Annotated in this window: 45 protein-coding genes (2 of these 45 cut by a window edge); 16 read left to right on the top strand and 29 right to left on the bottom strand. The window is 37.8% G+C overall.

The window, feature by feature from the left end; translation table 11 throughout:
* From I215_RS03240 to I215_RS03230, 3 genes are all read right to left on the bottom strand, one after another.
* On the bottom strand, positions 1-626 hold the 5' end (the start) of the coding sequence (locus I215_RS03240; RefSeq protein WP_008990522.1) for a DUF5695 domain-containing protein. The gene continues 2,080 nt to the left of window position 1, outside the view; the window shows 626 of its 2,706 coding nt (coding positions 1-626); it begins with the start codon at positions 624-626; the stop codon falls past the left edge of the window.
* A 66-nt stretch (positions 627-692) separates the two neighbouring features.
* On the bottom strand, positions 693-3,728 hold the full coding sequence (locus tag I215_RS03235) for a beta-L-arabinofuranosidase domain-containing protein (protein WP_008990521.1): 3,036 nt from the start codon (positions 3,726-3,728) through the stop codon (positions 693-695).
* A gap of 15 nt (positions 3,729-3,743) precedes the next feature.
* Positions 3,744-6,017: a S9 family peptidase gene (locus tag I215_RS03230; protein WP_008990520.1), complete on the bottom strand. Its 2,274-nt coding sequence runs from the start codon at positions 6,015-6,017 to the stop codon at positions 3,744-3,746.
* Positions 6,018-6,269: 252 nt separating this feature from the next.
* Between I215_RS03230 and I215_RS03225 the strand changes: the two genes are divergently transcribed.
* Positions 6,270-7,112 carry an AraC family transcriptional regulator gene (locus I215_RS03225; protein WP_040459786.1) on the top strand — a complete coding sequence of 281 codons (843 nt, stop codon included), beginning with the start codon at positions 6,270-6,272 and terminating at the stop codon, positions 7,110-7,112.
* Positions 7,113-7,212: 100 nt separating this feature from the next.
* Here I215_RS03225 and I215_RS03220 read toward each other — a convergent pair whose 3' ends face one another.
* Positions 7,213-8,817 (bottom strand): RagB/SusD family nutrient uptake outer membrane protein, encoded by a 1,605-nt coding sequence (locus I215_RS03220; protein WP_008990518.1) that lies wholly within the window; start codon positions 8,815-8,817, stop codon positions 7,213-7,215.
* A gap of 11 nt (positions 8,818-8,828) precedes the next feature.
* Complete coding sequence (locus I215_RS03215) at positions 8,829-11,825, bottom strand: SusC/RagA family TonB-linked outer membrane protein (RefSeq protein ID WP_008990517.1); 2,997 nt, start codon at positions 11,823-11,825, stop codon at positions 8,829-8,831.
* A 623-nt stretch (positions 11,826-12,448) separates the two neighbouring features.
* Here I215_RS03215 and I215_RS03210 point away from each other — a divergent pair.
* Entirely contained in the window at positions 12,449-13,723 is a 1,275-nt protein-coding gene (locus tag I215_RS03210; RefSeq protein ID WP_008990516.1) for an O-acetylhomoserine aminocarboxypropyltransferase/cysteine synthase family protein, read from the top strand.
* An 89-nt stretch (positions 13,724-13,812) separates the two neighbouring features.
* On the opposite strand, the gene I215_RS03205 is transcribed toward I215_RS03210, so the two are convergent.
* From I215_RS03205 to I215_RS03170, 8 genes are all read right to left on the bottom strand, one after another.
* Positions 13,813-14,262: a hypothetical protein gene (locus I215_RS03205; protein WP_156800183.1), complete on the bottom strand. Its 450-nt coding sequence runs from the start codon at positions 14,260-14,262 to the stop codon at positions 13,813-13,815.
* On the bottom strand, positions 14,231-14,500 hold the full coding sequence (locus tag I215_RS03200) for a hypothetical protein (protein ID WP_008990514.1): 270 nt from the start codon (positions 14,498-14,500) through the stop codon (positions 14,231-14,233). Before I215_RS03200 ends, I215_RS03205 begins: the two co-directional genes overlap by 32 nt.
* Before the next feature lie 282 nt (positions 14,501-14,782).
* On the bottom strand, positions 14,783-15,214 hold the full coding sequence (locus I215_RS03195) for a GreA/GreB family elongation factor (protein ID WP_162131551.1): 432 nt from the start codon (positions 15,212-15,214) through the stop codon (positions 14,783-14,785).
* A 50-nt stretch (positions 15,215-15,264) separates the two neighbouring features.
* On the bottom strand, positions 15,265-16,554 hold the full coding sequence (locus I215_RS03190; RefSeq protein ID WP_008990512.1) for a Glu/Leu/Phe/Val family dehydrogenase: 1,290 nt from the start codon (positions 16,552-16,554) through the stop codon (positions 15,265-15,267).
* Between the two features lie 283 nt (positions 16,555-16,837).
* Positions 16,838-18,154, bottom strand: a complete 1,317-nt coding sequence (locus I215_RS03185; protein ID WP_008990511.1) for a sigma-54-dependent transcriptional regulator — start codon at positions 18,152-18,154, stop codon at positions 16,838-16,840.
* 8 nt (positions 18,155-18,162) lie between these two features.
* A complete protein-coding gene (locus I215_RS03180) occupies positions 18,163-19,248 on the bottom strand; it encodes a sensor histidine kinase (RefSeq protein ID WP_008990510.1) in 1,086 nt (361 codons plus the stop codon).
* Between the two features lie 47 nt (positions 19,249-19,295).
* Complete coding sequence (locus I215_RS03175; RefSeq protein ID WP_008990509.1) at positions 19,296-19,862, bottom strand: DUF4251 domain-containing protein; 567 nt, start codon at positions 19,860-19,862, stop codon at positions 19,296-19,298.
* A gap of 66 nt (positions 19,863-19,928) precedes the next feature.
* Complete coding sequence (locus I215_RS03170; RefSeq protein ID WP_162131550.1) at positions 19,929-20,963, bottom strand: FAD:protein FMN transferase; 1,035 nt, start codon at positions 20,961-20,963, stop codon at positions 19,929-19,931.
* A 244-nt stretch (positions 20,964-21,207) separates the two neighbouring features.
* On the opposite strand from I215_RS03170, the gene I215_RS03165 reads away from it, so the two are divergent.
* From I215_RS03165 to pgl, 5 genes are all read left to right on the top strand, one after another.
* A complete protein-coding gene (locus I215_RS03165) occupies positions 21,208-22,293 on the top strand; it encodes a formylglycine-generating enzyme family protein (protein ID WP_156800182.1) in 1,086 nt (361 codons plus the stop codon).
* 242 nt (positions 22,294-22,535) lie between these two features.
* On the top strand, positions 22,536-22,997 hold the full coding sequence (locus I215_RS03160) for an RpiB/LacA/LacB family sugar-phosphate isomerase (protein ID WP_008990506.1): 462 nt from the start codon (positions 22,536-22,538) through the stop codon (positions 22,995-22,997).
* Positions 22,998-23,022: 25 nt separating this feature from the next.
* A complete protein-coding gene (gene gndA, locus I215_RS03155) occupies positions 23,023-24,432 on the top strand; it encodes an NADP-dependent phosphogluconate dehydrogenase (protein ID WP_008990505.1) in 1,410 nt (469 codons plus the stop codon).
* 18 nt (positions 24,433-24,450) lie between these two features.
* Complete coding sequence (gene zwf / locus I215_RS03150) at positions 24,451-25,971, top strand: glucose-6-phosphate dehydrogenase (RefSeq protein WP_008990504.1); 1,521 nt, start codon at positions 24,451-24,453, stop codon at positions 25,969-25,971.
* The gene (pgl, locus tag I215_RS03145) at positions 25,968-26,693 is read left to right on the top strand and encodes a 6-phosphogluconolactonase (RefSeq protein ID WP_008990503.1); all 726 of its coding nucleotides are present in this window, start codon (positions 25,968-25,970) and stop codon (positions 26,691-26,693) included. Before zwf ends, pgl begins: the two co-directional genes overlap by 4 nt.
* 155 nt (positions 26,694-26,848) lie before the next feature.
* Here the strand turns inward: pgl and I215_RS03140 are convergent, their stop codons facing one another.
* The 9 genes from I215_RS03140 to xylE all read right to left on the bottom strand — a co-directional run bounded on the left by I215_RS03140 (position 26,849) and on the right by xylE (position 44,594).
* Positions 26,849-28,858, bottom strand: coding sequence for a glycoside hydrolase family 97 protein (locus I215_RS03140; RefSeq protein WP_008990502.1), 2,010 nt, complete (start codon positions 28,856-28,858; stop codon positions 26,849-26,851).
* Between the two features lie 41 nt (positions 28,859-28,899).
* Positions 28,900-31,317 carry a glycoside hydrolase family 31 protein gene (locus tag I215_RS03135; RefSeq protein WP_008990501.1) on the bottom strand — a complete coding sequence of 806 codons (2,418 nt, stop codon included), beginning with the start codon at positions 31,315-31,317 and terminating at the stop codon, positions 28,900-28,902.
* 19 nt (positions 31,318-31,336) lie between these two features.
* Positions 31,337-33,826 carry a beta-galactosidase GalB gene (gene galB / locus I215_RS03130; RefSeq protein ID WP_008990500.1) on the bottom strand — a complete coding sequence of 830 codons (2,490 nt, stop codon included), beginning with the start codon at positions 33,824-33,826 and terminating at the stop codon, positions 31,337-31,339.
* 61 nt (positions 33,827-33,887) lie between these two features.
* Entirely contained in the window at positions 33,888-35,303 is a 1,416-nt protein-coding gene (locus I215_RS03125) for a hypothetical protein (protein ID WP_040459744.1), read from the bottom strand.
* Between the two features lie 25 nt (positions 35,304-35,328).
* Positions 35,329-36,924: a RagB/SusD family nutrient uptake outer membrane protein gene (locus tag I215_RS03120; RefSeq protein ID WP_008990498.1), complete on the bottom strand. Its 1,596-nt coding sequence runs from the start codon at positions 36,922-36,924 to the stop codon at positions 35,329-35,331.
* A gap of 4 nt (positions 36,925-36,928) precedes the next feature.
* Positions 36,929-40,060 (bottom strand): SusC/RagA family TonB-linked outer membrane protein, encoded by a 3,132-nt coding sequence (locus tag I215_RS03115; protein WP_008990497.1) that lies wholly within the window; start codon positions 40,058-40,060, stop codon positions 36,929-36,931.
* Positions 40,061-40,101: 41 nt separating this feature from the next.
* Positions 40,102-41,415 carry a xylose isomerase gene (gene xylA, locus I215_RS03110; protein ID WP_008990496.1) on the bottom strand — a complete coding sequence of 438 codons (1,314 nt, stop codon included), beginning with the start codon at positions 41,413-41,415 and terminating at the stop codon, positions 40,102-40,104.
* Positions 41,416-41,456: 41 nt separating this feature from the next.
* Positions 41,457-42,938 carry a xylulokinase gene (locus tag I215_RS03105; protein WP_008990495.1) on the bottom strand — a complete coding sequence of 494 codons (1,482 nt, stop codon included), beginning with the start codon at positions 42,936-42,938 and terminating at the stop codon, positions 41,457-41,459.
* 24 nt (positions 42,939-42,962) lie between these two features.
* Entirely contained in the window at positions 42,963-44,594 is a 1,632-nt protein-coding gene (xylE, locus tag I215_RS03100; protein ID WP_008990494.1) for a D-xylose transporter XylE, read from the bottom strand.
* 176 nt (positions 44,595-44,770) lie between these two features.
* Between xylE and I215_RS03095 the strand changes: the two genes are divergently transcribed.
* The 4 genes from I215_RS03095 to I215_RS03080 are packed head-to-tail and all read left to right on the top strand — an operon-like array spanning position 44,771 to position 47,451.
* The gene (locus I215_RS03095) at positions 44,771-45,490 is read left to right on the top strand and encodes an NUDIX hydrolase (protein ID WP_008990493.1); all 720 of its coding nucleotides are present in this window, start codon (positions 44,771-44,773) and stop codon (positions 45,488-45,490) included.
* 59 nt (positions 45,491-45,549) lie between these two features.
* On the top strand, positions 45,550-46,317 hold the full coding sequence (locus tag I215_RS03090; protein WP_008990492.1) for a Rossmann-like and DUF2520 domain-containing protein: 768 nt from the start codon (positions 45,550-45,552) through the stop codon (positions 46,315-46,317).
* Positions 46,298-46,828 (top strand): KdsC family phosphatase, encoded by a 531-nt coding sequence (locus I215_RS03085; protein WP_008990491.1) that lies wholly within the window; start codon positions 46,298-46,300, stop codon positions 46,826-46,828. Before I215_RS03090 ends, I215_RS03085 begins: the two co-directional genes overlap by 20 nt.
* Positions 46,829-46,845: 17 nt before the next feature.
* A complete protein-coding gene (locus I215_RS03080; RefSeq protein WP_008990490.1) occupies positions 46,846-47,451 on the top strand; it encodes a Maf-like protein in 606 nt (201 codons plus the stop codon).
* Between the two features lie 23 nt (positions 47,452-47,474).
* On the opposite strand, the gene I215_RS03075 is transcribed toward I215_RS03080, so the two are convergent.
* Both I215_RS03075 and I215_RS03070 read right to left on the bottom strand, forming a co-directional pair.
* Positions 47,475-48,998 carry an AsmA family protein gene (locus tag I215_RS03075; RefSeq protein WP_008990489.1) on the bottom strand — a complete coding sequence of 508 codons (1,524 nt, stop codon included), beginning with the start codon at positions 48,996-48,998 and terminating at the stop codon, positions 47,475-47,477.
* A 178-nt stretch (positions 48,999-49,176) separates the two neighbouring features.
* A complete protein-coding gene (locus tag I215_RS03070) occupies positions 49,177-49,587 on the bottom strand; it encodes a DoxX family protein (RefSeq protein WP_008990488.1) in 411 nt (136 codons plus the stop codon).
* A gap of 379 nt (positions 49,588-49,966) precedes the next feature.
* Here I215_RS03070 and I215_RS03065 point away from each other — a divergent pair, with 379 nt between their 5' ends.
* Complete coding sequence (locus tag I215_RS03065) at positions 49,967-50,506, top strand: mechanosensitive ion channel domain-containing protein (RefSeq protein WP_008990487.1); 540 nt, start codon at positions 49,967-49,969, stop codon at positions 50,504-50,506.
* A gap of 21 nt (positions 50,507-50,527) precedes the next feature.
* Positions 50,528-51,214 (top strand): SIR2 family NAD-dependent protein deacylase, encoded by a 687-nt coding sequence (locus tag I215_RS03060; protein WP_008990486.1) that lies wholly within the window; start codon positions 50,528-50,530, stop codon positions 51,212-51,214.
* Here the strand turns inward: I215_RS03060 and I215_RS03055 are convergent.
* Positions 51,183-51,656, bottom strand: coding sequence for a heme-binding domain-containing protein (locus tag I215_RS03055; protein ID WP_008990485.1), 474 nt, complete (start codon positions 51,654-51,656; stop codon positions 51,183-51,185). The two genes, I215_RS03060 and I215_RS03055, sit on opposite strands and share 32 nt — an antisense overlap.
* A gap of 109 nt (positions 51,657-51,765) precedes the next feature.
* Here I215_RS03055 and I215_RS03050 point away from each other — a divergent pair, with 109 nt between their 5' ends.
* Entirely contained in the window at positions 51,766-52,314 is a 549-nt protein-coding gene (locus tag I215_RS03050; RefSeq protein WP_008990484.1) for a hypothetical protein, read from the top strand.
* Positions 52,315-52,452: 138 nt separating this feature from the next.
* On the top strand, positions 52,453-53,796 hold the full coding sequence (gene purB, locus I215_RS03045; RefSeq protein WP_008990483.1) for an adenylosuccinate lyase: 1,344 nt from the start codon (positions 52,453-52,455) through the stop codon (positions 53,794-53,796).
* Positions 53,797-53,887: 91 nt separating this feature from the next.
* Here purB and I215_RS03040 read toward each other — a convergent pair whose 3' ends face one another.
* The 4 genes from I215_RS03040 to I215_RS03025 all read right to left on the bottom strand — a co-directional run bounded on the left by I215_RS03040 (position 53,888) and on the right by I215_RS03025 (position 56,036).
* Positions 53,888-54,436, bottom strand: coding sequence for a DUF4252 domain-containing protein (locus I215_RS03040; protein WP_040459740.1), 549 nt, complete (start codon positions 54,434-54,436; stop codon positions 53,888-53,890).
* A 70-nt stretch (positions 54,437-54,506) separates the two neighbouring features.
* Positions 54,507-55,061 (bottom strand): DUF4252 domain-containing protein, encoded by a 555-nt coding sequence (locus I215_RS03035; RefSeq protein WP_008990481.1) that lies wholly within the window; start codon positions 55,059-55,061, stop codon positions 54,507-54,509.
* A 26-nt stretch (positions 55,062-55,087) separates the two neighbouring features.
* Entirely contained in the window at positions 55,088-55,540 is a 453-nt protein-coding gene (locus I215_RS03030; protein ID WP_008990480.1) for a hypothetical protein, read from the bottom strand.
* A complete protein-coding gene (locus tag I215_RS03025) occupies positions 55,524-56,036 on the bottom strand; it encodes an RNA polymerase sigma factor (protein ID WP_008990479.1) in 513 nt (170 codons plus the stop codon). The genes I215_RS03030 and I215_RS03025 overlap by 17 nt, the downstream gene beginning before the upstream one ends.
* Before the next feature lie 187 nt (positions 56,037-56,223).
* Here I215_RS03025 and I215_RS03020 point away from each other — a divergent pair, with 187 nt between their 5' ends.
* On the top strand, positions 56,224-57,671 hold the 5' portion of the coding sequence (locus I215_RS03020; protein ID WP_008990478.1) for a S41 family peptidase. The gene runs 58 nt beyond the window's last position; only the first 1,448 of its 1,506 coding nucleotides appear in the window; its start codon is at positions 56,224-56,226; its stop codon lies beyond the right edge, outside the window.

Raw genomic sequence — 57,671 nt, 5'->3', positions numbered from 1 at the left:
AAACCTATGTAAGGATCGAAAAAAACATTATCTGCATGCGCCTGATCCAAAGATTTTCCTTCCAAAATATTGTTGAATATCATCGGTACTCCAAGAGCACCAATCTCGACATTTTCAGCTGAGGTATTGGTAATTACAAATCGAAGAACCAGATCACCATCCTCTTCCTGATAATAACGCTTTACATTCACTGGCATATGGTCTGGGAAGGTATTTGACATATCAGAGGCCGCTAAAGTAGTTCCACTGACATTTAGCGGAGAAACAGCCTTTCTTTGATAAGCAGAAGAATATAACTGCCAAGAATTTTGACCCTTTTTAAGGGTTAAATTAATGTCACCAAGATGGTATAGGCTATCTTTATCACGAATCGCTATTCGCTCACCTGGAGTAAAATCAAATTGCTCCCCACTAGCATAGAGGCCAGCAACGGTTTGAGAGGCATTAACTAGTTTAAGAGTAAAGTTTTTGGTCTTATAATCTTCATATCCATTTTCTATTCCAAGAGTAGATTCACGCTTGTTTACCTTATCCCAGTAGGATTGAGCATTTAAACTTATTGAACACATTAATGTAGCGATCAATAACAACTGAATTTTTATTCCTATATTTTTTATAGTTATCATTTTCTATTAGTTAGTTCGTTGATTTTAAAAATCTATATGAAAACACTCTTCGTCACCTTTTTAGGGTTAATCCAAACTTACGTCCAGATAAACAGAATGTCGCCCATAACTCTGATAAAAGGGTTTAAATTCAATACCCTTGTAATTAAACTCCAAAGTAGAAGGATCCCCCTTAATAAATTTTCCAATTTGCTCAGCATCAAAAGTAACTTTACGCCAATGGGTTAGCGGAGACTCTTCTTGGGCTGCCAGCAGAACTGGACCATAAAATAAGCTAGCAATATTTTGTTGATCCATTACTGGTTCCAATCTAAAATCAAAAGGCATAGACAACTCAATGATATCACCATTTTTCCATTTACGATCAATGCTCAAATAACTTCCTGGTGTAACCTGTATATCCATTTCTTTTCCATTGATACTTACATGATAGCCATTTGTTGCCCAATTTGGCACTCGGAGCTTTAAATCAAATCGACCTTTCCCTGTAACCTTCAAAGTCGTGTTATCCTCTTTAGGAAAAGAAGTAACCTGCTGGATCTCAATATTGCGCTCTGTCCAATGTAGTGTAGAAGGGATAAAAAGATTAACATATAAACTTTTATTGTCCTTTCCTTTAAAATAGATAGAATTCTGAAGCTTAGTACTACTTTCAATAGCCGTCCCATTACAACAGGTGAATCCAGTCATATCAGGATTGCCAAAATGTTTTACAGAACCAGGTAGAAGTGGTACATGATAGGTATTAGCTGGGCTATCTTTTGCTACTGAAGCCAAAATATGATTGTAAAGCCCACGCTCATAATAATCCATCAATTGGGCTTTGGGTTCAAAAAAGAATAAGTCTCTAGTGAGTTTCAACATATTATATGTTGCACAAGTCTCATTTTGACCACCAGAAGAAAATCCATTCTCGTAAAGGGTCGCCGGCTGCACTGGAAAGCATTCTGCATTTGCAGGATTCCGTGCTCCAGCAACTCCTCCGATACTATACATATAATCATGAGTTGCTTTAAACCAGAAATTATCCGCTATTTTAAAATATTCAACCTCATCGGTATCGCGATACATCTCCAAGGCACCGACTATTTGCGGAATATGTTGATTGGAATGCAGTCCTCTAAATGTATCTACATTTTTGGCTAAGCCATGGGTATGTTGAGCATCACCATAGAACATTTTAATATTATCAAATAAACCAGCAACTTTAAGATAAGACTCTGTCCCAGTAAGACGGTACAGGCGTGCCATAACTTCATTCATTCCGCCATATTCTCCAGCTATATAGCGATTCCACATACTAATAAGTGTTGAAGTTGGAAGTTCAACCATACGAGCAGAAACCCAATCCCCCATTCCTTGAGCTACAGAAAGCGCTTTTTTATTTCCGCTAATCTCATACACATCCAATAATCCTGCTAAGATTTTGTGAAGGGTGTAATATGGAGCCCATATTTGATCATTTTGTCCTCCATAGGTAGCGCCGCTCTCCAGCATTATAAACTGATCTGGTGGATATGCGCTAATATACCCAGTACCCCAATTCCAATAATCATTTCGGATACCTTGCTCACTTAGGTCAGAATTATAATCCGTTTTCCCAGGCCCAAAAGGTACCTTGGTCGGGTCTGAAACATGTTCACCACCAGAATTTATGGGCTGGCCTGATAATTTTGATAAATCATATAAAGTCTCTACCATATAGTTCATCTTTTGAGCAAAAAGCTCCTTGAGTTGCTCATCATAAGAGCTACTGGCATAGGCTTGAGCTATAGCTGTTAGATAGTGACCTGTTGCATGTCCTCTGAGTTTGGTTTCTTGAGAATCCCAAACGCCAAGAGGCTTAGCGTCTTGTGGCTGCGATACTCCAAAGGCATTTCTAAACATGTATAAAAATGAATCGGGATCGGTTTTCGCTAGGGTATTTACGAACTTATCTCTGTTTTCAATAAACTTAGTCCCCCTGCCTTTAGAATCTTTATTCAAGTGCACCTGACTCAATTTAAAAGATGTTACCATTCGCTCTGGTGCTTCTAGGGAGGCATCCTTCACAGAAACCAAAGCTTTAGGCTTAAATGATGTTCCAGGAATTTTACCTTCAACGGTGTAGGTCCCAACCTTTTGAACATTTTCATTATCCTTTGGAGCGGGCCAAATAACCCGTACCTCATCCTTATTTATACCTTGATCATACTCAGCCTGCACATAAGAAGGTAGTCTTGGAAGCTCCCCGACATTAGTGGTCACCTCTATATCCTCAATACTCTTTAAGTAAGCATTAAAAAGTTGAGGAGTATCGGGGTCAAATTTAGGTAATTTATCATCTTCTTGTTGACGCTCATTCACCACAGCTTCACCTTCCATGGAGGAGCGATAGATCCTCTGTATCTGTTGAGCGCTTAAGGCGACGTGATATACTCTAAAATCGTGAAGCTTCACCTGATCTCTTCTTTTTTCTCCTGTGATTGCTTGTCCGATGTAGAAGTTAGAATTGTCTGAACTTTCAAGTCCTAATAACTGCAATAATCCATTATTTGAAATCTTTGTGGTGTCCTCCAGTTTGCCATCAACATAAAGCTCTAATGTACTGGTTACGATATTATAGATCACTGCAAAATGATGCCAATTCTTAGGTTTTATATCTTCTTTTTTAGTCTGAACTTCTTTGTTCTTTGTCACTATCTTAGCAATTAAATTGCCATCAAATACACCTATTGAAAAATGGTTTTGCTCATTGGCACCAAAGTCTAATAAACTTACTCCTATAGCAGACTCTAAAGTAAACCATCCTGAAATGGTCAAAGATTCTTCCGTGGTTATAAGTTTATTAGGAAGTTTAATACCATTTATATCCTCTGGTTTAAGCCATGCTACCTCCCCAAACACATCATCTTTAACAAAATCCACTTCTGTTCCGTTATACTGGGCATGTAAGTTGTTACGAGACCAATCTCTTAAATCGCCATCAAACACATAGCGCGCTGTCAAGGCTGTTTCTCCTATACCATCCAAAATTTGGTCTCCTTCCTGAGCCCGTAATCCAGTAGTAAACAGGCCACAAAGGGCCATAATGGTTATTGTCAGTAATTTAGCTAGTTTCATTTATTTAATTTTAGTTTAACGTTGTGACTCGGTATTCTGTGGGTATATCTCTTGCCAGGAAGGAGGGTCAACTCCCCATAATTTTTTTACAAAAAAATCTTTACGCTTACGCTCTCCAAAGGTTCCTCCAGAGGAATGACCCATACCTGGAACAACAACAAGTTCGAAATCCTTACCAGCTTTAATAAGTGCATCTGCAAATTGAAACGTAGAGGCGGGATCGACATTATCATCCAGCTCTCCAACCATTAACATCAATTCGCCTTTCAATTCTTTGGCATTTACTACATTTGAACTTGCCGCATATTGAGGCCCGATTGGGTATCCCATCCACTGTTCATTCCACCATATCTTATCCATGCGATTATCGTGACAACCGCATGAGGCCACAGCGACATCATAAAAATCAGAATGAAAAACCAATGCAGCACCAGCATTTTGTCCTCCTGCCGAAGTGCCGCGGATTCCAACCTTTTCGATATTTATAGAAGGGTATTGTTTAGCCGCTGCCCTTATCCACAACTTTCGATCAGGAAACCCGGCGTCTTTTAAGTTCTGCCAACAAAAATCATGAAAAGCCTTTGAGCGATTAGATGTTCCCATTCCATCGATTTGAACCATGATAAATCCAAGTTCTGCCATCGAACTCATAGACCAATAATAACTTTGGAAACTCTTAGGCACAAAAGAATCATGAGGACCAGCATAGATGTACTCAATTACAGGATATGATTTAGAAGGATCAAAATTCGTTGGACGAATAATAATCCCCCATATATCTGTTTCACCATCACGCCCCTTAGCGGTAAACACCTCAGGTGGTTTCCAACCCGTTGCCTCTAATTCTGTAATATCAGCCTTTTCTAATTGTTGAATGATGGTGCCTTTTGCATTTTTTAAAACCGTGATTGGCGGCGAATCTACTCTTGAGTATTGATCCACATAAAAACTATTATCCGGTGAGAAATAAACTTGGTGATTTCCATTTTCTAGCGTAAAGCGTTTAAAGTTTTTCCCATCAAAATCTATCCGACAATAATGTTTAAAATAAGGATCTTGATCTTTATCTAACCCACTTGCTATAAAATATATATGCTTATTCTCCTGGTCAACCTTTACCACCTCTCTCACAGGCCATTTCCCTTTAGTGATTTGACGAATCAATTTTCCACTTTGTCCATCATATAGGTACAAGTGATTCCATCCATCGCGCTCTGATGTCCATAATATTTGATTTCCATCAAAAAGATCCTTCCTGTATTTTTTCATGTTATAATCAATAAAGGTAGGGCTTACTTCATCAATCAATACCTTGACTTTTCCTTCATTAGCATCCACAAGTATAACTCGGTAACGCTGGTGCCCCCTTTGATTGTATTCAAAAGTGAACCCACTACTGTCCTCACGCCAGTTAAAATTACTTAGATGATATTGATGATCAAACTCTGTGGTCGGGATTTTAATATGTTGCGCGGATTGGACATCAAACAATTGTGGGCTTCTAAAGGCAACCTGATCCCCAGGCTTTAAATAATCCCGAGAATGCAATTTAGGTTGTAGTTGGTCACTAGGGCTGGATTCTACAAAGTAAATCTTATGATCCTGAGCTGGTCTAAATTTGTATGCCATTATCTTTTCGCTATTTGGGGACCAGAGAATATTGGAAGAATAATAAAAAGCAGCAGAACCGTCAAAACTTAATTGTGTTTCCTGCCCGCTTTCTAGGTCCTTCACATATAAGTTGTAATTTTTAATATAAGCTGAAAACTTACCATCTTCAGATGTTATAGGATCACCAATGTTTTCATGCCCTCTCTTACCCCAATAACCTCTAGGTTCACTTGGTTTAAGACTATCCAGCACTGTGATTTTATAAGTATCCAAATCACATAAAAGTTCCAGTTTATCGGTTTTAAATTTCAGAGTATTGTCAGTCAGATTCTCCTTAAGATCACGAATATCAATGGTCGTTGAGCTCACTTTACTGTTAGAAAATTCAGTTAGACTTTCGGCCATCTTCCTATGATCAAATGCCATACTACGTGTATTGCTCTTGGCATCAACCCGAATATACTGCGAACCTTGCTTTGAATTATTTTTATACCAAAACACCCTATCACTTAACCAATGAAAGTCTTTGGGGGTATTATACACCTTGTTTTGAAATAGACTATCCACCGCTATAGAGCGCTTATAATCCTCTAATGTACCTTGTGCAGAAGTGGTTATTGAAAACAAAAGTGTTAAAACAACACATATTTTTATGACAGTATTTTTCCTTGAATCCATAAGGTTAAAACTAGAGATAATCTTATAAATGATCTTGAAGAATATTAGCTAAAACTAATACTATATTACCCCATAAGAGAGTTATAGTATATTTTATTAGGTATTTTGATATAAAAAAGAGTAATTTCAAGTTGTAAATCAAGATGACCAATAATCCCAATTCCCAGATCCATGTATCGAGACTCTGAAATTTGCTCAGGTTAAGTCATTTAATATCAAAAGCTAGCTACAATGTTAAGAGTTCAAAAATCAATGAAGGTACTCCCCTTTAAGATACCCAAACCAAAGCAAGAGGCTTTGGTTTACCAGGAAGATCGAGAGGCATATTTCTATGATCAGCTCCACCAACATGAAGAATTACAAATAAGTTATATCCAAAAAGGCGGTGGCACATTAGTGGTGGGTGATTCAATTAATACCTATAATGCTAATGATATCCTGATCATTGGTGGGAACATTCCACATGTCTTTAGAAGTGACCAGGAAGCAGCTGCGAATTCAGTAATGTTCACCCTGTTCTTTACTAAAGAAGCCTTTGGAAATGGATTTTTCCAGATTAGTGATATGGAAACTGCAAAGGAATTTTTCAAACATGCACAATACGGCATGAAAATATCCAACAACCATAAAAAGATCGTGAAATTATTTAACCAATTACATAAGCAAAGTAAAATCGAACGTATCGCTTCCCTGTTAAAAATAATTGATCATACCCTGAGCCTAGAATACAGTCCACTCTCATCCTTTGTTTATGGTAAAAAATATACCGATGATGAAGGTAAAAGAATGCGTGCTGTTTTTGAACATGCCATGGAGAACTACCATAATCAGATAACCTTAGAAGAGGTTGCACTAAAAGCAAATATGACCAAAAATGCATTCTGCAGATACTTCAAAAAAAGAACTAACAAAACGTTTTTTCAATTCCTAATTGAAATGCGCATTGAAAACGCCTGTAAGTTACTTTATAAAAATAGTGAAATGTCAATCGCTACTGTTTCTGAGTTATGTGGTTTTCAGAACATCACCAACTTCAATAGAAAATTCAAGGAGCTCAAGGGTATAACCCCTTCCCAATACAGAATACAATTTTAGCTTCTTACCCATTGTTATATAAAACTACCAAAGGCGAATGTTTATATAAACATCCGCCTTCTTTAGATTTAAAAAACCTAACTAACATCAACTAAATCCACTATTTTACATATCCTGGATTCTGATCCAAATTGGAATTGGTATTCAATTGCTCAAGTCCTATAGGGAAAAGTATCGTATGGTCGCCTTGAGGAGTATGGTTGTACCAGTTTTTAGTTTGAAATACTCCAAAGCGAATTAAATCAGTTCTTCGGTGTGCTTCTCCTGCAAACTCCCACCCTAGTTCATCTAGAAAACGACCATACTGAACAAACGACTGATCACCAGCCTGATCAATACTACCGTCTTCTGCCAAAGTACCGTACTGCCAAGTAGTATCATCTTGTAACTCAGCACCAGTTACCTCAGCATCAGCTGGGTTATCAAATGATCTGCTTCGAACCTCGGTCACTATGTTTGCTGCCTCGGCTGCTCTTCCAGTCCTTAATAAAGATTCTGCTTTGATCATTAAAACCTCTGTATATCTTAAAAATGGAAAGTCGTTATTCAGTGATCCGGTAGCACCTGATTCAATTTCATATTTCCCTAGGCGGTAACCTTGGGTAAAAGTACAGTTGTAAATGCTTGGCATCTCCTTAACCAAGGTCATCACAACACTTCCATCGATCGCGTTAATTTGATCACCCATCAACCAAGTATCCTCAAGACGATTATCTCCTGTTTGGTAGGTATCTATAAATTGCGGATTACAACTTGATCCACCCCATGGTTGAGCTTCCATATTGAAAACAGATCGGTGATCTGGTAGAAGCATTTTCATATGCTCTCCAAATTCAGGCGCATAGATTTGATCATAAGGAACGGCAAAGACCATTTCGGGATTATCCTCATTTTGAGCATCAAATATCTCTGTGTAAGTCGGAGAAAGCGAAAAAGCTCCACTTTGGATAATCATATCACTAGCTGCAATGGCTTTTTCCCATTGTGCTTCTCCTGCATACACCTCTGCATTTAGGTATACCTTAGCCAAAACATGATATGCAGCCCATTTGGTCATACGCCCATAAGTCGACATATCTACAGTTTCTGTAAGATCTGGTATAACAGTATTTAGTTCCGACACTACAAAGTCATACACTTCTTTTCTAGTATTTTGCACTGGTAACTCGTCTCCATAACTTGAAATAATTGGAACATTTCCATGGGTATCCAAAAGCATGGAATAGTACAATGCACGTAAGGCTCTCATTTCAGCAGTAATACTAACTGCTTGTTCTTCTGAAACAGGTAAGGCTCCTGATTCTATCTGAAGGATAACTCTATTGGCACTGTTAATACCATTGAAGCAGGTGACCCACGTATTGGTAGGCTGCCATTGCAAATTGTCCCATTTGTGAAAGTGCATTCGCTTATAAGTTCCACCATCATCCCATCCATTAGGTCTTGTGGGTGTTACTATAATGTCCGCTGATTCTTCCTGTAAATCAAACCAACCTTGCCATCCCATGATAAACCTTAAAGGCGTATAGGACGAGGCCATAACGGCTACAATATCGGACTCTGCCGGAACAAATGAGTCCTCTGTTACTTCTGAATATACTTCCTCTTCAAGGTTCGTACAGCTAGCCAATACAATAGAAAGTACCAATGCGAAGCTGAAGAGTTTCCATAAAGCAGAAGTTATTTTATTTAATATATTTTTCATCTGACTATAGTTTATAAGGTGAAGTTAATTCCTAGGGTGAATGTTCTGGTAGACGGATATTTATCACGTTCATCATTCCCCGGTGAGAGTCCATTTCTATTGACTTCTGGGTCAATACCTTTGTACTTAGTAAAAGTCGCTAAATTCAGTCCTGAGAGGTAAATTCTAAAACTATTGGTGAACTTTAGGGCATCCTTAGGAAGTGTATAACCTAGGGTTACATTATCTATTTTTAAGAAATCTCCATCTTCCACGTAATGACTCACATAACGTTGTACATCATTTAAAACTGCCTTACCATAAACTTTGTCAAAAGCAGTATCAAGAACGTTGTAACTCACTGTAGGATTCTCATAGAACATTCTAGAAAAATTCAGGATTTGATAATCCAGCGCTCCTCTTAAGTTCACATTTAGATCCCAATTTTTATAGGAAACTGAATTGTTCCAACTAAAATAAGCTTTAGGAAGTCCATTGCCCAGCACCTGACGATCATCAGCAGAAGACTCTGTAGCTGGAATAATCTCACCATCTGGAGTTTCAATCATAAATACGCCATCATCGCTGATATCAACACTCTTGAGTCCATAAAAATTTCCAATTGGTTCTCCTTCCTTTACTCTATGAGTCTCAATTTGAATTGGTTCTCCCGTGTATCCTTGATAGAAGAAATCATTGGTTAACTGAAATTGATCATTCGATAGAGATACTACCTCATTGGAGTTGGTGGAATAGGTCATATTAGAAGTCCAGTTAAAATTTTCTCCTTCAAATGGTACCACTGTAAATAGTATTTCTAGTCCTGAGTTTTTAAGCTCCGCCACGTTTGCAGATATTGTTGGATAAAAGTAAGGAGGTGTTGGAACGCTATAGTTAAACAGTGCACCATCAGTAGTTCTTTGGTAATAATCAACAGATCCACTAATACGGTTATTTAGTAGACCAAAATCCAATCCAACGTTGACCTCTTTTTTCTTCTCCCAAGCAAGATTGGGATTGGCATTTCGTGAAGGAACCAATTCTCGAATCCAATTTCCATTGTTTAAGAAGTAATCCCCATAAGTAAGACCACTAAGAGACTGATAATTAGAACCCGCATTAATTCCAGTAACCCCATATCCAGCTCTTAATTTTAAATTATCTACCCAAGTCGCATTTTCCATAAAATCCTCTTGATCGATACGCCATCCAGCAGAAATCCCAGGGAAACTACCCCATTTATTGTCCTTTCCAAAACGTGAAGAACCTTCATGACGTAAACTAGCTAACAATAAATAACGATCATCAAAGTTATAAGTAACCCTACCAAAGAAAGCAATCAATTTGTCCGAGTTTTTATAACTACTCATACCTGCCTCTCCGAGTTGTAGACCTTGTCCTGAACCTATGTTATTATAATCAAACCCATCGGTAGGAAATCTACGGTTAGTGGCCCAAAATCCTTCGTTTACATTATCTTCATAATTATAACCTGCCATGGCACTAATACTATGTTTTCCGAATTTTTTGTCATAGTCAAGGGTAATTTGACCATAATTTCCTCTATAATCATCTGTTCCTCTAGAGGCAAAACCATCTTGTCCGTATTTCACGGTTGAAACGTGCTTTTTAGTTCTGTAAAAACCACGAATATTTGAATTTCCTTTTCGCGTATAAAGTCCTTTTATAGTTAGGTCATCATTAAAATCATAGCTCATACTAAAATCAAAACGCAAATTTCTGTAGCGATTCTCCCCTATGGTCTCCTGAATATAACCTACTGGATTGTCATAGAAATAGACATCCCGCTCAAACCAATTACCATTACTATCATAAAGTGGTTCTGTAGGGTTTCTGATAATAGCTTGTCTATAGATATAAGGATCAAAGCTAGTTCCATCACCCAAGGTATTAAATACCTGTTCGCTGGCAATAACTGCGATATTTGTCTTTAACTTGTTGTCAAACATAGCGTGATTTACACTAACGCGGCCAGTGTATTTTTCGGTCTCTGATTTTAGAAAAATCCCCTCTAAATCTCGATAGTTGATCGAAGCTGTAATATTAGTGGCATCGTTACCACCTCTAAAAATTAGGTTATGTACCTGACTAATCGCATCGCGAGTAATCTCATCCAACCAATCAGTACTGTGACCAAAATCCTGAAGATTCGCTCCTACAAATTCATATCCTTCCGCATATTTTTCCCGAAGCTGATCTGCATCCAAAAAGTCCATTTTCTCTGAAATGGTAGAAAGCGAAGAATACCCACTATATTCAATAGTAGGACGCTCATTATAATTTCCTTTTTTGGTCGTAATAATAATCACTCCATTGGTTCCACGTGTTCCATAAATTGCCGTAGCAGACCCATCCTTTAAAACATCAATAGTTTCAATATCCTCGGGTGCCACTGTGCTTAGACTAGCAGGAACACCATCAACCAACACTAAAGGCGAAGTACCTCCAGTAAGAGATGAAACTCCTCTTAGTTTGATCTGCGTGCCCTCTGTAGGATCTCCAGAAGGTGCTGAAATGGTTAATCCAGCTACCTTACCTTGAATCAGTTGTGCAGCATCCTTTACATTACCTTTTACAAAGTCTTCAGCCTTCACGGTAGAAACCGCTGAGGTTACATCAGCTCTTTTCTGTGTTCCATATCCGATAACTACAACTTCATCAAGTTCTTGAAGATCCTCTTTAAGGACCACATTAAAATTGGTTTGAGTACCTACAGGAATTTCTTGCGTCTCAAATCCAATATAGGATACGGTGAGTACCGCATTGGTTGAAGGAACGTCTAATTGAAATTTACCATCGAAATCAGTAACGACCCCATTTGAGGTGTTCTTTACAATTACTGATGCCCCAGCAATGGGTATTCCATCAGGATCACTTACTGTACCCTGGATCCCGGTTTGGGCCATTGAAGTAAATGACATCAAGAGGAAAACAACTAAAAAAAGCCATTTGTAAAGAGTATAGTACTCCCCACTCCCGATGTCTTTAAATGAATTGGTTTGTTTCATAATCAATAATTTTACAGGTTATTTTGTTAGTTTATAAACAGTTATACCATTTTAAAACAAGGTTTAAAACGACACATTAAATATGTGTTGTATTGACACTTGTAAAATTATAATTATGAGCGTGAAAAAATATCTAAATATTAGCATATACTAATACTATATTATCCAAGTACTAATGATTAGATAGACAAATTGAAGAAAATACAGCAAAAATGTATAAAAAAGTGTGATACAATACTTTAAATGCAACTGATGTTAATGGTTTGTAAAACGATTGTAATTATACACCCACCTCCACTTTTGATTTATGTAAATTATAAATAAGATGTAGTAATCCATTAATCTTTCAGCCCTTGAATTTAAGATTGTAACAAAAAACCTTAAAAAAACTACATATTTATTAATCTATTAAATCGGTAGACTTGTAGCTTATTGAAAAATTAGATACATTTGCCTTTCATTACATTAGTTAAGATGATCACAGCTATTTCAAAACATAACCATTGTATGCGCATGTCCTTCCTTTTAGGGACTATATAATGTTGTGCTTAAAATAGAACACTTATAGAGTCCTCATTGTTTGGGGACTTTTTTTATATAACATTTAAACGTTTTGAACCATTATGAGCGAATCAAAATTTTCTACTACAGCAGTACATGGAGGCCATGATGTTACTGCACATGGAGGTACTAGAGCGGTACCTATTTACCAGTCTACTTCCTTTGTGTTTAACGATGCAGACCATGCAGCTAACCTATTCAACCTTTCTGAAGCTGGTTATATCTACACACGATTAAACAACCCTACCAATGACATTTTGGAGCAGCGATTAGCAGCATTAGAAGGAGGTATAGGTGCCATAACCACTGCCTCGGGAATGGCGGCCATCTCAACAGCAATCTTAACACTTCTAAGATCTGGGGATCACATCGTTTCTTCAAGTAGTCTTTATGGAGGTACTTACAATTTATTTGGGGTAACCTTGCCTAGATTTGGAATTACAACAAGTTTTATAGACCCTATAGATACTGATAATTTCAAAAATGCAATACAACAGAACACCAAGGCAATCTTTATTGAATCTCTTGGAAATCCTAAATTAGACGTTCTTGATATTAAAGCAATCGCAGCGATCGCCAAAGAAAACAAAATCCCACTAATTGTTGATAATACGGTTGCGACTTCATATTTATTAAAACCGATTGAATATGGAGCAAACATTGTTATCCATTCATTAACTAAATATATTAGTGGAAATGGTACTTCTATTGGAGGAGCGGTGATCGATGCAGGTACTTTTGATTGGAGCAGCGGGAAATTTCCAGAATTCACTGAACCATCTCCAGGGTATCACGGACTCGTATACCACGATGCTCTTGGACCAGCAGCATTTATAGCTAAAGCTCGAGTGGAAGGTCTAAGAGATTTAGGCGCATCTATTAGTCCATATAATTCATTTCAAATTATTCAAGGATTAGAAACCTTGGGAATTAGAATGGAGAAAATTAGCCAGAACACTCTTAGTTTGGCTAAATGGCTACAAGAACAAAAAGAAGTATCTTGGGTAAACTATCCTGGATTGGAAAGTAGTCCTTATTATAAGTTGGCTAAGAAATACTTACCAGAAGGTCAAAGTGGAATCCTTACCTTTGGTGTTAAAGGAGGTTTTGAAGCTGCCAAAAAAATCGCAAACAATACTAAATTATTCTCTTTACTTGCAAACATTGGAGATACCAAATCACTGGTTATTCACCCTGCAAGTACTACACATCAACAATTAAGTGATCAAGATCAGAAATCTGCTGGTGTTTCTCAAGACCTTATCCGTCTATCTCTAGGACTAGAGGACTTGGAGGATTTAAAACAGGACCTTACAGCTGCATTCAATTCGCTATAGATTCGGTTTAGTATAATATAAAAAAGGGAACTGCCTTAACTTTATAGGCATTTCCCTTTTTTATATTCATCTATATTATTTAAGTCCAATTATTCGGTAGCTTTCACAGGACTTTGGAGATCTAAATAGTGTTCCAAACTAGAATGATATTCTATCTCCTGATCTCTCTCTCCTTGAAATAAATAATTAATTACAATTATAAGAGTCGTAAATGCAGAGACGAACCCGATAGCGTAAATTTGAAGAAATACATCATCAAATCTTATATCAGGATGAAACACCCAATAAATTTGGATAAAGTAAATATATCCTGGAATCGTATAGGCAATTCTAAATGGTTTCAAGCAACTTCCTAAAATTAATATTAAAGGAGAAAAGGATTGAGATAATGCCCAAATGAACGTTTGGGTATCTTGGAATCCAAAGTTACTTGTTATACCAAAGGTAGTTACCTTATCGGTAAATAAAACCAAACCAGACAAAGCAACTAAAAGACTTGCGAATATTCTAATTCCCACCTTGGTTACCAGGTCGTTCAACCTTTCTTTTATCCACGGACTGTGGTTCACCGTTTTGTCCTTGGTTTCCTGGTCTTTCAACTTTTCTTTTGTCCACTGACTTTGGTTCATCCTTCTGTCCTTGGTTTCCTGGTCTTTCCACTTTTCTTCGGTCCACTGCATATAGGCTATCAATTTGGGCTGTACTCTCATCGTGAGCACATGAGTTTAAGGTTGATAATACAATTACACTTGCTAAAGTAAATACTAGTTTTTTCATGATAATAAAGTTTTAAATTAATTAATTAAGATGTTTAAAAGTAACATCTTTAGTTAATATAACCTCATTTATCACGAAATAAATCTCAACAAATTATAAATATAACATCATTTAAATCTTTCACAATTTAACACATTATATTGATTTATCAAACAAATAATTATCACGATAGAGAAAACCTGTATATATTATAGGGTTTTTACAATGATCTCAATAAAAATAATAGATTAAAAGAGAACCACAAAAGCCATTTCTTGCGCAACAACTAGGTTGTATCGCATATTAATCATTGTCGTGATCCAGAGAAACAGAACTTTTTGTCGTATTAGGTTGATTTACTTTAACAATACTGTATTGCTTTACAATCCCTTCGGAGATAATTTGAATTTCACTGCCAAGAACTTGACCGAAACAGGCTACCCCTATGGATGATAATACCGATTTATGCTGTTCTTTTATGGTGACAGCATCGGGTAACACAATTTGAAAACGCATGTCGCTGGATTCAAATTGTGAAACCGTAACTGTAGTTTGAAGTCTTACAATATCTTGGGGCATTTGTTCTTCATCAAGAACCTTTGCGCTTTTTAACAGCTCACTTAGTTTCTTAATCTCTTCAGAATGCCTTGCATCGAAATGAAAATTAGACAAACTGATCAATCGTTTTAAGAGCACATATTCTCTTTTCTCCACAATTGGTTCTTGGTATGTCATTATCATCTTCATTTTTCAAATAATGTCCTTTTCCTAGGTTTAAATTTTATTTATGGAAAAATACCTCTTTGAATATAGGCCTGCTCTAACCTTTCTATTGCAATCATAAAAGCGGCTGTCCTTGTATCAACACCTCGCTCTTGTGAAAGATTCATAACCCTATCAAAGGAAGTTTTTAATTTTTTCTCTAATTTTTCCATGACCTCATCCATGGTCCATATCTCCCCGTTTCTGTTCTGTAACCATTCAAAATAACTACCAATTACACCTCCCGAGTTACATAAAATATCTGGTATAATTGTAATGTCTTTTTGTAAAAGCACTTCCTCTGCATCAATATCGGTTGGGCCATTGGCGCCCTCCGCAATAACCTTTGCTTTAATATCATGTGCGTTGGAAGCAGTGATTTGGTTTCCTAAAGCTGCAGGTATACAAATATCGCAATCAGTTGCGAAGAATTTATCATTGGCCATTAAAGCAGCATTGTTATAGCCCTCAAGGCTACCAGCAGATTTTTGATAATCATTTAGTTCGTCAACAGGGATCCCCTCTTTATTGTAATAGGTTCCAGTTACATCTTGGACTGCGATAAGTTTGGCACCTTCTTTTTCCAAAAACCAAGAAGCCCAGTAGCCTACATTTCCAAAACCTTGTACAATAAATGTTTTACCTTTTAAATCTAGCTTTTCTTTTTCTGCCCAGAATTTAACCGTAAGAAAGACACCAAATCCAGTGGCGCGATCTCTTCCCTCTGAACCACCTGCACCAATTGGTTTACCTGTTACAACGTGCAAGTTTTTAGAACGCTCGTTTGGTGTCCTAGTACTCATATAGGTGTCCAATATCCACGCCATGGTCTGTGAGTTGGTATTGACATCTGGAGCTGGAATATCCAGCTCAGGACCAATATTATCACCAAGAGCATAGGTAAACCTACGGGTGATACGTTCTAGTTCTGCATTAGAATATTTTTTTGGATCAATCTGAATACCTCCTTTCGCCCCTCCGTATGGTAGTCCAGCCAAAGCAGTTTTCCAAGTCATCCACATTGCCAAGGCTCTAGCAGCATCCAGATCCACAGTTGGATGATAACGAAGCCCTCCTTTATATGGTCCTAATGCGTTGTTGTGTTGCACGCGATACCCCGTAAACACTTCGATCTCTCCACTGTCCATTTTAACTGGAAAATGCACTACGAGCTCATTATTAGTAATGGCAAGGATTTTTCTAATATTAGGATTCAGTTCAATACTGTCCGCAGCGTGTTCAAACTGGCGCATTACATTGGCCAGCATCCCTTGCCTTGCAGGACCGTCTTTTTTAATCGTTTCTGAAATCATCAATATACTATTAGTTAATTTGTTATGTAGTTTTTAGTGTATATATGGTGGTCAATGTCATGCTAAACTAATTAAATAGCCTATTAATAGTGACACAACATAATTAACCACTGTCGTTTATTTCAACAGTTGTGCCAGTTATTTTACCTATGGTTTTAAAAAACAACAACATACTGTAAATCAGATTATTGTTAAATTTAAACTCCGGATAATTTATATTCTTATACGGGAAAATTTACCCATTTGGGGATATTCTCCCCATCCAAAGGGGTAAAATGCGACCTTAACCTACTTTCGCCCGGAGTGTCTTTCGGTCAATTCCCAAAATTTCTGCCGCTTTAGTTTTATTGTTCTCTACAAGATCTAAGACTTGTTGAATGTATTCCTTTTCTTTTTCAGCTAAAGATTTAATTCCGTCCTTAGGAAAATTGATTTGAAATTTAAACATATCAGGGAGTTGCTTAGGACCTATCTCACCATCACTCATAATCACTGCACGCTGAATACAATTTTCCAACTCACGTATATTACCTGGCCAATTGTAACGTTCTAAGATCTCAAGAGTATCAGAACCAATAGTCATTGACCTATCTTTATATTCCATGGCATATTTTTGCAAAAATAACTTGGCAAGAGGTGCTATATCCTCAGTACGTTCTCTTAGAGGGGGTGCCATTATTTCAACCACCGATAATCGGTAATACAGATCTTGTCTAAACTTTCCTTGTTTGATGGCATTGGCTAAATTACTATTGGTAGCAGCAATTACTCGGATATCTATTTTAGTTGACTTTTGAGATCCCACCTTTTGCACTTCTTTTTCTTGAAGCACTCTGAGTAAACTATTCTGCACCTTAGGGGATGCATTGCCTATTTCATCTAAAAAAATGGTTCCTCCTTCTGCTGCTTGAAAAAATCCTTCCCTTGTATCATTCGCGCCAGTGAAAGCTCCTTTTTCATACCCGAAGAGCTCGGCCTCTAATAAATCTTCTGGTATAGCTCCACAGTTCACTGCGATAAATGGTTTTCGAGAGAACTTGCCGTTGTAGTGAACAGCTCGAGCAATAAGCTCTTTACCTGTACCGCTTTCACCTTGTATCAAAACTGTTGCTTTAATGTCTTTTACCCGGTGTATAATTTCTTTGATTTGATTGAGCGCTGGTGAGTTGCCTACTAGTTCCCTAAAATTATACGCCGTGGTAGTTACTTCTCTTGGATGCTGCTGGCTAGGACCACTGAGGGATTTTGAAACTGAAGTTTTCAGCTCGTCTTTGGTAAAGGGCTTTACCAGATAATCTATGACACCTGATTTACCCATCTCAAGAGCCTCTTTTGCCGAAACATACCCACTTATAACCAAAATAGGCATTGAAGGGTAATGTTCAGAAACATACTTCATCAGCTCAAAGCCATCAACATCTGGCATTTTTATATCGGTAATTAGAAGATCTATTCGGTTACTTTTTAAAATACTTAATGCTTCCTTAACAGATACTGCCTTAAATGTATAGTACTGCATGGATTGTAAATGGCGCTTAAGCAGTTCAAGAACATGAATATCATCATCAACAATCAGTATATTTTCTTTTTTAAAATTCATCTTCACCTTCAATTTGGAAAACACAATTCAAAGACCGTCCCGTGTGGCGCGTTTGGATAAAAGGATATACTCCCCTTATGACTACTCATAATCCCATGAACAACACTTAGTCCCAGCCCAGAACCATCCCCTACGGGTTTGGTAGTATAGAATGGTTCATATACCTTATCACTTAAAGCTTGATCGATGCCAGGGCCTTGATCCTTGATCAAAATTACAATACCTTTTTGATCTTTACTAGCCTGAACTTCTATTGTTGCCTTTGACGGTGAATAATACAATGCGTTCATAATAATATTAAACAATACCTGCGTTAACTGAATCTCATCTGCTTTAATGCCAATATTTGTTTGCTCTATAATCAAATTCGCTGTCACATCCTTCTTTTTAAACGCTGGACTGAGTAAGTTCAGTACATTTTGAAGTACAGGATTTAACAAAATCTCCTGAATTTGTTGTGGAACTTCACATGCAAAGAACATCAATTTTTTAACAATCTCCCTACAAAAAAGTGCATTTTCTTTAATTTTACTTAGGTCACTTTGAACAAGTTCGTCCTTGATTTGTTCATCTAATAATTCGGTAAAACCAATGATACTAGTGAGTGGAGTGTTGAGTTCATGAGCAATTCCAGCGGTAATCTCACCTAAAATATTCAATCGATCATTCCGCTCCATTTGTTTTCGGATTAACTCTTCCTTTTCTCTGATTTGCTTTCTTTCAATCAAATTTCCAATTTCCAAACAAACATTGGATAACAATTTGATTTCTTCCTCAAGAAAATCTTTATCGGTATAACTACGTGATGGATAACGAATTTCTATGCAACCGTTAGGTTCATTAAATACTTTAATTGGTGCATTTATACGAACATAATCAGTTAGCGGCTCTCCAATAGCAACAGTAGTTTCAGAGCAGCTAATATGAACTCCAGCTTCACTCTCATGTTGAAAAGCTTTCTTTAAACAAAAAGCAATTGACTTTAAACTCAATTCCAGTTTCTCAAAGTCACTATTAACAATAATGGAAGTGACCTCATACATACAAGTTAACTCCTTTAAACGCTCTCTGAGGGTATACTCAATGGAATTCATGGTTATAATAATTTCTTACCCCGCTAAGGCTTAGACTATACTTTGGATTATGGGCGATCTTCTTTAGGCAACTTTTCAATAAGCCCTTGATAACGGATCATATCACGTTGGGAACTGTTTATTAGTAGCGAACTTTTTTTGTTTGAGAATACATTTAAGGTCACTTCAAAGGATTCTGCACCATCCTTAGCTCTAAACTTAACAACATGTATATTTTTAGCCTCGTCGTAGTGAAAATTCATATTCTTGGCTACTTGATCGAATTGAATTCCAGCACCTTCAGAATTATAGCCTCCACCCATTTGACGTTCTCCGAAAAAAGGTAGATTTGCTTTGACTGAATCACCTTTGACTTCTAGAAAATTGCCGTTTCCAGATAAATCAATTCGTTGACCACTATTACCAGGACCTAAGATACCACTAGAGGAAAGCTTCATCATACTTGAACTCATTGTTGGAAGTGCCCACTGATTTACAATTCTAAATTCCCTTTTAGATATAAGAGAGTCCACTAATGCTTTCTCTTGAGGTGTTCCAAGCACAGTTTGTGTACTTCCACAGCTGCTTATTAAAAACAGCGTTATAAAACCTATTAAAATACCTGTAGCTCTCATAATCCCTGAATTAAATTATACTTGGTACAATTTACGCAATTCGCCACACAATTTCAATTAATACTGCTATTGTGTTGGGGTTTTGTAGAAGTTTGGAGAATTCCATGTTTTCAGGGAATCCTTTTCATAATACACCATAAATGCCTGAACATCTGAATCCGAAGTAATAAACTCCTTGGCCTTCTCAATCCCCATGGTCATGCAGGCAGTAGCATATATGTCAGCCACCAGTGGTGATAGTCCTTTAACACTTACACTCACCATATGATGCTTTACTGGATATCCAGTTATAGGATCTATAATATGCGGGTATTTATGACCTTGCTCATCGGTATAGAATTTTCTATAACTTCCCGAGGTGCTAATTCCTTGATCGACTAGCTCGATTTTTGTTATAATATTTTCATAGGAGTTCTGGCCAGCTTTGGATGGATCTTCTATACCAATAGTCCAAGGATTCCCTTTCTCGTTTTTACCATGGGCAAAGATTTCTCCACCAATTTCAATCATGTAATTTGCAACCTGAGCCTCGCTGAGAACTTGATGAATTCCTTCAATAGCATATCCTTCACCCATTGCGCTAAGATCAATTTTAACACCCTGTTTGGTAGCCTTTATAAGTGTATCTGAAATAGCAATATTCTCATGCATTGGAACCAGTTTGAGTAGCTCCTTTAGCTCCGAAGAATCCACCTGCATAGAAGCCCCTTGTTCTTCAAACCTCCAGACTTTAATAACTGGGTAAATAGCCGGCTCGAAATAGCCATTAGTAATCTGTTGAAAATGCTGGGCTTCTTTTATCATACCTAAAAAAGTAGGACTCGGATTTTTAAGCTGCCCTGTTTGATTAAAGGTGGTGATTTCAGATTCTCCTACATAACTATTGGCCGCTTCATTAATCACTTGGAAAATAGAATCGATTTTAGGCTTAAAATCAATTTCTGAATCAATTTTAATACGATAATAAGTTCCAAATACAGGGCCTTCCACAAGTGTATAAGAGCGTTGCTTGGTTTCTTGATCGCTTTTACAACCAACTATCAAAAAGACCGACGTCAAAGCTAAAATAAAACGATTAAAACGTATTGACCTACTATTCATCACCATTAATTTTTGTCAAAAGTAATGACAAAATTAGTAATATTGGAAGTTGGAGCTCGCTTGTTTTTTTAATTACTCCCTTGAGATTTTTTCTAACACATAAAAAGAACTTTGGTAAAACTCAAAAGTAAAACGCCCATTGAAGCGAATCATTTTACACGTACATATACTGAATCCAAAAACTTTTGTAAGTTTGACAATGCAATGTATCCAAATAAAAATCACCCTAGTAACTACATTATTAATGAGCTTATTTGTGTCATGTAAAGACACAAAAGAAAGCCCATCGACAAGTGACAAGAATTCTGAGAATTTAACAACCCAGGTGAAGGTTTTAAAAGATAAACCACATGATACACCAGTACCTCAAGGGATGGTATGGATTGCTGGAGGTCATTTCACTCAAGGTGCCCGCCAAGGGGATTCCTTTGCTCTAGATCATGAAAAACCAGCACATCCTGTTGCGGTAGATGGATTTTTCATGGACATCACCGAGGTCACAAATGATCAGTTTTCAGAATTCGTTAAGCAAACAGGATATATCACAATAGCAGAACGAGAAGTCGACTGGGAAGAACTCAAAAAACAACTTCCAGAAGGAACCCCAAAACCACATGATTCTATCTTACAGCCAGGATCTTTAGTATTTAAAAAAACCGAAACAAGTGTCCCAAATCTATACGATTTTTCACAATGGTGGGTTTGGAAAATTGGGGCGAACTGGAAACATCCTAAAGGCCCGGGTAGCTCTATTGAAGGCAAAGGAAATTATCCAGTAGTTCACATTGCCTTTCCCGATGCAGTTGCCTATTGTAACTGGGCTGGAAGAAAACTTCCTACCGAGGCACAATGGGAATTAGCAGCTAGTGCAGGAATAAACAACAAACCATTTACATGGGGAGATAAATTAGATCAATTGGATGTAAAAGCAAACACCTGGACTGGTGAATTCCCAACACAAAACGATCAAGTAGATGGGTTCGAAAATAAAGCCCCTGTCAAATCCTTTCCACCTAACCCCTATGGTCTTTATGACATGGCAGGAAACGTGTGGGAATGGACTAGCGACTGGTACCATATTGATTATTATAAGCAACTATTACATGAGGGATTAGCGCATAATCCAGAAGGTGCTCAAAAAGCATTTAATCCAACCAATCCTTATGCGCAGGAAAAAATAATCAAAGGCGGCTCATTTCTCTGTTCAGACACCTATTGTGCAAGTTATCGCATTTCGGCTAGAATGGCTACTGCCATTGATTCAGGTCAAGAGCATTTAGGCTTTAGGACCATTGTAACCCCAGAAATGCTTGAAGGAACTGTCAATTAGAAATTTAAACACATTTAGAAAAACTGTATATCAAGGTAATTCCCAGAAAGTCATATCCCTATCCAAAAGACGAAACATATTAGCCTAGTGTAGTAATTCAACCCTGTTCAAGTCTTGACCAGGGGGTGTTTCACATTCTAACTTAAAAATAAACAATAGTTATATAAACAAATTATATTGCCCCAATCTCTTAGAAATACGTAATTTTATGCTTTAAAAACATTTCTAAAAGCTTATAACTTGTGAAAATTGGTATAGCTGCTGATCATGCAGGATTTAAAAATAAGGAAGCTTTAAAGCTTTTCCTTGACGAAAAAGGGTATGAATACGAGGATTTTGGAGCCCATAGTATGGATCCAGAAGATGACTACTCTGATATAGTTATGCCTTTAGCCGTAGCAATCTCAGAACAGAAAGTTGACAAAGGAATTGCCATTTGCGGAAGCGGCGTTGGAGTTTCTATTGCAGCAAATAAATTCGAAGGTGTTCGTGCGGCACTGATATCAGAACATTATTCTGCACATCAAGGCGTTGAGCATGACGATCTCAATCTTCTATGTATGGGAGGAAGAGTTCTCGGAGCAGCACTTATTGAAGAAATCACCATAGCTTTTCTCGAAGCAAAATTTATCGATCATGGGAGATTTCAAAGAAGATTGAATAAGGTAAAAGCGATAGAAGAAATGAATTTTAAAAAATTGTAATATCAATAAATACGAATAAAAAACTATGAAAAAATTTGACTTTGGAATGGTTGGACTTGGAGTAATGGGTAGAAACCTGTTACTTAATATGGCTGATCATGACTTCTCTGTTGTTGGTTTGGATTTAGATGCTGAAAAGGCTGCTTCTTTAGAGCAAGAAGCTCAGGAAAAACATCAGATTAAAGGTACCACTGACGTAAAAGAGTTTGTAAATCTTATAGAAAAACCAAGGGCGATTATGTTGTTGGTTCCAGCAGGTAAACCTGTGGATAGCGTAATAGGTTCTTTATTAGAACATCTGGAAGAAGGTGATATAGTTGTGGATGGTGGTAATTCATATTTCCCAGACACTGACAGAAGGGTAAAAGAACTTGCCGAAAAAAATATTCATTTCTTCGGAATGGGAATTTCTGGTGGTGAAAAAGGAGCTCGCTTCGGCCCTAGTATGATGCCTGGAGGAGATAAAGGGGCTTATGAACGTCTTCGCCCAATTTTCGAAGCCGTAGCTGCCAAGGTAGATGGTGAACCATGTGTAAGCTACCTCGGGAGTGGATCTGCAGGAAACTATGTCAAAATGGTGCACAACGGAATCGAATATGCTATTATGCAACTTCTTGCCGAAACTTACGATTTATTAAATCGTGGTCTCAAAGTTCAAGACAAACGCATCCAAAAATTGTTCGATCAGTGGAATAACAGTAAAGAACTCGAATCGTATTTAGTTGAGATCACTGCTGATATTTTAAACCAGGATGATCCGCTAACGGATAAAAAATTAATCCACCTAATCTCAGACACGGCTAAGGCTAAAGGTACCGGGAAATGGACATCTCAAAATGCCATGGATATTCAAGCACCAGTACCATCTATTGACCTTGCAGTGAATATGCGAGATATTTCAAAATATAAAGAAGAACGAATTAGTGCTTCGAATATCTACAATTGGGAAGCACAAAAAGATTTGGATTTAGAAGCCTTCTTAGAGAAGTTAAAAGATGCATTCTATTTTGCTATGATTACGACCTATGCACAAGGTATGGCACAACTACACATAGCTTCTAAGGAATACAATTATGGTTTGGATTTAGAGGAAGTTTCAAAGATCTGGAGAGGTGGATGTATTATCCGTGCTTCGGTTTTAGAAAACTTTAGAAAAGCTTACCGAAAAAATCCTGAGCTACCGAATTTGTTGTTAGATAAAGATTTGGCGGCAGACTTAAATTCAAAACAGTCAGCTATCCGTGAGGTACTCAATACAGGTATTTCTTTAGGTATTCCTCTTTCAGTTTATGGAACAACAGTTTCGTATTTTGATGCCTATAGAAGTGAAATCCTTCCTACAAACCTCATCCAAGCACAACGTGATTACTTCGGCTCACACAGTTATGAGAGAATTGACCGTGAAGGAACTTTTCACACTGAGTGGGAGGATTAAAACAACTATGAAAAAAATATGAAAACAGGAAAAAATGCAACTGCAACTGCAATCGTAATATTCGGTGGAACCGGCGATTTAGCAAAACGAAAATTAATACCAGCTTTTTACAATTTGTTTATCGATGGGTGGATGCCAGAGAACTTTGTCATCTACGGACTTGGAAGAACAGAACTCAGTGATAAAGATTACCAAGAACACCTTTACCAAGGATTAAAAGAATTTTCTAGGAAAGGGACACCTAAAAAAGCGGACTGGGATAAATTCAAGGACTCCTTGCATTATCTGACCTCCAATATCAATGATCAGGCATCTTATGAAGAGCTACTTAAAACCATAGAGCCTTATGAAGAAAAGTGGGGAGAACGCGCTAATAGATTGTTCTATTTATCGGTTTCTCCGAGATTTATTGAGACATTAAGTCTTAACTTACGGAGCTCTGGACTTGCCACGATCAAAGAAAAGGATCGGATTATTATTGAAAAACCTTTTGGTTATGATAAAAAATCAGCGGTCGAATTAAACAAAAAACTTACAGCAACCTTTGATGAGGAACAAATCTTTAGAATTGACCATTATCTAGGTAAAGAAACAGTACAAAACATTCTGGCCTTCCGATTTGCTAATGCACTATTCGAGCCTTTGTGGAATAGAAACTATATCGATTCGGTTCAAATTACCGTAGCTGAACAAGTAGGTGTCGAAGACAGAGGGGGTTATTACGAAGGATCAGGTGCCTTAAGAGATATGATTCAAAATCACCTTTTACAAATCCTTTGTATGGTTGCTATGGAGCCACCAGCATCTTTTGATGCCGAGGAGATCCGTAGCCGTAAATATGACGTCCTTCGCTCAATTCGAAGAATTAAGCCAGAGGAAGTACATCATTATGCAGTTAGAGGGCAATACGCTTCAGGTTGGATCAAAGGAGAAAAGGTACTTGGATATCGTGAAGAAAATGGTGTAGATAAGAAATCAAACACAGAGACCTATGCTGCCATTAAATTCTATTTGGATAACTGGCGCTGGCAAAATGTTCCATTTTATCTAAGAACAGGAAAACGTATGCAAGAGAAGACCTCTTCAATTACCATACAATTTAAACCTGTTCCTCATGCCTCCTTCCCTACCAATCAGATTGATAGTATAATGCCCAATCGACTGACCATCAATATTCAACCTCAAATGGATATTTTATTGCGTTTTATGACCAAACGCCCAGGGCTTGAAATGAACCTTAATCCCTCAGAGATGATTTTCAATTACGATAATTGCTCTACGCAAACTCCTGAGGCTTATGAAACATTGTTATTGGATGCCATGGTTGGAGACACTACGCTATTTATGCGTTCTGACCAAATTGAGGAAGCTTGGGATGTAATAACCACCATTTTAGAAGCTTGGGAGAAAAGGGAGTCCATTGATTTTCCAAATTACCAAGCAGGAAGTTGGGGACCAGAAAACGCTGAAGCACTTATTGCACGTGAGGGTCATGTCTGGGCCGTAAATAAACATTCATTTGTAAAAGAAAAGAAATGATTCGAATTTTTGAAAATAAAGACACCTTAGATAATGAATTGGCGGATTATTTTGTGAGTAAAGCACAACAAGCCATTTTAGATAAAGGGAAATTTACTGTTGCTCTTACAGGCGGATCCTCCCCTGCAGGGCTGTATCAATTATTGGCCACCCACGAGTACCGTGAAAAGGTTGATTGGTCAAAAGTATTTGTCTTTTGGGGGGACGAACGCTGGGTTCCTTTAGATGATGAAAAAAGTAATGCAGGAGCTGCCTTTAATGATTTATTAAATCATATTCCTGTTCCTAAGAACCAGATTTTTCCAATGTGGAAAGATGGAGTTTCTGCCCAGGAGTATGCCAAGGAATATGAAGCCCTACTAGAGGAACATTTAACCAATGGGGAGGAATTTGACCTTATCATTCTTGGAATGGGAGATGATGGACATACCGCATCCCTATTTCCAAATCAACATATTATTCTAGAGGAAAAAGATAAGAAAGTGGCCGCCTACTTTTTAGCACCACAGGATATGTATAGAATTACATTGACAGCACCGCTGATCAACAAGGCTAAAAATATCGTTTTCTTAGTCTTTGGCGACAAAAAGTCTGAAGCGCTGTACCAAGTTCTCCAAGGGGAGCCAAACAGCGATTTATATCCATCACAATTAATCATCAAAGATGCACAAAGAGTGACTTGGATGGTAGACAAACAAGCGGCTAAGAAACTAAAACAATAACTCAAGACTAAGCAAAAAGTTTTAGTTCTATTATTTTAAACACCAAAGCGGAAAAAAAATGATCTTTTTCCGCTTTGGTGTTTATAAGCTATAAATTATTCTTTCAGTAATTTTCCCACCATCCGCAATGGCAAAAGGTGGGAATACATATTTGTTTAAAGTCGCTTAAATCGTACAGCTGCGCCTCCTCCTGCACCTAGCTGGAGCTGAAGATTATCATTCGCAGTAACCTCCTTTGTTGTGATACTAATGGCTTCTGGCTTGTTGTTTAAATCTGTACCTGGTGCATCAGCATAAATTTGTGCCTCGTACCGGGCATCTGGATCTAGAAATGAAAGAGAAATATCGAAATTTCGAGGCTCTTCATTTGTCATACTTCCCAAATACCAATCATCACTACCTATATCCTTACGAACTGTAGTGATATACTCACCTATAGCTCCATTGAGTACCTTGGTATCTTCCCAATCAGAGGGTACATCTTTTAAGAATTGAAAAGCGGGTTGCCCCTTATAATTCTCTGGAAGATCGGCATACATTTGAATTGGCGAATACACTGTTACCAATAAGGCCAACTGCTTGGCAGCAGTACTGTGAACTCTACGCCCAGGATATCCTTGTGATATTTCTACATCTAAAATCCCCGCAGTAAAATCCATTGGCCCTGATAAAAGTCTTGTAAAAGGCAATATAGTGGTATAGCTTGGTGGATTACCATCACTCCAAGCATTGTACTCTTGACCCCTAGCTCCTTCTCTAGCCATCATGTTGGGATAGGTTCTACGCTCTCCAGTATCCTTGATAGGCTCGTGATAGAGAACAGTCAGTTTATATTCCGCTGCCTTTTCAAGGACATACCTAAAGTAATCCACACCGAACTGTCCATGATGCCACTCCTTCATTTTTAAAAGAGAACCAACATGCCCAATTTTCACATCGTGTATACCTACTTTATTATAAAGTGCAAAAGCGCTATCAATTTGCCTTAAGTAGTTATCAATATTAGATCCAGTCTCATGGTATCCTATAATACGTACATCATGCTCTGCAGCATAATCGGTTACGGTTTCTAAATCAAAATTATCTGCCTCTTGGGTGAAATTAAACTGATGCATGGCGTTTTTATACCAATCAGGAGTCCAGCCTTTATTCCATCCTTCGATTAATAAATGGTCAATCCCTTCTTCGGCAGCAAAGTCAATGTATTTTTTGGCATTTTTTGTAGTAGCTCCTTGATTTTCTCCTTCCCAGAAAGTATACTTACCAATATGCATGCCCCACCAAATACCAATGTATTTAAATGGTTTTATCCAACTTGTGTCTTCAATCTTATTAGGTTCATTTAGGTTTAGAATCAAATAAGAAGTAATGAGTTCTGTAGGATCCTCTGCTATTTGAAGCGTACGCCAAGGCGTGGTAAAGGAGTCGGTAATTCTAACCTTAACTCCATCAGCCCATGGTACTAAGTCAGTCTTTAAGGTAGTACCTTGGGTATGTGCCAAAGTAGTTGAAGCAAAATTGACTAAATTCGCTTCATGAAAACTTAGACTCAGACCACTTTTACTCTCTATAGTGAGTGGTGTATGAACGGTATCTAAAGTACTTACTGGAGAATCATTAAAGAGGTATTCGTAACGCTGTTCGTCATAAGCTGGTATCCACCATGCTTTTCCATCCTGAGCCAGTTCGAATTTCGTAAGCTCATCCATAATAAAAATACTATCCTTTATGCCTTGTTCTGGGAATATATAACGAAATGCAATCCCATCATCATAAGCCCTAAACTCCAAATTGAGTTTCCTTTTCTGGGCTCCTTTCTCTTGTAATTGAATTGCCAATTCATTGTAGTTATTTCGAATAGTTTTCTTTTCTCCCCAAACCTGGTCCCACTGCTGATCAAAACTACGTTGTTCTACTCCAACGATCTCAAAATTACGATACAGCGAATCGTTCTCTTTAAAAACAAACCCAAGCTCTGAGGGATTTAACACCTGGGTGTCACCATGCGAGACTTGATAACTCGGAATTCCTTCTGAGCTTAGTGAAAACTGAATCTCATTGATCGCTCCTGGGGATGAAAGCACTATAGGATCTTGCTTTTCTTGTATACAAGAGACTAATCCGACCAGGGCAACAGCCACTATATAGTTTTTAATATTTAACATCATATCCTTTTAAATTGTCTTAAAATAATAAATCAAAAATTTTATTGTATCCACTGTACATTGAAACTAGTTTTTCCTTCCAAAGGATTGGATTTAAGCTTAAACTCCGATCCCTCTTTCTCAAGCTCTAATGACTGGAGTGCATCACCTTGTGGAAGATAAACACTTCCTTTAGCTAGTGCGGTGGCCTGAGTTGCAAAGACCTCAAGAGTCAGTTTGGACCAATCCATATCTTTAGTGGATTGTGCTAGGGCAATATGTGGTATTACACTTCCATCCTTAACCAATACCACAATTGGGATCTCACCAGCTTCAATAGTATGCCAACCCTTTTGGTACACTTTTTTAGTTTGATAATCAATCCAATTTCCTTCAGGAAGATAGACATCTCTTTTAGTTGTATCCTCGAACATAGGTGCCACAAGCATATCAGACCCAAGCAAATATTGATCATCTACTAGCCAGCTACCAGGATCCTCTGGGAACTCTACAAAAAGAGCTCTTAGCATCGGCCAACCGTTTAAGGTACTTTCCTTAGCCTGCGCATAAATATAGGGCATTAACTTATAACGCATATTATCGGCATTTCTAAAGGTCTTTAAAAAGTCTTTACTGTACAACCAAGGTTCTGTCGGTGGTTCTCCATGACTTCTAACATGAGAGGACAGCATTCCAAATGGCGTCCAACGGGCGTAGAGATTCTCCGGAGTTTTTGTAGTAAAACCTCCTAAATCATGACTCCAAAAGGTAAAACCACTTAGCCCAAGTGACAATCCACCCCTAAGAGTAGCTGCCATGGCTGTATTGGTAGTAGCGGCATCTCCACCCCAGTGTAAAGGGTAACGCTGACTTCCAGCCCATGCGCTTCGCGCCCAAATCAGGTTATAATCCTTTTCCTGGTTTGTGATCTCAGCTACCGCCTTATTATATCTAAGTGGATATAAATTATGTTCGTAGAATCCTGTACGACCAGAATGGTAAATACCGTTACCAGGAGCAGCTTCTCCAAAGTCCACCTTAAAGACACTCACCCCCATATCAAATAGTTTCTTAAGCTTGTTCTGATACCAAGCAACTGCTTCAGGATTTGAGAAATCTAATACGGCATCCTCATAAGGTATATTTCCTTTAGCATCTTTGACAGCATAACCGTTACGGACGATTTCATCGAATAGCGTATTTCGAGGTGTAAAATAAGGCAGTTGCCATAAACTCACATGAAACCCCTGTTCTTTAAAATCAGCTAGCATCTTTCTAGGATTCTCAAATCGATCCTCGGCAAATTCATAGTTATTTCTCCAATCAACATCAAACCATCCAGTATCAAAATGAATGACATCGCTTGGTATTTTATGTTTTCTGAGATCCTTAGCTACATCTCTACCTTCATTTTCACTAAAATAAGTGATTCTACTCATCCAAAGACCAAAGGACCAAAGTGGTGGCATAACAGCCTTTCCTGTTAGATCCGTATAAGCATCTAGGATTTCTTTAGGCGTTCCTAAGAAGATGAAAAGATCTGCCTGATCGTCTCCTATCATCATATTGTTCGCGCCGTTAAAATATTGTCCAAAATCAACCGTAATGGGTGTAGAATGATGCATAAACACACCATATCCCCTACTACTCATATAAAATGGAATTGGCTTGTACATCGTCTGGTTTTGTACCCCATTGGCATCATCTGTGTACAAAACTACTTTTTCTCCTCGTTTATCGAACTGTGTGAAGGATTCTCCGCAGCCAAAGATTTTCTCACCAGGTTGCAGACTAAAAACCGCTGCCATACTTCTGGAGTAATCACTATTTCTCCTGACATAGGAAAATGGTAATACTGGGGTGTAGGTATTTGTAAAATCACTTTTATGCAAGGTCGAGGTTAACAACTTTCCGCTTTGGTCATAAACCTTTACATGCCATGGACTTTTATAAATTTCCACCCTTCCGTGAGCACTACTATACTGATGCCCTCCTTCTATTGGATTATACTCCCATGCTTCTGGATTATTAGGAGCCGTACCGTCCACTAACATTAAAGATTCTTTAGAATCATGGTATTGTGGCCCAGAACTCATCTTAATTCGAATAGTTCGATTAGAAACAAACTCAATTTGAAATGGATGAACTGGAGAAGCTTCGTATTCAGTAGCTGGAAACTCATTAGCTCCAATGGTATCTGGTTTGATGAGCATGTTGTTAAAAGCCTGCTTGGCGTGAAATTGATTTCTCTGGTAGCGAATAGCACCTTTTCCAGTTTTGGGATCAAATTCAACCATTTGATCCGCGAAATAAAAGGTGTTTAAGTAATCATGAAAATCCTCACTGATATCTACCGGTGAATTCAACACCTTTGCATGCTGAATTTGAGCAGTAGTAGTACTCACTATAAATAGTCCTATAAGAAATAACCCTAAAGATCTCAGTTGACTGCTTTTATGTAGTTTGCTTAATTGTGTCATAGTCTTATTAGTTAGCACATTACTTAATTTGTATATTTATCGTTGACTGTTTTAATCCAGGAGCTGTTGCAGTGAGCACCATGTTACCTTTTTCTCGACCCGCTTGAAGTACAACCAAACACTTTCCGTTAAAGGCCTTGTGCGTTTGACCTTTAAAACTTTCATGATTGGTAGGATCGCCATTGGCCACCCCAACTATTTTTCCTGGTCCATCAATTGTAAAGCTAATTTGATCAGCAGCTCGTGGTACGATAACTCCATTTTCGTCCATTACACCCACTGTGATAAAAGATAAATCCTCACCGTCGGCGTAAATGGTCGATCTGTCAGCAGTTAATGAAAGTTCACTAGCAATTCCAGCGGTTTTCACTTCGCGCTCTAAAACAACCTTTCCATCTTTTCGAGAAACCGCTTTTAGGGTTCCTTTTTCATAGGGAACTCGCCACATAAGGTGCAGATCATCTCCCTCTTTAGATTTCACTCCCAGTGACTCCCCATTTAAAAACAGCTCCACTTCATCTGCGTTATTATAATACACCCAAAGATCCACTAAGGTATCTTCTTCCCAATTCCAATGTGGAAATACATGGAGAACAGGTGTATCAGTCCATTCGCTTTGGTACATATAATAAACATCCTTTGGAAATCCGGCAAGATCGACAATACCAAAATATGAGCTTCTCGATGGCCATTGATAAGGCGTAGGTTCACCGATATAGTCAAATCCCGTCCAAACGAACATTCCTGATAAAAAATCGTGCTTTTTTATTATTTTCCAAGTCTCCTCGTGTAGGGAGCCCCACGGTGTTCTTACCTGATCAAATGCCGATACTGTATTGTCTTCATTTCCCTGAGTAAACACTAAATCCCAACGCACCGGCCATATTTTTGTAGTATCAGAAGGGAACTCATAAAAGCCACGTGTCTGTAAGCCTGATGTTGTTTCCGAAGCAATAAAAGGGGTATTTGGAAAATTCTTTTGATGATCTTCATAGGTTTGATGTGCATAATTATAACCTATAAGATCTAAAGCTCCAGACCCCGCCAATGCATTAGGCTCAGCCGCGGTGTCTTCAAATTGTATTGTTACTTCATCGTTATTGACATGAATTGGAGGGTTCATCCCTGCAGTAACTACACGGGTAGTATCCAGACCCTTTACAATAGCTGAAAGTTCTCTTCCAATTTCTGCACCCTCTGGGCTCCATTGTTCCGGAATCTCATTTCCGATGCTCCACATAAACACACTAGGATGATTTCGATCCCTGAGGATTTGATCTTCTAGATCCTTTTTATGCCATTGTTCCCAAACGGTAGCATAGTCATGAGGGTTCTTAGCGTGTGCCCACATATCAAAAGCTTCATCCATAACAATGAACCCCATTTGATCACAAAGATCTAAAAGCTCTGGTGAGGGTGGGTTATGAGCTGTACGAATCCCATTTACTCCCATTTCTTTCATGATTTCTAATTTTCGCTCAATGGCTCTAGTGTTTACAGCGGCACCTAAGGGTCCTAAATCGTGGTGTAAACAAACCCCTTTGATTTTGGTTTGAACTCCATTGAGTATAAATCCTTTGTCAAGATCAAACCTAAAGTTTCGAATACCAAAATTAGTCTTCTTTTGGTCGATGAGATTTCCTTCAATTAAAATTTCAGAAATGGCAGTATACAATTCAGGGCTCACATCAGACCATAATTCGGGCGTGTTGATTTCTAATTGTTGTTCGAGCTCTTGGTTGGCTTTAGAGGAAATCAAAAATTCCTTTTCGCTTTGAGTAATTTCCTGACCGTCTTTTAAAACGCGTGTGCGAAGTACTGCTGTTTTTTCTTCGTTGTTGTCGTTACCAATAGTGGTTACTACATTAACCGTGGCTTGGTCCTTTGATACCTTAGGAGTCGTTATAAATGTCCCCCAATTGACCACATATAATTTTTCAGTTTTCTTTAACCAAACATTGCGATAGATTCCAGAGCCAGAATACCAGCGTGAATTCGGCTGATTACTATTATCTACCTTTACTAAAATCTGATTGGTTTGTCCAAAATTTAAATACGGTGTTATATCGTACTCAAAACCGATATACCCATTGGGTCTTTTCCCAAGATAGTGCCCGTTTATCCACACCTCACTATTGCAATATACACCGTCGAAGTGAATACTAATTCGTTTGGAGCTATCCTGCTTATCAACAGTAAAGTCTTTTTTATACCATCCTAGTCCACCTGTAAGATAACCTCCTCCGTGACCTACAGGGCTTTGCTTATCAAAGGCTGTTTCTATGCTCCAGTCATGTGGCAAATCTAGAGATTTCCACTGAGTTTGATCAGATATGGAATCTTCATCCTTAAGGTCTGACAGATAAAAGTCCCAGTTTTGATTAAAAGATTGTTTTCTAGAGTTACTTTCCTTTTGCACAATAGTGGAAGAAGTACATGCCCCTAAGAATAAGATCAATCCAATTATCCAAAAGCCTTTTAATGGTTTAATTAAAAATAAATTTATCATTTTCTAGAAGATTAAAAACAGTACGGAGACCCTATTGGTATCCCCGTACAGCTAATATTAATTATGGAATGATATAATGGAATGCCAGCCACTCATCCTTTTCTGAATCATAGCTAGTTCCAAACCATATTCCTTTGGTCTGATAATCATCAAAGGCTTTTATTACCGTAATGGTATTGGTCGTTGGGGTCATCCAATTACCAGGGTTCTGAATCAAGACTTCGCCGCTAAGTGTAATTTCATTGGTAGCCTCATTAATTGTAAAAGTCCCAGAAGTCTCCACACCAGATTGATTTCGAGTATAAGTCTGCATGCCATTCCATTGATCGAAACGGATCCATGAATCTGACGCCACAGTTGACCAGCTGCTATTCCATCCCCAATCAGCAGAGCTAGAAGCATCAACAGTCCAGCCCGCTCCTGCTGTAACCCAATCTACAGGATTACCAGCAGCGTCCATTGCCCAAACTCTACCTGAGCCCTGTCCACCTGTTAGCATCTCAAGTAATTGACCAGCTTCAAGGCTTGGATCAAAACCTTCATCAATTGTAGGTTCAGTTTCCTCTGGCACCCAATTATCACTATATTCTTTACTGATAAAATTAAAGACCAAATATGCAGCACCATCACAAGAACTCTTTCGTAAGACCCCTAATTGCATGGTGTCTTCAGTGAGTGAGAATATTTTCATATCACTCCAATTCGATACACAATCATCGTTCTCTGCATTGTGCAGCAACTGAGCATCTGTCATGGTCAATGTATGACTATTGGCATCCAAATAATAGGTACCACTTTGTTTACCCTGTTGAGCAAACATTAGATTATCGACTTCCACAAACGGACCGCCATCTAAACTAAAGGTCATTGTACCATAATCTCCTGCGGCCATAATCCATGAATTACCTGGCCAATCTGGATTCCAATTCCAACAATCAGCACCATAACAACCTGTTGAACCACCAGACCATTCATCGCCACCTTCAAGCCAACCATTATTGGTTCCGTAAAAGTATTGCGGTCCAACGAAATATTTTGACACTCCTTCAGCATCTAAATCCAAAACCCAAGTTTTAGCATTTCCTACACCACCGGATAGCTTCAACCACAATTCATTCTCAACATATTCAAAATTATTATCGGTTACCGAAATAGTCACTGGGTCGGCTTCTACTAGACCACCCTCAGTCATGACGGAAAATTCAATGGTATATTCTCCCGCAAATGCAAATCGAATGGTATCAATAGCCTTGTTTGAACGCCCAGTACCATAATTCCAAATTGGAATGGTTCCAGGGGTATTATTGGTTAATATCACAGTATTCCCACCCTGATCTATGGTGAGATCCTGTTCTATCTCAAATTTAAGTTCAGATGGGTCTAATTTTTCACCCATACTATTTTCATGATCGTCGCAGGAGATTAATAAACCGCCCATACAGAGGATCATAAAAGCATATCTATATATAGTTTTCATTTGTTTTTCTTTTAGGATTCGACGATTACCAACCGTTGTTTTGTGTTAACACATTATTAGACAAGGTAATTTGATTGTCAGGAATCTGCTGTAAACCCTTAGTGGCTTGAATATTTCCAGCTGAAATCACTTTGCTAGTTGGAACGCCTCCATTTGGCAGGGTAACACTAGTAGCTAAAACAGAAGAAGCGGTACCGATCCCTTGGCGTAATAAGTCCCAATAACGAATTCCTTCCATTGCGAACTCCATATGTCTCTCATTAAGAATGTTCGACTGATTTGCCGTTAATGCCACAAAATCATTTCCTAATGCCCTTTGGCGAACTTGGTCGAAATACTGTTGAGCGCTTGAACTACCCAGTTCAGATGCCATAAGCAATACATCAGCATAACGAATAGCATAATAATCCTGGAATTGACCAATCTGAAAATTAACACCTCCTAATTGTTCTGCAATACTGCCCAAGGCGCCATCTTCATCAATAGCAGTCATTGGAGCGTATTTTTTATTGTAATAGCCAGTGTATTCTCTTTGTCCTTCCTGCTTGTTAAAAGGAATTTCCTCTTCATCTATAGCAATTACGGTTGCATCCCTTCTACTATCCCCATCTTTGTACAAATTGTAAAGCTCTGGGTTGACCGTTATACCCCAGCCTCTACCATAAGGCAAATGATCATATTCACGCATTCCAAACATAACCATCCAGTGGTTTCCGTCTGTATTGCCATTGTAATCACTGGTATAGGTGAATTTAACAGAAAAAATAACCTCTTTGTTATCTTCACCAGCAAAATTATCAACTGAAGCTGCAGGCCATAGTGTATTAAAATCATCTACTAATCCGTGTCCGCTTTTTGAGATTACATCCTCTAAATGTGCAAGAGCAGTAGATTGATTAACCACACCTACCAAATCAGGTGCACCATAGTAACCTGTATAGTACAAGTAGACTCTTGCTAATAATGATTTTGCAGCCCATTTGGTCACGCGACCTGAAGGAAGTTCAGTATACGCAACATCATCCATTTGTGTAGCAGCGAACGAAAGATCTTCGGCAATTACTTTATAGACCTCTTCTACTTCAAAACGAGGGATGATATCCTCCGATGGTTCCGTTAATAAAGGTATAGGACCAAATAATCGTACAAGATCAAAATATAAATAAGCTCGGATAAATCTAGCCTCAGCCTGGTAAGTTATTTTTAAATCTTGATTTTCACCCCATTGAACTTGATCCATTTTTTGCAAAAGCGCATTACACCTAAAGATGGCTTGGTAATACTTTACCCAAGTGTCATCAAACACATTCACATTGGCTGGTGATCTACTTGCATCAAATTCATCAAGCATTTGATATTTATAATCATCAGAATTACCCGTACCACCAAAACAGTCATCAGATAACACCTCTGATGCTACTGGAAAAGCCATTCCAGAGGCACCAATTGCAATTTGTAATCCATCATAACACCCAACAAGTGCATCATAAGCATCTGATGGTGTTTTGTAAAAGTTGTCAGAGGTTAGCTCTGTCATGGGTTCTGTATCCAAAAAGTCTTTGGTACAGGAACCAAACGCTAACATTGCGATTGATAATATATATATATTAAGTTTTTTCATTTTCTTAGAATTTAATGTTTAATCCCATCATGTATGTTCTAGGGCGAGGATAGTACCCCACATCCACTCCTGAAGAGAAATTATAGGCATCAGAAGAAATACCATATCCGACCTCAGGATCCATTCCATTATATTCAGTAAAGGTGTACAGATTAAGTACAGAGAAGTACACTCTTAATTGACTTGCAAAAAAGTTTTCCTTATTGACCCCTTTGGCGATATCATAACCCAAAGTAAGATTACTAATTCTTAAGAAATCACCATCCTTGACATAGAGGTCAGAAAATGTAGAAAAGTTTTTATTATCTACAGTTAGCCTAGGGATTGTATTGGAACTCCCTGGTCCATGCCAGCGATTCAAATACTCAGAAGGAAAGTTTCCGTAGGCTCCAGTAATATTTCTGTAAGACTGTACCAATTGATTTCCTGCTACTCCGTTTGCTTGAATAGAGAAATCCAAGGCTTTGTAATTTGCTCCGATAGAAATTCCATAAGTTAAATCAGGATTAGGATCTCCAATTTCAACCTTATCGGAGGCGTCGATCACTCCATCGCGATTGCTGTCTACATATTTCAGGTCACCAGGTAAAGCATCTGGCTGAATTAAACCTCCATTACTACCTCTGTAGTTTTGAATTTCCTCCACATCCTGGAATACACCAGCAGTCTTATAACCCCAGAAATATCCCAGACCATGTCCGTTTTCCGCTCGATAGAATTCGTTAGAGTTATCCCAAAGTTGTCCTGTTTCTCCATGGATAATACCATCATCCGTTGGAATTTGTCCAACCTCATTTTGATTATAAGCACCATTTACTCCGATCGAATAACTAAAGTCATCACTAATTTGATCTCTAAAGTTAAGCGCTAATTCAACACCTGTATTGGTAACATCTCCACCATTGATCCATTTACTATCCACTCCAGAGGTAGGAGGTACTGGTATATTGATCAACCAGTCTTTGGTTGTCTTTTCATACCAATCGAAATTAATAGTAAGTTTATTTTGAAACAACCGCGCATCAAACCCAAGATCCAGTTGTTCTGATGTCTCCCATGTCAAACCAAGATTTGGAAGACGATTCGGGTAAGCACCGGGTGTTAACACAGCTTCTTCTCCACCAAAGATGTAGTTTGTATTTTGATAGGTGATTGGCGCTAAATATTGGAAATTCCCAACATTTTGATTCCCAACTTGACCCCAACTTGCACGAAGTTTAAAGTGACTTAACCAGTTGCTACTAGAATCCATAAAATTCTCATTGCTAAGAACCCAACCTGCTGAAACGGATGGGAAATAGCCCCAACGATTTCCACTGGCAAAATTAGATGAACCATCAGCTCTAAAGGTAACATTCAAGAGGTAAGTCTCTTTGAAGTTATAGTTTAAACGTCCAAAATATGACATACGTTTAACCCGTGCATCTGGTCCTCCAGTAAGGGTAATCTGTGCTCCTTCAGTATTGGTCGCATTACTCAACCATGCATGTGCTAAATCATCAAAAACCAAGTTTACATTGCTTCCATACATAGAAACCCCTTCATAGTTAAATGAAGAAGATCCCACCATGGTTTCAAAGTGGTGGTTGTCATTAATATCGAAGGTATAGGTTAGTAAGTTATCCCAAATCAATGTTTTACCCTCACTCATATTTTGAGTTGCCGTGGTAAATTTATTAAAATCATATGAAGACAATTCATAAATAGGACTAAAAGTATGGCCCTGTGAAGAAAAGTAATCTAAACCTAAGCTAGTACGGAATTTTAAATTCTCTAAAAGCTCAAATTCCATATATACATTTCCTAGTAATTTTTTAGTCTCATAAGCATTCTGGTTTCCGTAAACCATAGAAGCATATGGGTTTGACATTCCTGATAACCATGGTTCAGAATCTCCATTAGAGTTGTAGTAATTTCCATTTTCGTCATACATAGGAATAAGCGGATTGGCTTGGAATGCACCTCTTAAAGCATTATTATACTGATTGCCAACACCGATACCATTGTTTTTAATAATAGCAAAACTCAGGTTTTCTCCAAAAGTAACTCTATCATTGTAAAACTTATGTTCTGAATTAAACCTAAAGTTATAACGTTCGTAGTTCGATAAATCTGCACCTCCTACTATACCTTCTTGATTGGTATATGAAAGTGAAGATGAATATGTAGAAGCTTCGCTACCACCGCTAAGGCCAAGGGTATAGTTCTCTGTTTTAGCCGTAGAGAACATTTCATCCATCCAATTGACCCCTTCTCCCATTTGAGCAATATCTGCATTACTAAATACAGGGGAAGCTCCAGAATTCATGACACTCTCATTGATAAGAGTCGCATATTCTTTTGCATTGGTCATGTCCATTGTTCGGGCAACTTCTTGGATACCGTAGTAGTGATCGAAAGTTATTTGTGCATGTCCCTTTCGACCTTTCCTAGTGGTCACAAGAACCACCCCATTGGCGGCTTGAGAACCGTAAATTGCAGCCGAAGCAGCATCTTTTAGAATTGAGATATTTTCAATATCAGCATTGTTGAGATAAGAGATATCAGTAGTAAGTACTCCATCCACCACATATAATGGTGAATTATTTCCTGTTGACCCTAATCCACGTATCACAACATTTAAACCCTCACCAGGTTGTCCTGATGTCGATGTAATTTGTACACCAGGAGTTTGTCCTTGTAAGGCTTGTAATGCACTAGTAGTGCTTTGTCTTTGAAGATCCTCACCACTTACTTGGAGGTTAGCTCCAGTGACGAGTTCCTTCTTTTGGGTTCCGTAACCAACAACCACAACTTCATCCAATTGTTGGGTATCAGTTTTTAGTGCTACATTCAGGGTGGTTAAACCCGCTACATCCAGCTTTTGGTTGATAAATCCAATATAACTAAATTGTAGCGAGCCCCCTTCGGGAACCTGAATAATGTAATTACCGTCAAAGTCAGTTGAGGTACCGATTGTGGTTCCTACAATCACGACATTTACACCAGGAATGGGCATGCCGTCTTCTTCAGCGGTAACAGTTCCAGTTACTGTTTTGTCTTGTGCTTGTAAAAAATTAGCTTGTAAGAGCAAGACACACAAAAATGCTAGCCTAAGGAAATTGCTTTCCAAAAGCCTTTTTGAATGCTTTTTCATAAAAAAATTAAATGTTAGTTTGAATAATAAATTAGCTTGATCTAGATAGCGTTAAAAATGAGCTGTTCATACAGCTCTTGTTTTCCGCTGATTTGATCAGGTTCGCCACTGTTTTTGGCGATAGAGCTTAGTTCCTCTAGGCTCAATTCTCCTTTTTCAAAACGAGCTCCGTTACCTTGATCATAACTGCTGTAACGTTGCTGTCTCAAATCTGTGAAATTAGTTTGTTTTAAAATGTTATCGGCACAGATAAGCCCCCGTGCAAAGGCGTCCATTCCTGAAATGTGTGCTATAAATTTGTCTTCCAGGTCTGTAGAGTTTCTTCTGACTTTAGCATCAAAATTAACACCACCGCTTCCGAGTCCACCGCCTTGCAAAATCACTAACATTGCTTCAGTGATTTCATATAAATTCAATGGAAATTGATCTGTATCCCATCCGTTTTGATAATCTCCACGGTTGGCATCTATACTTCCTAACATTCCATTGTCAACGGCAACTTGTAACTCATGTTCAAAAGTATGACCAGCCAAAGTAGCGTGATTCACCTCCAGATTGAGTTTAAAATCTTTTTCAAGACCGTATTTGTTTATAAAACCTAAACAGGTCGCTGCATCGTAATCATATTGATGTTTAGTAGGTTCCATTGGTTTTGGCTCTATTAAAAAGGTACCTGTAAACCCTTGTTTTCGTGCATAATCTCTTGCTGTGCTCAAGAACATTGCCATATGATCTAATTCACGTTTCATATTGGTATTAAGAAGACTCATATAACCTTCTCTACCACCCCAGAATACGTAATTCTCACCCCCTAATGCAATAGTTGCATCAATAGCGATTTTAACCTGGGCACCCGCATAAGCAACAACATCAAAATTTGGATTGGTTGCAGCACCATTCATGTATCTTGGATTACTGAATAAATTTGAAGTTCCCCATAGCAATTTAATCCCTGAATCCTGTTGTTTTCCTTTAGCATATTCAACCAAAGTTTCAATGCGTTTTTCAAATTCAGCAAGGGTAGGCGCCTCATCCACTACATCCACATCATGGAAACAGTAGTATGGTGTTCCTAGTTTGCTCATAAATTCAAAAGCTGCATCCATTTTTGCTTTGGCTCGATCAATTGGATCTGCGTGTTGATCCCATGCAAATACCTCAGTAGGCGCTCCAAATGGATCTCCCCCTTTATTATTAAACGTATGCCAATAGGCTGTAGCAAACCTTAAATGCTCCTTTAAAGTTTTACCACCGACAACGCGATTCTCATCATACCACTTAAAGGCTAAAGGGTTATTACTTTCCTTACCTTCAAATTTTATTTTTTCAATGTTTTTAAAATAGGCTGTACTCATAGTTAATGGATTTATATGCTATTATTATGTTTTAAAGTATTTTATATATTATTTTTCCAGTTCTGATAAATCTCTTTATACTTCTGAACTAATTCTGGGTCAGGATCAAATCGTTCTATACAAACCAATCCCTTAAAGGTCTCTTCAACACTTTTATAATACCCAAGTCCGTAGGCTGCTCCTCTAGCCGCTCCTTCGGATCCAGATGTGTCGTAAAGCTCTAAGCTTGTATTTGTGGTATGAATGAATATCTCCCTAAAAGCAGGGTTTAAAAAGAGGTTCGAATTTCCTGCACGAACAACTTTACCTTCAACACCAACTTCCCTCATAATTTCAAATCCGTAATGCATTGCAAAAACGATACCCTCACAGGCCGCTCGAACAAATTCTGGCGTCTGATGGATATTAAAGTTCAGATTCTGAACTCCTGAAAAGGCAGGTTTATTATTAAAAATACGTTCTACACCATTACCAAATGGGTAGAAACGAAGACCCTTACTCCCAGGAACGCTTTTCTTGGCAAACTCATTCAAAGTTTCATAATTAAGAGGCTCATCACGGTCCACTGACATGAGCTGCCTAATCCATTGGTATAAAATCCCAGAACCATTGATGCAGACCATTACGCCATTACGTTTATGATCCTCTTGATTGTTGACATGTAAAAATGTATTGATACGGTTGTTTTTATCGTAATCATCCAGACTACTTAAACCGTAGATCACCGCGGAGGTTCCAGCGGTGGTAGCGATTTCCCCTGGGTTGGACACATTAAGTGACCAAGCATTGTTGGGCTGATCACCTGCTCTATAACTAACGATCGCTTGATTCGAAATTCCTAACTCAGCTGCGATGCTAGGATCAACTTTGGCTTGTTCGGCAAAATTTGGAACAACTTCGGGAACAAGTTCAGTAGATATTTCCATTGCGTCCAATATTTCAGTAGCCAGACGATTTTCTTTAAAATTCCATAGTGCCGCCTCCGACAACCCGGAAGTAGAAGTTTGTGCTACTCCAGTAAGTTTTGTGGCGATAAAATCACCTGGTAACATGAAGTATTTAATCTTAGCATAGACGTCAGGTTGATTCTCCTTAACCCACTTCAATTTTGAAGCGGTAAAATTACCAGGGGAGCCAAGAATTTGCTCTTGGCAAGTCTCAGCACCTATAGCCTCATAGTGTTGTTGGCCGATTTCTGCCGCCCGACTATCACACCAAATTATGGAAGGCCGAAGTGGTTCTAAATTTTTATCAACCACAACTAGTCCATGCATTTGGTATGCTATACCAATACCTTTTACCAATTGAAAATCGACATCAGTGTTATTTTTTAATTCAGCTACGCCCTGCTTAACATTTTCCCACCACTGCTTAGGATCCTGTTCGGCCCACCCATGCTTTGGAGCATGAATTTTCATTTCGTGTTTTGGAACAGTTACATCTTGTAGCGTTTTATTCGATTCACCATCCAAGAGGGATAGTTTAATAGATGAACTCCCCAAATCGATTCCTAAGAAATACATACGCCTTTTATTTCATTTAAATTTTTAATTATTGACTGTTGGGACATCCTGTTTTGGTTCCCAAATTTGCTCCATTTCTTCTAGGGTTTTACCTTTAGTTTCAGGAACGAATTTTAAAATGAATATTCCAGACAATACTGCCATTATTCCATACACCCAGTAAGCAAATCCATTGTGGAAGGTTTCTGTCAAATAGGTGTTGTTATTCATCATTGGGAATGTCCAAGAAACTAGTAAATTCGCCAACCATTGAACGGCCACAGCAATCGCCATAGCACCTTTGATTTTATTAGGAAAAATCTCAGAGAGTAGCACCCATGTAACTGGCCCCCATGATACTGCAAAGGCCGCGATGTAAAGAAGCATAAGAAGTAAGGCTGCCATACCCGTATCCTGAGAGTACAATACAGTTCCTAAACCAATCATACTTACGGCCATAATTACACTACCTATAAACATTAACTTTTTACGCCCAAATTTATCAACGGTAAATATGGCTATAACCGTGAAGATCAAGTTTATGATTCCTACAATGATCGTCTGTAGCATAGAAGCATCTGTTTTCATACCCATGCCTTTGAAAATTTCAGGAGCATAGTATAACACCACATTAATACCTACGAATTGTTGGAATACAGATAATAATAAACCAATTATAATAATTCCCCATCCATAGCTTAGCCATGGAGCCTTTTTGATTTTGAAGGATCTTTTAATCTCGGTCAAAATTAAAGACGCTTTTGAAGGACCATTATATTTGGTAAGGGTTTCAATTGCTGCTTCGTCATTACCTTTAAGAACCTGAAAACGAGGGGTTTTTGGAACAAAAAATAACGAAATTAAAAACAAAACTGCTGGAATACATTCCGAGAGAAACATATAACGCCATCCGATTGTGTTGATCCACTGATCAGACTGCCCTTTGACAATAAAATAGTTCACAAAATAAACTATTAACATTCCGCCAACAATGGCCAACTGATTGCATGAGACCAATTTTCCACGAATATTAGCTGGAGCCATTTCAGCAATATATAGAGGAGCCAACATACTAGCGAGTCCTACACCTATTCCACCAATAATTCTGTAGACAATGAAAGTCGATAAATCGCCACTTGAAAAAGGATTTAAAAGTTCTGGATATCCTGACCCAGCTGCGGAAATAAAAAATAGAAACGCTGCAATTAGCAGTCCATTTCTTCGTCCCACAGAATTAGCAACCCTATCACCAAGAGAAGCTCCAATGATACATCCTACCAAAGCGCTACTGACCATAAACCCTAAAATAGAGTTGGTTAATGTCTCAGAAAGCACCGTTTCTTCGGAAATGAAATTGGCGTATAATAGCCAACCACCTATTAAAAAGGTAAGTACCAATAAGATGATTGAAGTTGTACGCTTGAAGAATCTAAAGAAGAATGCGCCAAACAACCCAAAGACAGTCAAGCACGATAGTACTATAATTGCTTTGTATTGTATAATTGCGGATTGTGCCAAAGCAGGATCCGTGCTCAATTCATCAATAAAAAAACTTCGTAGTGCGCCCACTGCTCCAGAAATTACAGCAGTGTCGTAACCAAATAATAAGCCTCCTAGGCTGGCTACGGCAGTAATGAGATATACATTACTGGATTTTGTGTTGGTTAGATTATCCATTAATAGTCAGTTAAACTATAACTTATAGTATATTTGACTACAATACTAATCATTAATTTTCTTTTATTCAAAATTTATTAAATAAAACTGGTTAAACGCTAATATTTAACACAAATCCCCGCACATATAAAGTTTTTTTGTATATATGCACTCTAATATATTCAGTCGATGATAGTATGGTTAAAAAGTTTATAGACGAAGAATCTGGAAAAGTTGTGGAAGAGAAGGTAATGAATGCCATTACAATTGACTGTGTAATTTTTGGCTTTGATCAGGGGAAATTAGAAGTTTTACTCGTAGAGCACGGTTCAGGGATAAGTAAGGGGAAATGGGGACTTCCAGGAGGATGGATTAAAGAAGATGAGAGCATTGACAATGCAGCACACAGAGTACTACAAGAACTTACTGGAATCGAGGATTTGTATCTTGAACAGCTAAAAGCATTTGGTGACCCTAAACGTTTCCCACTGGGTCGTGTAATCACCATTGGCTATTATGCCTTAATTAAAAAAGCAGATTATGATGTCAAAGCGGGCTTTACTGCATCGGATGCAAAGTGGTATACTATGGATCAGGTAAAGGACTTGATTTATGACCACAATGAAATCCTTTCCTATAGCCTTAAACATCTTAGAAATCGAGTTCGCCAAGCACCTATTGGATTTAATCTACTTCCAGAGAAATTTACGCTTTTACAAATCATGCAGCTCTATCAAGAGGTGCTAAACATAGAGCTTGACAAACCCAACTTTAGAAGGAAAATACTTAAAATGAAACTGCTGGTAGATCTCAAGGAAAAAGAAAAAAATGTATCTCACAGGGCAGCTAAACTCTATAAATTTGATCCAGAAATCTATAAACAACTCACCGATAAAGGGTTTAACTTTGAGATTTGATTAAAAAAATTGCCATTGAGTTCTGTCGATTTCTAAGCAACTTTAGTTAATTTAGCATTATGTTAAAGATTGTTCTCTTAGGCGGTGGAAATGTTGCACACCATCTCTTTGCCCAGTTTTCTAAAATTCCGGAGATCGAACTTATTCAGTGGTACAACCGCAGTGTATCCGCTATCCAAAAATTTGATTCCATTATCCCAGTAACCAATAAGCTTGAAAACCTAAAACAAGCGGATGTATATATAATAGCTGTAAGCGATACCGCAATTCATGAGATTTCTTCTTCTCTACCTTTTAAGGATCAATTGGTAGTACACACCTCAGGCAACACCGACTTAAAGGTGATCGATCCTAAAAACCGAGCTGGAGTATTCTATCCTCTACAGAGCTTTAGCAAAGAGAAACAAATTCATTGGAACGAAATTCCATTGCTTTTGGAAGCCACAAATGAGAAAGATCTTGAGAAATTACAATTTTTGGCAAAAAGCATGACAGATAAAGTCTATTTAATAAATTCTAAGCAGCGTAGCAGTATTCACCTTACTGCAGTCTTTGTCAATAATTTTGTCAACCACTTATACAGTATCGGAACAGACCTTAGTGAACAAGCTCAAATTCCCTTTGATATCTTTATCCCTTTAATAAAACAGACCACAAAATCTTTAGAAACCACGCCGAGTAAAGCATCCCAAACAGGTCCTGCAATTCGTGGAGATAAAAGTACTATTGAATCTCATTTGGATCAATTGAAAGATCCATTACATAAAGAAATTTACAAATCAATTACTAGATCCATAATAAACACCCATGGAAGAGAAAAGTTATAAAGAATACTTAGAAAATATTACCACATTTATCTTTGATGTGGATGGCGTATTAACAGATGGAAGTCTTGTTATCACCACCGAAGGAGAAATGCTTCGAACTATGAACGTCAAAGATGGTTACGCTATAAAAACGGCACTTGATAAAGGCTATAACATTTGTATTATTTCAGGTGGAAGTAACCCTGGGGTTCGAACACGTTTAAAAGGATTAGGTGTTACTGATATTCACCTTGGTGTAGGTGACAAAATAGAGACCCTAGATGAGTACCTAGACATTTACAACATTAAACCAGAGCAAGCTCTTTATATGGGAGATGACATTCCAGATTATCACGTGATGAAAATGGTCGGAATGCCATGTTGCCCGAATGATGCAGTTGCCGAGATTAAAGAAATTTCAAAATACATCTCACACAAACAAGGTGGAAAAGGATGTGTTAGAGATGTCATTGAACAAGTTCTCAAGGTTCAAGGTAAATGGAAGGACAATTACAATGCACAATATGACTAAAAGCTAACAAGGGATCAATGTTACTAAATAAGCGTATTAAGAATTATAACATCATACTTGCCTCGGGTTCTCCTAGAAGACAACAGTTTTTTAAAGACCTGGGGTTAGAGGTTGAGATTCGATTAAAGAAAGTTGTGGAAGAATACCCACCAAGACTTTACCAATTTGAAATCTCAGATTATCTAGCGCAATTAAAGGCGTTACCACATAAGGATGAACTAAGAGAAAACGATATCCTGATTACCTCGGACACCATTGTATGGCACCAAAGTAAAGCTTTAGGCAAGCCCAATAACCGCAGTGAAGCTATTGCAATGCTAAAGTCTCTTTCAGGACATACTCACCAGGTTATTACCTCCGTTTGCTTTACCACTACTACTGTAGAGAAAACCTTGAATCACACCACAAATGTGTACTTTAAAATCCTTAGCGATGAAGAAATCATCTACTACGTAGACACTTATGAACCCTATGATAAAGCAGGCGCCTATGGTATTCAGGAGTGGATTGGTCAAATTGGCATCGAAAAGATCGAAGGTTCCTTTTTTAATGTAGTAGGATTGCCTGTATTTGAGGTTTATCGCACCCTAGAAGAGCTCGTAAACTTTAGACCTAAGCAATAATAAACAGTAGGTTAGAGATGACTTTACTCTTTTTTACCATTCCCTGACATGGTACTCATCAGACCCTCCTTAACATTTAACCAAAGGTAATTAAAGAAGGACTTTTCTCTATTGCGCTCCACCTCATATTGCCCGTATCGGAATCCATCCTTATCTGTCTTTTTTCCGTCATTTGTAAAAATGCTAACTACAGCGGTAAGTAATTTATTAACCCCAAGTCGATCCTTTTTAAGGACAAAGAACTCAAAATCATCGTAGCTCATTTTCATATCGCCATGAGACTTGAATTCATGACCGCTAAAGGTGAAGTACATTTGATGAATACTCCCTTTTACTTCAGCTTTCATATTGGTACGCAGAAACGGATTAATTTTGGAGGAGTCAAACTGAGCAAGACTCCCTGTGACCAAAAATTCGTTGTCGGATTTCATAGGATCAAATGACCAGTTAAGGGTTAAAGGTCCATCCCCCATCAATTCTGCATTTATATCCACCACCACCATTCCATTGCCTCTACTATGGATGTTTAGAATGTCGGCATATACCTCTGTAAAGAGTAAACGCTCTGGTTTCACATCTGCAACTACTCGCTCTTGGTAACTTACCTGGCCGCTAGAAACCTCTATAGAATCTACTTTAAGATCAAAATCTAAATCACGTAAGCTTTGGTTGTAGAGTTTTTTGATAGTTGTATCATCAGGGAGGAGTTTATCCCGGTACACTCCTATTTCAGGTCGTTGGAGATGTACTTTTGCAAAATGCAACTTAGGACTTCCTTCATCTAGTCCAAAATTAGGTTGCACTAAAGCAATGGAATCAAATGCTATATCGTAATGATCATGTTCAACTGTGAGCATTTTTGAAAGTTCCCCCTTATTATATTTGGATTGAAGCAACAATTTATTGATATACCCACTTTGGGTATCTATATGAAGATCCCTCCAGGTAATAAACTCTAGAGAACTTAGATCATAATATCCTTTTTTAGTGCTTAAACTATAATCCTTAAGACTAAAGGGAACAACTCTATTTTTTGTCTGCTCATTAAAAGCAACCTCTTTAAGCACAAGATCTATGTTCTCAATTTTAAGACCACTACTATCATTTACCTTTTGATGAACCTTAAATTGACCATTTTGAATTTGGAATTTTTCAAAGAATATACTCTTTGACTTCTGGCCATTGGCACTCTTAGAACTACTATCTTTCTTTACAACTACAGAAAAAGAAGGTTCATCAAAAAACAACTCTGATATAACAATATCACCACTTTTTAAAAGAGGTATAAAATGCAATCCAGAAACCTTAATGCGTTTTGACTCCAATTCCACACCTTCAGAATTAAGCTGAACACCATTTAAGGTAATGCTGCCTAAAAGAACATTTGTACTGAGGCTTTTATAATCCAAAGTTATGTTTTTTGGTACCTCCTCTTGAAGAACATCTTCCACCTTATGGGCGAAAAATAATTGAGCCATGATTCCAACCACAACTAGAAAGCCTAGAATAAAAAGCAGTATTTTTATAAGTCTTTTATTAAGTCTCATATAGTCGTATATGTAAGTATTGTAATTCTTAATCCCTAACTAGTACTAAAAAACATAAGTTAATCATCTACTTTAATTAAACTAATTTATTTAACTAGTTATAAAGGGATTATAGAGTCTATTAAACTCATCATCAAGAAATCTTATACCTGCTCAATATCCCCTTAAATCCAAGTTTTTAACGCTTTGAAATGAGGTAGTCGATGGAATACCTTCCTGCTCCAGTCAATAACAACATAACATAAATAAGTAAATAGTGTAATCCCATCTCTTGCTTTACAAATGGATCCGCAGCATGAATAACAAACACCGCTACAAGCATGGTTATAATAAGGGGAATCACCACAAGTCTAGTTGCACATCCTAGTATAACAAAAATAGAACATCCAATTTCTGCGAATAAGGCCAAATAGAGTGATAGTTCATCCCCTACCCCCATGAAATCATAAAACTGAATTGGAGACTGGTCCAGCATAGGGATCTTAGAAATTCCATGTACCAACATTAGAGCACCAATACCCACTCGGGCAATTAATAATGCTAAATCAACACTAGAAGCGCTTCGGCTTACACTAAAAATTTTATTCATATTCCTGTTTTATTAACTAGGTTTTATAATAGTGGTTTTAACTCCACATATATCGATGAAATTTAAATGAACAATTAAGTTGTCCTACACAAATATACAAATTCCGCTCTTGTTAAAAAGAGCACAAATCCCCTCATGCTGCACAAACTAAAAACCGTGCTCAAATCACTACAAGTGTAAATTGTCAGCCAAATGAGTTAAACTAAGAAAAATAACTTTCCTATCTTTGACTAAAGGATCTAGTGAAGCAAAACCCAACAAATACTGCAGTTAATAAAAAAATTAAAACTGCTTTTAATGCGGTAATTTAAACGCTTTACTGGACTAAAAAATGTAAAAGCTAATGTATCTTTGTTAGACACTTATAGGACTTAAATTTATGCTAGAATTATTTCAAGGGTATCAAAAACAATTATTGCAAACCATCATCGCTTTAGCCATTATTCTTTTGATTCGTTTTCTTTTATACAAAACGATTAAAAGAGTTGGTAAAATGGGTGAATTAGATCCTAATAGAACTAGGTTGATCTTTAAGTATTTTAACTTTTTTATCAGCACTGTTGGGATTTTTATTATAAGTATTTTCTGGGGCGTAAACATCGATGACCTCGGGTGGTTTATTTCATCGGCTTTCGCGGTTATCGGAGTGGCTTTCTTTGCTGTCTGGTCTATTTTGAGCAATGTCACTGCCGGTATTATACTTTTCTTTTCATTCCCTTTTAAAATTGGAGACCGTATCCGCATTCAAGACAAGGATTTCCCAACAGAAGGTCTTATAGAGGATATTAGAGCTTTCCATATCCATATACGCAGTGATGAAGGGGAGCTTCTTACCTACCCCAACAACCTTTTACTTCAAAAAGGGGTTGCCCAGATTAGTAAAGCAAAAAAAGACGACGACGGGAAGGACAGTATTTAATCGAGGCTAAAGAATAGTAGAATGAAAAAAATTGCAGTGCTCACAGGGGCAGGAATTAGCGCAGAGAGTGGCATTAAAACCTTTAGAGATGCAGATGGTCTATGGGAGGGACATGATGTGATGAGCGTTGCTACACCTGAGGGTTGGCAAAACAATCCAGAATTAGTACTGGACTTTTACAATCAAAGGCGCCGACAATTACATATGGTAAAACCCAATGTAGCACACCTAACCCTAGCCAAGTTAGAAGAGCAATTTGAAATTGATATTATAACCCAAAATGTAGATGATCTACATGAGAGAGCAGGTAGTAGTAGTGTAATTCACCTTCACGGAGAATTACTAAAGGCCAGAAGCTGCGTAAATCCAAGCCTTATTTTTCCATGGAAAGAAGATATCAAATTAGGGGATTTATGTAAATACCAAAAGCAAATACGACCCCATATTGTATGGTTTGGCGAAGAGGTTCCTTTACTTGAAAAAGCAGCGGCTATCGTGGCCAAAGCTGACCTTGTTATGATAATTGGAACTTCTATGCAAGTATATCCTGCAGCAGGGTTAATAGACTACAAAAAACCGGGTGCACCAATATACTTTATAGACCCAAAACCTAGTATCTGTGAAGATTCCATTGCGGATTTAAAAATTATCGCAGAAAAGGCCACTGTAGGGGTTCCTATTGCGGTAGATCTTTTGTCTGATATTTGAGTTGTAACATGGCAGCCCAATCGGTAATCCCCTTGATTTGTTCCTTGGTCAAATTAGCATCTTTATGCAACCAACGGTACGATTTTAAAGGCATCCAACCTTCGTTTACCGCCTCGGTAATCTCCTCTAACTTGTGAATTTTTTTCTTAGGAGAATAATGTTCCCATTTAGAAAAGTCCAAATGCTTTTTCCCATCCTTAATGTGCGAAGAAAACCAATATGACAAGGGTTCTATCCCTGTGTACCACGGGTACCGGGTGGAATTAGAATGACAGTCATAACAGGCATTTATTAACGTAGCTTCTACAATTTTAGGAGGACTAGTCGCTAAGATGATATCCGTGGGTGGCGTAGTATCAGCCTTATTGAGTTTTGGCGGAAAAAATTGCATCACAACAAGTGCAGTGAATAACAAAAAGAGAATATTTTTAAATACCCGCATAATTTTCTATTTTTATTAAATGTAAAAAACTTCATGGACTCCACATAAGTGATCACCGTAAATTTTTAGAAATCAATGAGAACCTCCCAATCTGCCTATAAAAACAACAATGGAATTTAAATCGCAAATTCAGTCCTTAAAGGCCTATAAGGCAGACCGACAATACTTAGCAGATAAGGTCCTTCAAAACAAAGAGCTCTTTCCTATTTTAATGGATTATAGCCTGTGTAATGATTCAAGCATTGGCAAACCCTCATGCTGGGTACTTGAATATGTCTGCATCGCTAAGCTTCCTTGGATTCACCCTTACTTAAAGCGGTTCATTAAACAGCTTCCTTTGATTGAAAATAAATCCTCCAAACGCTGCTGCGCAAGAATTTGCATGCAGCTTTGCCAAAGTTATTTTCTTGACAAAGATATAAGCACTATCGAAGCTATTGATAAATCCGATCTAGAATCACTAATTGAGGTAAATTTTGATTGGTTGATAAATAATGAGAAAGTAGCCACCAAAGCCTACGCTATGGAGACATTATATCATTTAGGAAAAGCTTTTATTTGGGTTCACCCTGAACTTAAAGCAATCCTCCAAAAGGGAATTCCAAACCATACTATGGCTTACACCGCACGAGCTAGACATATTCTTAACAAAATTTGAGTTTATATTTTTCACAAATAAGTTGACCCATTGCTTTGATAAGGTTAAATTTGTGCTTTTAATTCAAATCCCAATGGGATTTTAACTAGAATCACTGTAGAACTTTAGCATTTCAGTGATTTTTAATTTTATCAAAACATGCAATTAACATCCTTAACGGCTATTTCTCCAATCGATGGGAGGTATCGTAGCAAAACCGACAAATTAGCTGAATATTTTTCAGAAGAGGCCCTTATTAAATTCCGAGTTCGAGTTGAAATCGAATACTTTATTGCCCTTTGTGAAATTCCCCTGCCACAGTTAAAAGGATTTGACAGCTCTCAATTTTCAAAGCTCAGAGATATTTACAATGACTTTAAAAGCGAGGATGCCCTAGCCATTAAGGAAATTGAAAAAACAACTAACCACGATGTAAAGGCAGTTGAATACTTTATCAAAGAAAAATTCGACCGCCTAGGATTACAAGCCTATAAAGAATTCATCCATTTTGGTCTTACATCTCAGGATATCAATAACACGGCCATACCGCTATCTATCAAAGAGGCCTTAGAGCAGAGTTATCTTCCTAGTTACGAGAGTCTGATCGACAAACTTCAGTCTTTAGCTAAACAATGGGAAAACGTACCAATGCTAGCTAGAACACATGGTCAACCGGCTTCCCCAACTAGACTAGGCAAAGAGATTCAGGTATTTGTCGTTAGACTTTCAGAGCAATTCAATAGTCTAAAAACAATTCCAATTGCAGCCAAGTTTGGAGGAGCAACCGGAAATTACAATGCACATTTGGTAGCCTATCCCCAGGTGAACTGGAAAGCATTTGGTGGAAAATTCGTAGAGGAAACTCTTCAACTAAGACATTCCTTCCCTACTACTCAAATTGAACATTACGATCATATAGCTGCTTTGTTTGACGCCTTAAAACGCATCAACACCGTTATTATAGATTTCAACAGGGATATATGGACTTATATTTCCATGGATTACTTTAAACAACGTATTAAAGAAGGAGAAGTTGGATCATCTGCAATGCCTCATAAAGTAAATCCTATTGATTTTGAAAATTCAGAAGGAAACCTAGGAATAGCAAATGCTATTTTTGAACACTTATCTGCAAAACTACCAATCTCAAGATTGCAAAGAGATTTAACAGATAGTACAGTACTTAGAAATGTTGGAGTGCCATTTGCACATACCCTCATTGCCTTTGAATCTACTTTAAAAGGTTTGAATAAATTGTTACTCAATCAAGCGAAGTTTGAAGAGGATTTAGAGAAAAATTGGGCGGTGGTAGCAGAAGCTATTCAAACTATCCTTAGAAGAGAGGCATATCCAAATCCATATGAGGCTCTTAAAAACCTAACAAGGACCAATCAGGTAATTAACCAAGAGTCCATCTCAAATTTCATCGATACCCTTGAGGTTTCGGATGCAATAAAAGCAGAATTGAAACAGATTACTCCTTCAAATTATACAGGTATTTAAAAACCGTAAAAAACAATTAAAAAATGCCCGAAGATATTATCTCGGGCATTTTTAATTATTGAAGCTTTGACCGTATTTTAATCAAGGACTATTATTTGTCAAAAACTCCTTTTAGTTGACCTTCAAGTCCAGAAACATCAATGCTTCCGTTCTCCAGGGCTTTCACTAATGTTATCATATTCTCAGGCTTCATATCCTTTCCAAGAACCCGTATCAAGGCAAGACCTTCATCATCACTACTGCCAAATATAATTACCTCATCAATGGCCTCATCGGTACCTAAGTACTTAATGGTGCCTCGGTGAATTCCACTGTTCATCACCATAAGGTCTTGATACTTATCATCTTTTAAAATCTCGCTAATGGTTTGTTTTTCCTTTTCGTATTCTAAGGAATTTTCCTGGTTTAATCTAAATGCCAATACATTTAGCTTTTTGACAGATTCAAAAGCTTGTTTCTGTTGGTCAGAAAGTAAGGTGTTATCGACACTTAAAATACTAGATGGGATGTCTATAGAAATGAAATTTGAATTCTGGTTTTGGCTTACAAAGTATTCCTGTAAACTAGGAGTACCATTTGAACAGGAGAAAAAAGCTATACTAAGCACCAAAACTGCTATGTAATTACCTATGTATTCCATATGGATATATTGATGTTGATTAATTAAAGGAACCTCCATAAATCGGAGGTTCCTATTTTGTTATTTTGAATTATTTATGTTTTTGTCCTGCCTTACCGAGCTGATCACCTCCTGGCAGGTCCATTTTTGAGGTAAGTTTAGAGATCTGACGTAAATCGATATTACCTGTTAAGGACAACAATACTGTTTCTGGCTTTCTTCCAGCGATTTCCAAATCCTCATAATTTAGATCCGTAACTAGCATGATCAATTCTTTGACATGGAACTCATCACCACCCTCCTTTACATAGAACTTAACATTGGCATCACCATCGCGAACACGCATCAATTCTTCAAAATTAGACTTGGTTAAATGGTTGGTCACCCAATTATCCAAATCTCTAGTGATGTCTGGCTTCTCAGTGGTGATCACCTTGAAACTAGTGATGTTATTGACCAAATCGTAAACCGCCTGCGCATCTGGATCATCCGAACTGACACTTATTTTGCTGAGCATTTGAAACATTTTCGGCTGTAAGGCTACATAGGTAACCTCTGAATTATCAGCATACTTATCAAAAATACTTTGCGCTTGTGTCAATAAAGGAGACAATGCGACCATAATAATTACTAAATACTTTTTCATACTTCTGAAATTAAATCTTATTAATTTTAATTATTTAAAATGAAACGGTTAGTGCTTTTTTCAAACTCCTCCAGATAGCTTGCCCCTTCTACTCCTTTTTTAAAATTATTTGTGAATAGTGAGATGGCCATCTGTGCAGATTCAATTTCTTCCTCCGTATAACCTTGTGCAAAAAGTTTTTCATAAGGGGAAGAAGGTTCTTCACTGCCAAAATAAACACCAAAGGCAAGTACGGCTACAGCTGCGATGCTAGCCCAGGCTAAATAATAACGATTTTTTCCAGGTTTTACTGGGATCTCGCGTGTACTTCGTTCTTCTTTGGCTACGGAAAAATAATTGAACATCATACTGTAATGCTGCAAATGCGGTGCTACATCATCACTAGCGAAATATTCCTTTAATTCGTTTTCTTCAGCTAGAGTGGTTGTAGCCTCCAAATATTTTTCCAATAATTTTTCTATTCTATTTACTGATTCCATAACTGTGCGTCTTTGTTAATTCATCCCGTACTGCTTTTCGTGCCCTTGATAAAGTCACACGCACTGCAGTAGCTTTCATCGATAACATTTCTTCTATTTCATTAAATTCATATTGTTCGATATCCCTTAACTGCAATACCATTCGTTGCTGCTCGGGGAGCTTACTTATTATTTTACTCATCCATCCTAAACTATCGCGCGTCTCTATTCTACCTTGGAGCGACACACTCTCATCGGTATAATTCGAATGTACAAGTTTTAAATTTCCAGCTTGTTTAGACTTTAACCGATCTAAACAGTAATTCTTAGTCATTGTAACAGCAAAAGCTTCCACATTGTTGTACTGTTCAATCTTACTTTTGTTTTTCCATAGCTTCAACAGTACTTCTTGAGTGGCGTCTTCAGCCTCATCAGTGGAAACTAACAAACGCTTCGCAAGTCGGAATAACTTATCCTTAAAAGGCATAACTGTATTTAAAAATTCCTTTTGTTGCATTTTATTGGTTGCTTAGTGCTTGTTTAATTGCGTTATAATATGAAGACGATGATAAGTGAATTTTGTTACAATTTATTTTTTTAATTCACTAAATGTAAGTAATCTTACACTTCTAACATTAAACTTACTATCGCTTAAACTCAATAAATATTGATTTTTCCGCGTTTTACCTCAAATAACCAAAATTATGAATAACAAATTAAAAAACTCTTGGATACTTCTTCTTCTACTTGCAGTAAGCATTAGTTGTAGCAAAGATGATGACGACATCAATAATCCAGACCCCGGAACAGTAGAACTCAACAATGAGGTCAATGACTTTATTTGGAAAGGTATGAATTACTGGTACTACTACCAAGATAAAGTAGAGGACTTAGCAGACACCAAGGATGACAATCAGGATAATTATTACACTTATTTAAACAAGTATTCAGATCCTGAAGATCTTTTCGATGATTTAGTCTATGCTCAAGAAGATGATTTTTCTTGGTATATAGAAGATGTAGAAGCCCAAGCTGATGCTTTTAGAGGCATATCGGAATCTTATGGAATCAACCTAGGGTTTGCAGTTTATATAGACGACACCCAAACTGATGTAGTGGTCTATGTTGGCTATGTCACAGAAAACTCACCAGCGAGTGATGCAGGTATACAGCGAGGGGATTTAATTTATAGCGTCGATGGAACCACACTTAACAGAAACAATGTTAATCTTATCAATAAATTGTTTACCGAAAGCTCGATTTCTCTAGGATTTGTTGAAGTTGTAGGTGGTGAATTTATATACGATGAAAACGAAATTGCGCTATCTCCTGTTATACTAAATGAAAATCCAGTGCACTACCATGATATTATAGAAACTGCGGGTTCAAAAATTGGGTATTTGGTGTATAATAGTTTTGTCCATACTTATCATGAGGAACTAAATGATGTGTTTGCTGAGTTTAAAAATGAGAACATTAACGAGTTGGTATTAGATTTGCGGTATAATGGCGGCGGTTCCGTTATAACCTCTGCGTTTTTAGCAAGTATGATCCATGGGGGGGCAAATTCTAATGCGACATTTGCAAACCTAGTTTACAACCAAAAAAGAGATAGTAGACAAGGTGCTACCTATCCATTTTTTGATCAAGCTTGGATCTATGACAAAACAACTGGCGCATACATAGATGGTGGAGATATTGATATAAATCGATTAGGGAGCCTTAACCGCGTATATGTAATTACCACAGGTTATACTGCTTCTGCAAGTGAGATGATCATTAACGGTTTACGCCCATATATGGAAGTAATTGTGGTAGGAAGTACAACAGTGGGGAAAAATGAAGGCTCCATTACCGTGTATGACTCACAAGGGGATTTTACCAACCCTGAAGAAAGAAATCCAAATCACAACATTGGAATGCAGCCTATCGTATTTCAGATAACGAACAGTGAAGGGCAAAGCGACTATGACAATGGTTTTACCGCTGATCTAGAGATAGAGGAGGGTAACTTCGCTGCCTCGATTAAGCCTTTCGGAGATCCAAGCGAAGCTCTACTTGCTAAAGCCATTAACGATATTACTGGGGTTAGTGCCAGACAAAGTTTATTAAGTACCATTACCCTTGAAAAAGCTGTTAAGATAAAAGGGCC

This window comes from Galbibacter marinus, assembly GCF_000300875.1.
Taxonomy (GTDB): Bacteria; Bacteroidota; Bacteroidia; order Flavobacteriales; family Flavobacteriaceae; genus Galbibacter; species Galbibacter marinus.
The sequence above is the reverse complement of the archived record's forward strand: the minus strand, read 5'-3'. Positions and strand labels throughout refer to the sequence as shown.

What these genes read in the sequence shown, in the direction of transcription:
- I215_RS03190 (WP_008990512.1), bottom strand. Translation starts at nt 16,554, where the DNA reads ATGATTTCAGAAACGATTAAAAAAGACGGTCCTGCAAGGCAAGGGATG.
- I215_RS03105 (WP_008990495.1), bottom strand. Translation starts at nt 42,938, where the DNA reads ATGTATTTCTTAGGAATCGATTTGGGGAGTTCATCTATTAAACTATCC.
- I215_RS03135 (WP_008990501.1), bottom strand. Translation starts at nt 31,317, where the DNA reads ATGACACAATTAAGCAAACTACATAAAAGCAGTCAACTGAGATCTTTA.
- I215_RS03125 (WP_040459744.1), bottom strand. Translation starts at nt 35,303, where the DNA reads ATGAAAACTATATATAGATATGCTTTTATGATCCTCTGTATGGGCGGT.
- I215_RS03230 (WP_008990520.1), bottom strand. Translation starts at nt 6,017, where the DNA reads ATGGATTCAAGGAAAAATACTGTCATAAAAATATGTGTTGTTTTAACA.
- I215_RS03170 (WP_162131550.1), bottom strand. Translation starts at nt 20,963, where the DNA reads ATGAATAGTAGGTCAATACGTTTTAATCGTTTTATTTTAGCTTTGACG.
- I215_RS03085 (WP_008990491.1), top strand. Translation starts at nt 46,298, where the DNA reads ATGGAAGAGAAAAGTTATAAAGAATACTTAGAAAATATTACCACATTT.
- pgl (WP_008990503.1), top strand. Translation starts at nt 25,968, where the DNA reads ATGATTCGAATTTTTGAAAATAAAGACACCTTAGATAATGAATTGGCG.
- I215_RS03200 (WP_008990514.1), bottom strand. Translation starts at nt 14,500, where the DNA reads ATGAAAAAACTAGTATTTACTTTAGCAAGTGTAATTGTATTATCAACC.
- I215_RS03060 (WP_008990486.1), top strand. Translation starts at nt 50,528, where the DNA reads ATGAAAAAAATTGCAGTGCTCACAGGGGCAGGAATTAGCGCAGAGAGT.
- I215_RS03185 (WP_008990511.1), bottom strand. Translation starts at nt 18,154, where the DNA reads ATGAATTTTAAAAAAGAAAATATACTGATTGTTGATGATGATATTCAT.
- I215_RS03080 (WP_008990490.1), top strand. Translation starts at nt 46,846, where the DNA reads ATGTTACTAAATAAGCGTATTAAGAATTATAACATCATACTTGCCTCG.
- I215_RS03090 (WP_008990492.1), top strand. Translation starts at nt 45,550, where the DNA reads ATGTTAAAGATTGTTCTCTTAGGCGGTGGAAATGTTGCACACCATCTC.
- galB (WP_008990500.1), bottom strand. Translation starts at nt 33,826, where the DNA reads ATGATAAATTTATTTTTAATTAAACCATTAAAAGGCTTTTGGATAATT.
- gndA (WP_008990505.1), top strand. Translation starts at nt 23,023, where the DNA reads ATGAAAAAATTTGACTTTGGAATGGTTGGACTTGGAGTAATGGGTAGA.
- I215_RS03140 (WP_008990502.1), bottom strand. Translation starts at nt 28,858, where the DNA reads ATGTTAAATATTAAAAACTATATAGTGGCTGTTGCCCTGGTCGGATTA.
- I215_RS03025 (WP_008990479.1), bottom strand. Translation starts at nt 56,036, where the DNA reads ATGCAACAAAAGGAATTTTTAAATACAGTTATGCCTTTTAAGGATAAG.
- I215_RS03035 (WP_008990481.1), bottom strand. Translation starts at nt 55,061, where the DNA reads ATGAAAAAGTATTTAGTAATTATTATGGTCGCATTGTCTCCTTTATTG.
- I215_RS03225 (WP_040459786.1), top strand. Translation starts at nt 6,270, where the DNA reads ATGAAGGTACTCCCCTTTAAGATACCCAAACCAAAGCAAGAGGCTTTG.
- I215_RS03210 (WP_008990516.1), top strand. Translation starts at nt 12,449, where the DNA reads ATGAGCGAATCAAAATTTTCTACTACAGCAGTACATGGAGGCCATGAT.
- I215_RS03075 (WP_008990489.1), bottom strand. Translation starts at nt 48,998, where the DNA reads ATGAGACTTAATAAAAGACTTATAAAAATACTGCTTTTTATTCTAGGC.
- I215_RS03040 (WP_040459740.1), bottom strand. Translation starts at nt 54,436, where the DNA reads ATGGAATACATAGGTAATTACATAGCAGTTTTGGTGCTTAGTATAGCT.
- I215_RS03095 (WP_008990493.1), top strand. Translation starts at nt 44,771, where the DNA reads ATGGTTAAAAAGTTTATAGACGAAGAATCTGGAAAAGTTGTGGAAGAG.
- purB (WP_008990483.1), top strand. Translation starts at nt 52,453, where the DNA reads ATGCAATTAACATCCTTAACGGCTATTTCTCCAATCGATGGGAGGTAT.
- I215_RS03055 (WP_008990485.1), bottom strand. Translation starts at nt 51,656, where the DNA reads ATGCGGGTATTTAAAAATATTCTCTTTTTGTTATTCACTGCACTTGTT.
- I215_RS03195 (WP_162131551.1), bottom strand. Translation starts at nt 15,214, where the DNA reads ATGACATACCAAGAACCAATTGTGGAGAAAAGAGAATATGTGCTCTTA.
- I215_RS03115 (WP_008990497.1), bottom strand. Translation starts at nt 40,060, where the DNA reads ATGAAAAAGCATTCAAAAAGGCTTTTGGAAAGCAATTTCCTTAGGCTA.
- I215_RS03220 (WP_008990518.1), bottom strand. Translation starts at nt 8,817, where the DNA reads ATGAAAAATATATTAAATAAAATAACTTCTGCTTTATGGAAACTCTTC.
- I215_RS03175 (WP_008990509.1), bottom strand. Translation starts at nt 19,862, where the DNA reads ATGAGAGCTACAGGTATTTTAATAGGTTTTATAACGCTGTTTTTAATA.
- xylA (WP_008990496.1), bottom strand. Translation starts at nt 41,415, where the DNA reads ATGAGTACAGCCTATTTTAAAAACATTGAAAAAATAAAATTTGAAGGT.
- xylE (WP_008990494.1), bottom strand. Translation starts at nt 44,594, where the DNA reads ATGGATAATCTAACCAACACAAAATCCAGTAATGTATATCTCATTACT.
- I215_RS03235 (WP_008990521.1), bottom strand. Translation starts at nt 3,728, where the DNA reads ATGAAACTAGCTAAATTACTGACAATAACCATTATGGCCCTTTGTGGC.
- I215_RS03065 (WP_008990487.1), top strand. Translation starts at nt 49,967, where the DNA reads ATGCTAGAATTATTTCAAGGGTATCAAAAACAATTATTGCAAACCATC.
- I215_RS03050 (WP_008990484.1), top strand. Translation starts at nt 51,766, where the DNA reads ATGGAATTTAAATCGCAAATTCAGTCCTTAAAGGCCTATAAGGCAGAC.
- zwf (WP_008990504.1), top strand. Translation starts at nt 24,451, where the DNA reads ATGAAAACAGGAAAAAATGCAACTGCAACTGCAATCGTAATATTCGGT.
- I215_RS03030 (WP_008990480.1), bottom strand. Translation starts at nt 55,540, where the DNA reads ATGGAATCAGTAAATAGAATAGAAAAATTATTGGAAAAATATTTGGAG.
- I215_RS03070 (WP_008990488.1), bottom strand. Translation starts at nt 49,587, where the DNA reads ATGAATAAAATTTTTAGTGTAAGCCGAAGCGCTTCTAGTGTTGATTTA.
- I215_RS03120 (WP_008990498.1), bottom strand. Translation starts at nt 36,924, where the DNA reads ATGAAAAAACTTAATATATATATATTATCAATCGCAATGTTAGCGTTT.
- I215_RS03165 (WP_156800182.1), top strand. Translation starts at nt 21,208, where the DNA reads ATGAGCTTATTTGTGTCATGTAAAGACACAAAAGAAAGCCCATCGACA.
- I215_RS03215 (WP_008990517.1), bottom strand. Translation starts at nt 11,825, where the DNA reads ATGAAACAAACCAATTCATTTAAAGACATCGGGAGTGGGGAGTACTAT.
- I215_RS03180 (WP_008990510.1), bottom strand. Translation starts at nt 19,248, where the DNA reads ATGAATTCCATTGAGTATACCCTCAGAGAGCGTTTAAAGGAGTTAACT.